General features: G+C 65.4%; 53 protein-coding genes (1 of these 53 only partly in view). 44 read left to right on the top strand and 9 right to left on the bottom strand.

Annotated elements, in window-relative coordinates; genetic code table 11:
- Window positions 1–495, bottom strand: the beginning of a protein-coding gene (fliF, locus tag PSQ39_RS18295) for a flagellar basal-body MS-ring/collar protein FliF (protein WP_273928489.1). Its footprint begins 1,209 nt before the window's first position; only the first 495 of its 1,704 coding nucleotides appear in the window; its start codon is at window positions 493–495; the stop codon falls past the left edge of the window.
- 170 nt (window positions 496–665) lie between these two features.
- On the opposite strand from fliF, the gene fliE reads away from it, so the two are divergent.
- On the top strand, window positions 666–998 hold the full coding sequence (gene fliE / locus PSQ39_RS18290) for a flagellar hook-basal body complex protein FliE (protein WP_273928487.1): 333 nt from the start codon (window positions 666–668) through the stop codon (window positions 996–998).
- 158 nt (window positions 999–1,156) lie between these two features.
- Here the strand turns inward: fliE and PSQ39_RS18285 are convergent, their stop codons facing one another.
- The gene (locus PSQ39_RS18285; protein ID WP_273928484.1) at window positions 1,157–1,459 is read right to left on the bottom strand and encodes a flagellar protein FliT; all 303 of its coding nucleotides are present in this window, start codon (window positions 1,457–1,459) and stop codon (window positions 1,157–1,159) included.
- A gap of 19 nt (window positions 1,460–1,478) precedes the next feature.
- Window positions 1,479–1,868, bottom strand: coding sequence for a flagellar export chaperone FliS (gene fliS, locus PSQ39_RS18280; RefSeq protein WP_273928482.1), 390 nt, complete (start codon window positions 1,866–1,868; stop codon window positions 1,479–1,481).
- A gap of 340 nt (window positions 1,869–2,208) precedes the next feature.
- Between fliS and PSQ39_RS18275 the strand changes: the two genes are divergently transcribed.
- From PSQ39_RS18275 to PSQ39_RS18190, 18 genes are all read left to right on the top strand, one after another.
- Complete coding sequence (locus tag PSQ39_RS18275) at window positions 2,209–3,057, top strand: flagellin N-terminal helical domain-containing protein (protein WP_273928481.1); 849 nt, start codon at window positions 2,209–2,211, stop codon at window positions 3,055–3,057.
- Between the two features lie 137 nt (window positions 3,058–3,194).
- The gene (gene fliD / locus PSQ39_RS18270; protein WP_273928479.1) at window positions 3,195–4,631 is read left to right on the top strand and encodes a flagellar filament capping protein FliD; all 1,437 of its coding nucleotides are present in this window, start codon (window positions 3,195–3,197) and stop codon (window positions 4,629–4,631) included.
- Window positions 4,632–5,036: 405 nt separating this feature from the next.
- On the top strand, window positions 5,037–5,891 hold the full coding sequence (locus PSQ39_RS18265; RefSeq protein ID WP_273928477.1) for a flagellin N-terminal helical domain-containing protein: 855 nt from the start codon (window positions 5,037–5,039) through the stop codon (window positions 5,889–5,891).
- Window positions 5,892–6,118: 227 nt separating this feature from the next.
- Entirely contained in the window at window positions 6,119–9,760 is a 3,642-nt protein-coding gene (locus PSQ39_RS18260; RefSeq protein WP_273928475.1) for a glycosyltransferase, read from the top strand.
- A gap of 121 nt (window positions 9,761–9,881) precedes the next feature.
- On the top strand, window positions 9,882–10,652 hold the full coding sequence (rfbF, locus tag PSQ39_RS18255; RefSeq protein WP_273928472.1) for a glucose-1-phosphate cytidylyltransferase: 771 nt from the start codon (window positions 9,882–9,884) through the stop codon (window positions 10,650–10,652).
- Window positions 10,637–11,707 carry a CDP-glucose 4,6-dehydratase gene (rfbG, locus tag PSQ39_RS18250; RefSeq protein WP_273928469.1) on the top strand — a complete coding sequence of 357 codons (1,071 nt, stop codon included), beginning with the start codon at window positions 10,637–10,639 and terminating at the stop codon, window positions 11,705–11,707. Before rfbF ends, rfbG begins: the two co-directional genes overlap by 16 nt.
- A complete protein-coding gene (gene rfbH, locus PSQ39_RS18245; protein ID WP_273928467.1) occupies window positions 11,704–13,071 on the top strand; it encodes a lipopolysaccharide biosynthesis protein RfbH in 1,368 nt (455 codons plus the stop codon). Before rfbG ends, rfbH begins: the two co-directional genes overlap by 4 nt.
- 10 nt (window positions 13,072–13,081) lie before the next feature.
- Complete coding sequence (locus tag PSQ39_RS18240) at window positions 13,082–14,320, top strand: methyltransferase domain-containing protein (RefSeq protein ID WP_273928466.1); 1,239 nt, start codon at window positions 13,082–13,084, stop codon at window positions 14,318–14,320.
- Window positions 14,317–16,098 carry a thiamine pyrophosphate-binding protein gene (locus PSQ39_RS18235; RefSeq protein ID WP_273928465.1) on the top strand — a complete coding sequence of 594 codons (1,782 nt, stop codon included), beginning with the start codon at window positions 14,317–14,319 and terminating at the stop codon, window positions 16,096–16,098. Before PSQ39_RS18240 ends, PSQ39_RS18235 begins: the two co-directional genes overlap by 4 nt.
- Before the next feature lie 188 nt (window positions 16,099–16,286).
- Window positions 16,287–17,393 (top strand): N-acetylneuraminate synthase family protein, encoded by a 1,107-nt coding sequence (locus PSQ39_RS18230; protein ID WP_273928464.1) that lies wholly within the window; start codon window positions 16,287–16,289, stop codon window positions 17,391–17,393.
- 20 nt (window positions 17,394–17,413) lie between these two features.
- Complete coding sequence (locus tag PSQ39_RS18225) at window positions 17,414–18,469, top strand: NAD-dependent epimerase/dehydratase family protein (RefSeq protein ID WP_273928463.1); 1,056 nt, start codon at window positions 17,414–17,416, stop codon at window positions 18,467–18,469.
- 2 nt (window positions 18,470–18,471) lie between these two features.
- Complete coding sequence (locus PSQ39_RS18220) at window positions 18,472–21,546, top strand: glycosyltransferase family 2 protein (RefSeq protein ID WP_273928461.1); 3,075 nt, start codon at window positions 18,472–18,474, stop codon at window positions 21,544–21,546.
- A 20-nt stretch (window positions 21,547–21,566) separates the two neighbouring features.
- Window positions 21,567–22,583 (top strand): glycosyltransferase family 2 protein, encoded by a 1,017-nt coding sequence (locus tag PSQ39_RS18215; protein ID WP_273928459.1) that lies wholly within the window; start codon window positions 21,567–21,569, stop codon window positions 22,581–22,583.
- A 32-nt stretch (window positions 22,584–22,615) separates the two neighbouring features.
- Window positions 22,616–23,386: a phytanoyl-CoA dioxygenase family protein gene (locus PSQ39_RS18210; RefSeq protein WP_273928457.1), complete on the top strand. Its 771-nt coding sequence runs from the start codon at window positions 22,616–22,618 to the stop codon at window positions 23,384–23,386.
- Window positions 23,383–23,904: a GNAT family N-acetyltransferase gene (locus tag PSQ39_RS18205; protein ID WP_273928456.1), complete on the top strand. Its 522-nt coding sequence runs from the start codon at window positions 23,383–23,385 to the stop codon at window positions 23,902–23,904. Before PSQ39_RS18210 ends, PSQ39_RS18205 begins: the two co-directional genes overlap by 4 nt.
- Window positions 23,901–24,620: a WbqC family protein gene (locus PSQ39_RS18200; protein ID WP_273928453.1), complete on the top strand. Its 720-nt coding sequence runs from the start codon at window positions 23,901–23,903 to the stop codon at window positions 24,618–24,620. The genes PSQ39_RS18205 and PSQ39_RS18200 overlap by 4 nt, the downstream gene beginning before the upstream one ends.
- A complete protein-coding gene (locus PSQ39_RS18195; RefSeq protein WP_273928452.1) occupies window positions 24,605–25,618 on the top strand; it encodes a hypothetical protein in 1,014 nt (337 codons plus the stop codon). Before PSQ39_RS18200 ends, PSQ39_RS18195 begins: the two co-directional genes overlap by 16 nt.
- Window positions 25,615–26,307, top strand: a complete 693-nt coding sequence (locus tag PSQ39_RS18190; protein ID WP_273928449.1) for a class I SAM-dependent methyltransferase — start codon at window positions 25,615–25,617, stop codon at window positions 26,305–26,307. Before PSQ39_RS18195 ends, PSQ39_RS18190 begins: the two co-directional genes overlap by 4 nt.
- 75 nt (window positions 26,308–26,382) lie before the next feature.
- Here the strand turns inward: PSQ39_RS18190 and PSQ39_RS18185 are convergent, their stop codons facing one another.
- Window positions 26,383–27,513: a DegT/DnrJ/EryC1/StrS family aminotransferase gene (locus PSQ39_RS18185; protein WP_273928447.1), complete on the bottom strand. Its 1,131-nt coding sequence runs from the start codon at window positions 27,511–27,513 to the stop codon at window positions 26,383–26,385.
- A gap of 319 nt (window positions 27,514–27,832) precedes the next feature.
- Between PSQ39_RS18185 and PSQ39_RS18180 the strand changes: the two genes are divergently transcribed.
- The 10 genes from PSQ39_RS18180 to PSQ39_RS18135 all read left to right on the top strand — a co-directional run bounded on the left by PSQ39_RS18180 (window position 27,833) and on the right by PSQ39_RS18135 (window position 38,465).
- Window positions 27,833–28,912, top strand: a complete 1,080-nt coding sequence (locus PSQ39_RS18180) for an FkbM family methyltransferase (protein ID WP_273928445.1) — start codon at window positions 27,833–27,835, stop codon at window positions 28,910–28,912.
- Between the two features lie 164 nt (window positions 28,913–29,076).
- Window positions 29,077–29,937 (top strand): flagellar motor stator protein MotA, encoded by an 861-nt coding sequence (motA, locus tag PSQ39_RS18175; RefSeq protein ID WP_273928443.1) that lies wholly within the window; start codon window positions 29,077–29,079, stop codon window positions 29,935–29,937.
- Window positions 29,938–29,986: 49 nt separating this feature from the next.
- Entirely contained in the window at window positions 29,987–30,931 is a 945-nt protein-coding gene (motB, locus tag PSQ39_RS18170; RefSeq protein WP_273928441.1) for a flagellar motor protein MotB, read from the top strand.
- Between the two features lie 59 nt (window positions 30,932–30,990).
- Window positions 30,991–31,377: a chemotaxis response regulator CheY gene (gene cheY / locus PSQ39_RS18165; protein WP_273928439.1), complete on the top strand. Its 387-nt coding sequence runs from the start codon at window positions 30,991–30,993 to the stop codon at window positions 31,375–31,377.
- Between the two features lie 7 nt (window positions 31,378–31,384).
- On the top strand, window positions 31,385–32,017 hold the full coding sequence (locus PSQ39_RS18160; protein ID WP_273928437.1) for a protein phosphatase CheZ: 633 nt from the start codon (window positions 31,385–31,387) through the stop codon (window positions 32,015–32,017).
- Window positions 32,018–32,224: 207 nt separating this feature from the next.
- Entirely contained in the window at window positions 32,225–33,376 is a 1,152-nt protein-coding gene (locus PSQ39_RS18155; RefSeq protein ID WP_273928534.1) for an EscU/YscU/HrcU family type III secretion system export apparatus switch protein, read from the top strand.
- A complete protein-coding gene (flhA, locus tag PSQ39_RS18150) occupies window positions 33,373–35,457 on the top strand; it encodes a flagellar biosynthesis protein FlhA (protein WP_273928436.1) in 2,085 nt (694 codons plus the stop codon). The genes PSQ39_RS18155 and flhA overlap by 4 nt, the downstream gene beginning before the upstream one ends.
- A complete protein-coding gene (flhF, locus tag PSQ39_RS18145) occupies window positions 35,454–36,962 on the top strand; it encodes a flagellar biosynthesis protein FlhF (RefSeq protein ID WP_273928434.1) in 1,509 nt (502 codons plus the stop codon). Before flhA ends, flhF begins: the two co-directional genes overlap by 4 nt.
- Window positions 36,955–37,749, top strand: coding sequence for a hypothetical protein (locus PSQ39_RS18140; RefSeq protein ID WP_273928432.1), 795 nt, complete (start codon window positions 36,955–36,957; stop codon window positions 37,747–37,749). Before flhF ends, PSQ39_RS18140 begins: the two co-directional genes overlap by 8 nt.
- Window positions 37,749–38,465 (top strand): RNA polymerase sigma factor FliA, encoded by a 717-nt coding sequence (locus tag PSQ39_RS18135; protein WP_273928430.1) that lies wholly within the window; start codon window positions 37,749–37,751, stop codon window positions 38,463–38,465. Before PSQ39_RS18140 ends, PSQ39_RS18135 begins: the two co-directional genes overlap by 1 nt.
- A 27-nt stretch (window positions 38,466–38,492) precedes the next feature.
- Here PSQ39_RS18135 and PSQ39_RS18130 read toward each other — a convergent pair whose 3' ends face one another.
- From PSQ39_RS18130 to flgA, 4 genes are all read right to left on the bottom strand, one after another.
- On the bottom strand, window positions 38,493–39,392 hold the full coding sequence (locus PSQ39_RS18130) for an EcsC family protein (protein ID WP_273928428.1): 900 nt from the start codon (window positions 39,390–39,392) through the stop codon (window positions 38,493–38,495).
- A gap of 77 nt (window positions 39,393–39,469) precedes the next feature.
- Window positions 39,470–39,832, bottom strand: coding sequence for a hypothetical protein (locus tag PSQ39_RS18125; RefSeq protein WP_273928426.1), 363 nt, complete (start codon window positions 39,830–39,832; stop codon window positions 39,470–39,472).
- Between the two features lie 55 nt (window positions 39,833–39,887).
- A complete protein-coding gene (gene flgM, locus PSQ39_RS18120) occupies window positions 39,888–40,202 on the bottom strand; it encodes a flagellar biosynthesis anti-sigma factor FlgM (RefSeq protein ID WP_273928425.1) in 315 nt (104 codons plus the stop codon).
- A 103-nt stretch (window positions 40,203–40,305) separates the two neighbouring features.
- Window positions 40,306–41,070, bottom strand: a complete 765-nt coding sequence (gene flgA / locus PSQ39_RS18115) for a flagellar basal body P-ring formation chaperone FlgA (RefSeq protein ID WP_273928423.1) — start codon at window positions 41,068–41,070, stop codon at window positions 40,306–40,308.
- A 202-nt stretch (window positions 41,071–41,272) separates the two neighbouring features.
- Between flgA and flgB the strand changes: the two genes are divergently transcribed.
- The 12 genes from flgB to PSQ39_RS18055 all read left to right on the top strand — a co-directional run bounded on the left by flgB (window position 41,273) and on the right by PSQ39_RS18055 (window position 53,232).
- The gene (gene flgB, locus PSQ39_RS18110) at window positions 41,273–41,725 is read left to right on the top strand and encodes a flagellar basal body rod protein FlgB (protein WP_273928421.1); all 453 of its coding nucleotides are present in this window, start codon (window positions 41,273–41,275) and stop codon (window positions 41,723–41,725) included.
- A 28-nt stretch (window positions 41,726–41,753) separates the two neighbouring features.
- A complete protein-coding gene (gene flgC, locus PSQ39_RS18105; protein WP_273928419.1) occupies window positions 41,754–42,161 on the top strand; it encodes a flagellar basal body rod protein FlgC in 408 nt (135 codons plus the stop codon).
- 30 nt (window positions 42,162–42,191) lie between these two features.
- Window positions 42,192–42,899, top strand: coding sequence for a flagellar hook assembly protein FlgD (locus PSQ39_RS18100; protein ID WP_273928417.1), 708 nt, complete (start codon window positions 42,192–42,194; stop codon window positions 42,897–42,899).
- Between the two features lie 34 nt (window positions 42,900–42,933).
- Entirely contained in the window at window positions 42,934–44,193 is a 1,260-nt protein-coding gene (flgE, locus tag PSQ39_RS18095; protein ID WP_273928415.1) for a flagellar hook protein FlgE, read from the top strand.
- A gap of 46 nt (window positions 44,194–44,239) precedes the next feature.
- Window positions 44,240–44,980 (top strand): flagellar basal body rod protein FlgF, encoded by a 741-nt coding sequence (locus PSQ39_RS18090; RefSeq protein WP_273928414.1) that lies wholly within the window; start codon window positions 44,240–44,242, stop codon window positions 44,978–44,980.
- Window positions 44,981–45,006: 26 nt separating this feature from the next.
- Window positions 45,007–45,789, top strand: coding sequence for a flagellar basal-body rod protein FlgG (gene flgG, locus PSQ39_RS18085; RefSeq protein WP_273928412.1), 783 nt, complete (start codon window positions 45,007–45,009; stop codon window positions 45,787–45,789).
- 91 nt (window positions 45,790–45,880) lie between these two features.
- Window positions 45,881–46,603 (top strand): flagellar basal body L-ring protein FlgH, encoded by a 723-nt coding sequence (locus tag PSQ39_RS18080; RefSeq protein WP_273928410.1) that lies wholly within the window; start codon window positions 45,881–45,883, stop codon window positions 46,601–46,603.
- A 20-nt stretch (window positions 46,604–46,623) separates the two neighbouring features.
- Window positions 46,624–47,784 carry a flagellar basal body P-ring protein FlgI gene (locus tag PSQ39_RS18075; RefSeq protein WP_273928408.1) on the top strand — a complete coding sequence of 387 codons (1,161 nt, stop codon included), beginning with the start codon at window positions 46,624–46,626 and terminating at the stop codon, window positions 47,782–47,784.
- Between the two features lies 1 nt (window position 47,785).
- The gene (gene flgJ, locus PSQ39_RS18070) at window positions 47,786–48,712 is read left to right on the top strand and encodes a flagellar assembly peptidoglycan hydrolase FlgJ (protein ID WP_273928406.1); all 927 of its coding nucleotides are present in this window, start codon (window positions 47,786–47,788) and stop codon (window positions 48,710–48,712) included.
- Complete coding sequence (gene flgK, locus PSQ39_RS18065; protein ID WP_273928404.1) at window positions 48,709–50,694, top strand: flagellar hook-associated protein FlgK; 1,986 nt, start codon at window positions 48,709–48,711, stop codon at window positions 50,692–50,694. The genes flgJ and flgK overlap by 4 nt, the downstream gene beginning before the upstream one ends.
- 23 nt (window positions 50,695–50,717) lie before the next feature.
- Window positions 50,718–51,971: a flagellar hook-associated protein FlgL gene (gene flgL / locus PSQ39_RS18060; RefSeq protein WP_273928402.1), complete on the top strand. Its 1,254-nt coding sequence runs from the start codon at window positions 50,718–50,720 to the stop codon at window positions 51,969–51,971.
- Between the two features lie 10 nt (window positions 51,972–51,981).
- Complete coding sequence (locus PSQ39_RS18055) at window positions 51,982–53,232, top strand: HDOD domain-containing protein (protein ID WP_273928401.1); 1,251 nt, start codon at window positions 51,982–51,984, stop codon at window positions 53,230–53,232.
- 6 nt (window positions 53,233–53,238) lie between these two features.
- Here PSQ39_RS18055 and PSQ39_RS18050 read toward each other — a convergent pair whose 3' ends face one another.
- A complete protein-coding gene (locus PSQ39_RS18050; protein ID WP_273928399.1) occupies window positions 53,239–54,675 on the bottom strand; it encodes an aminotransferase-like domain-containing protein in 1,437 nt (478 codons plus the stop codon).
- A 144-nt stretch (window positions 54,676–54,819) separates the two neighbouring features.
- Here PSQ39_RS18050 and PSQ39_RS18045 point away from each other — a divergent pair, with 144 nt between their 5' ends.
- The 3 genes from PSQ39_RS18045 to PSQ39_RS18035 are packed head-to-tail and all read left to right on the top strand — an operon-like array spanning window position 54,820 to window position 57,580.
- Window positions 54,820–55,425, top strand: a complete 606-nt coding sequence (locus PSQ39_RS18045; protein ID WP_273928397.1) for a LysE family translocator — start codon at window positions 54,820–54,822, stop codon at window positions 55,423–55,425.
- Complete coding sequence (locus PSQ39_RS18040) at window positions 55,422–56,387, top strand: DMT family transporter (RefSeq protein WP_273928395.1); 966 nt, start codon at window positions 55,422–55,424, stop codon at window positions 56,385–56,387. The genes PSQ39_RS18045 and PSQ39_RS18040 overlap by 4 nt, the downstream gene beginning before the upstream one ends.
- Window positions 56,384–57,580 (top strand): aminotransferase-like domain-containing protein, encoded by a 1,197-nt coding sequence (locus tag PSQ39_RS18035; RefSeq protein ID WP_273928394.1) that lies wholly within the window; start codon window positions 56,384–56,386, stop codon window positions 57,578–57,580. The genes PSQ39_RS18040 and PSQ39_RS18035 overlap by 4 nt, the downstream gene beginning before the upstream one ends.
- Window positions 57,581–57,671: the final 91 nt, after the last annotated feature.

Here is a 57,671-nt window from a genome sequence, read left to right as displayed (position 1 = left end):
CTGATTGGGCAGCGCCAGGTGCACGCGGGCGCTCTGGATGGCCGCCACGGCTTGGATGGAGCGGGTCAGCTCACCCTCCAGGCCGCGCTGGAAGTTCAGGCGTTCCTGGAACTGAGTGACGCCGAAATGGTTGCCCTCCATCAGCTCAAAGCCAGCGACCGAGCCCTTAGGCAAGCCTTGTGAGGCCAGGCGCAAGCGCAGGTCGTGCACGCGCTCAGCCGGCACCAGGATGGCGCCACCGCCCTCGGAATACTTGTAGGGCACATTCATGGTCGCCAACTGGGCCACCACGGCGCCGCCGTCTTTGTCACTGAGGTTGGCGTAGAGCACACGCCAATCGGCCTGGCGGGTCATGAAGACACCTGCCAGTGCGACCATGATCAACGCCACCAGACCCAGCGCCAGCTTGGTCTTCTGCGCACGGTCCAGCTCGGCTAATTTCTGTGACCACGAGGGGGCCACGGGGGTAGCGGGGAGTTCAGCGACGGCAGACATCTTGGTTCCAGATTGAAAGGGTGAGACCACACCTCAGGTTGGAGCCGATTATTGGGCCCAGGGGGGATCGGCAGCGCCGGGATAAACCAGCTGTTTGGACCTCATTTCAACCGGCCGTGCCACGCTCAAACCCCTACCATCGGCGTCAACAAGTTCCCAGGAGACGCGACATGGATCTGCGATTCCCCACCATCACCCCACTGAACACCCCGCTCACCAACCGCAGCACCGCCATTGGCAAGCCCCCCTCGGGCGCCAGCACGGCGGACGCCACGGGCAGCGCGGGCTTCTCCAGCGAACTGAGCAACGCACTGAAATCGGTCAGCGCCGCCCAAAACAAATCCAGCGCGCTGCAACGCGAAGTGCAACTGGAAAACCCCTCGGTCAGCCTGGAAGACACCATGCTGGCCATCCAGAAGGCCCAGATCGGCTTCCAGGCCACGCTGCATGTGCGCAACCGCATGGTCCAGGCCTACACCGACATCATGAACATGCAGGTCTGAGGACCGCCCCCCCCCCCCCGCCCTCCGCGCCGCTGCGCCCCACACAAGCCAGACAACCCCCTCCTCACGGCCCCCAAACAAAAAGCCCGCCTCGTGAACCGAGAGCGGGCTTTTTGTTTGGGGGCGGCGACCCGCGCCCCACCGGGCGACGGACCGGATCAGTGCAGGAGGCGCGAACCACCTTCGAGCATGCGGTTGATGTCCGACAGCCTGGGTTCCGCCAGGTTGCGGATCAGGGCGTCGTTGCGCAGGATGCGAAGCATGATCTTGCCCTTCTCGCTGCGGTCTTCCGACGGCAAGGACTCGACCTGCGAGTGGTGATGCAGTTGCTCGATCAGCACCGCACAGGCGCCCTCGAGCTGCATGACCTGCTCCCAATCTTCACGTTGGGCGGCCAGCAACATGCGCTGGCTGGCCCCCTCAATGGCCTTGTAGAAATCAAGCAATGATTGTTGCTGCACGTTATGCCCCTTACTCTGTTCAACGTGATTGGGGTCTGATGGCCTTCCAGGCCTCAGCGACGGGTCGGATCAGTGCGATCACGGAATGGACAGCCTCGGGACTGTTGTTGAAATTGGCCTTGGTCAGCTCGATCACCGAGTAGCCATACAGCGCGTTGAGGCTCTTGGCCACTTCGCCGCCTTGCTCCTCATCAAGCACCGACCGCAAACCCTCATCCAGAATCTGGATGGCCTTGTTGAGGTAGCGAGACTTCTCCTGGATGTCACCACGGACCATGGCGCCGGCCACCTTGGACAGGCTTTCCAGCAGCGAGTCGAACAGCAAAACCACCAACTGGTGCGGATCCGCACCATGGACACTGGTTTCGACGCCAACGCGTTGATAGGCAGAAGCAGCTCGGGTACTCACAGGTGTAAACATTCAGTTGGCCTCGCAAATTGTCGCACGGTACAACTGGTGTATCGGCAGCCCCACGGCGTTCTGAAGCCCCTAATAGAAAGACATTTCGCAGCCTATTCAATACAGAGTGCTTTTCCTGGGGCCCGCCCCCCTGCAGGCTGGGCAAAAGTCACGAATTCACGGGGGTTCACCGGTCTTTTTGCAGGATCCGCACAAGCAACCCTAAAGTTTTCCGAGTGGCACCCGAAAAACAAAGCAACGGGCTTCAAGAAGGGTTCGTTGCCAAGCCTGCGACAGCGTGGGTTTGACATCAGCGATAGGCTGATTTTTAACTTGAAGGAGCTTTCAAATGGCAATGACCATCAACACCAATGTGAACTCGCTGTCGGCGCAACGCAATGCCGCCACCAGCCAGTCCAGCCTGTCCACCTCCATCCAGCGCCTGTCCTCCGGCCTGCGCGTGAACAGCGCCAAGGACGATGCCGCCGGTTTGGCCATCGCCTCGCGAATGGACTCGCAAGCTCGCGGCATGACCGTCGCCATCCGCAACGCCAACGACGGCATCTCGATGCTGCAAACGGCTGAAAGCGGCATGCAGACCGTGTCGGACATGCTGCAGCGCATGCGTGAACTGGCCGTGCAAGCGACCAACGCCACCAACACCTCCTCGGACAACGCATCGCTGAACCAGGAATACACCCAGCTCGCCGCTGAAATCGGCCGCACCATCAGCGCCGTGCAGTTCAACGGCACCTCGGTGCTGACCACCACGGCCAGCTACGACTTCCAAGTGGGCGCCAACTCGGGCCAGACCATCACCGTGGCCTCGGGCACCCTGAACCTGGACCAGGCAGGCAACGTGTCGGCTGTGTTCGGCGGCACCACCAGCGCCCTGACCACCGCCGCCGGCAGCAACAGCTCGAACGCTTCCAACATCGACGCCATCGACAAGGCCCTGCAGTCGATCAACGACAGCCGCGCTTCCTTGGGTGCTGCTCAAAGCCGCTTCCAGAACACGGTCAACTTCCTGCAAAGCGCGGTGGAGAACCAAACGGCCGCCAAGGGCCGCATCATGGACGCTGACTTCGCGTCTGAAACCGCCAACCTGAGCCGCGCCCAGATCCTGCAACAAGCAGGCACTGCGATGATCGCCCAGGCCAACCAGTTGCCGCAGCAGGTGCTGTCGCTGCTGCGCTGATCGAGCTAGGCCCTCCGGCCGACATTTGAAGCCCCGAATCAGCCGGGGATTCGGCCGGAGTTCCAGCTTTGCGATACCAAACCCGCTTGCTACATTTAGGCTCAAGCGGGTTTTGTGTCTGCTAAAAGGGGAACAACATGACGATTTCTTCGCCGGGCATCGGCAGCAATGGCTTGGATGTCAATGCCATCGTCACCAAGCTGGTGGCCGTGGAGAGCGAGCCCATCAACTTGTTGAAAACGAAAAGCAGCAAGATCCAGAGCACCATTTCCAACTGGGGCTCGCTGAAATCGCAACTCTCCACCCTGCAAGACGCCGCCGCCTCCCTGCTCGACAAAAGCACCTGGGCCGCGCGCACCGTGTCCTCCAGCAACAGCAGTGCCATTGCAGCCACCGCCACCAGCGGCGCACTGGCCGGCAATTACAGCGTCTCGGTCAGTCAACTGGCGCAATCCCAAACCACCTCGTCGGCCAGCGTGACCTCGGGCAGCACCATGGGCAGCGCCGGGCGACTGGACATCCAGGTCGGTCAATGGTCTGGCAACAGCTTCACCGGCGGCAGTGCTGCATCGGTCAGCGTCACCGTCAACGCCACCGACACCCTGAGTGACATCGCCACCCGCATCAACTCGTCCAACGCCGGCATCAACGCCTCCGTGGTCAGTTCAGGCGGTCAGGACAAGCTGATCGTGCGCGGCGCCAACACCGGCGCCAGCAATGGTTTTGAAATCAAGGCTTTTGACGACACCGGCGTGGCCATCACCGACGGCAGCACAGGTGCGGGCAAGCTGGCCTACGCCAGCAATGGCAGCGCGATCGTGGGCATGGGCCTGTCCCAGGCCGCCAAAGACTCGGCCGCCACGGTGGACGGTGTGGCAGTCAGCTCGTCCAACAACCAAATCACCGGCGCCGTGTCGGGACTGACCCTGAACCTGCAGCAGGTCACCACCTCCCCGGTCACGGTCAGCGTGGTGGCGGACACCGCCACCCCCACCTCCAAGATCAACGCGTTTGCCACGGCCTACAACCAGTTGGTGTCCAGCATTCGCACCATGACCAAATACGACCCGGCCACCAAGACCGCCGCCGCCTTGCAAGGCGACAGCACGGCCAGCGGCCTGCAAACTGCACTGCGCCAGATCATCACCGGGGCCGGCCCGTCTGGGGGCACCTACAGCCGGCTGAGTGAAGTCGGACTGGAAACCCAGCAAGACGGCACCCTCAAAGTCAACAGCACCAAGCTCAGCGCCGCCATGGCCAAGCCCGCTCAGTTGGAGGCCTTGTTCAATGCCAACGGCGGCAGCACGGTAGACAACGGCATTGCCCGGCGGGTGCGCGACTTTGCCATGGCCGCCAACGGCACGGGAGGCAACGTCAGCAGCCGCACCACCAACCTGCAAACCTCGCTGACCCGCAACAACGCGGACATCACCAAAATGCAGGACCGCATTGCCGTGGTTCAGGCCCGCCTTTACAAGCAGTACAACACCCTGGACACCAACCTGACCTCGCTCAACAGCCTGAGCAGCCTGGTGACCCAGCAAATCACCACCTGGAACAAATCCTCGTCCTGATTTGCCAAGGGCGCAGCGTCTGCCTGGCGGCAGGCTGCAGCGCCCGGGCAGCGGCCTGAACGGCCGCCCACCCAAGGGCCCCTGGGCCCACAGATCGCCGCCAGAACCGTCCGCCTTGCGGGCAGCCTGCCCAGCCCAGCGCGGCAGGCCCACCTGAAGCCCAGGCGTGGCGCCTGGCTTCTGAAGGCCTCCAAAGGCCTGCGCGGGCGCCAAAACGCCCCAATTTGGCGCACAACAGCCGCCAAAAAGTCGAAGTAAGGGGCCTGAACCCCGCTTATCCAGCCTTCGATTTTTGCCCTTCGCCGAATAATTTTCCTAACACTCGGCTGGGATAGGTCACTCTGTTTTACCCCGACATCGCACCGTGTGGATCGTTCATCTTGCATTCATTGAAGGAGTCGTCCCATGGCAATGACCATCAACACCAACATCAACTCTCTGAACGCCCAGCGCAATGCGCAGGCGACTCAGATGAGCCTGTCCACCTCCATCCAACGCCTGTCTTCCGGCCTGCGCGTGAACAGCGCCAAGGACGACGCGGCGGGTCTGGCCATCGCCACCCGGATGGACTCACAAGCTCGCGGCATGACCGTGGCCATCCGCAACGCCAACGACGGCATCTCGATGCTGCAAACGGCTGAAAGCGGCATGCAGACCGTGTCGGACATGCTGCAACGCATGCGTGAACTGGCGGTGCAAGCGACCAACTCGACCAACACCTCGTCGGACGTGGCCTCGCTGAACCAGGAATACACCCAGCTCGCCGCTGAAATCGGCCGCACCATCAGCGCCGTGCAGTTCAACGGCACCTCGATCCTGACCACCACCGGCAGTTACGACTTCCAAGTCGGCGCCAACTCGGGCCAGACCATCACCGTGGCTTCGGGCACGCTGAACATGGACCAAGCCGGCAATGTGTCCGCCACCTATGGTGCCGGTGCAGCCAGCTCCCTGAGCACCGCTGCTGGCACCAACAGCGCCAACGCAGCCAACATCGACGCCATCGACAAGGCGCTGCAAACCATCAGCGACAGCCGCGCTCAACTCGGTGCCGCGCAAAGCCGCTTCCAAAACACGATCAACTTCCTGCAGACCGCGGTGGAAAACCAAACCGCTGCCAAGGGCCGGATCATGGACGCCGACTTCGCGACGGAAACCGCCAACCTGAGCCGCTCGCAGATCCTGCAACAGGCCGGTACCGCCATGATTGCGCAAGCCAACCAGCTGCCGCAACAAGTGCTTTCGCTGCTGAAGGGCTGAGGCCCTTTTTCACCCCACCGGGTGAAATTCAGCAGGGGAAGCACCGCGCCCCCGCGATCAATGAGCGGTCAAAACCGCCGGCAGACGCGCTTAAACTTGGCGTCGGAAGCGGTTCGATCGGGGCTCTTGACCATCGGCACGCTCGCCTCTCGGGTGTCAGCAACTTGTTTCATCAGCCCCAGCACCTTGGGCTGCAGGTTGTCACAGGCAGAAAGCACACATTGATCATGCACGCGCACGGCTCCATCCTGAACCCCAGCGAAAAGCAGCCCTACTACATCGCCAGCGCTGATTTCGACCCCCAAATTTCGTTCACGCTGCAAATGCACCTGTTGTGCAGCCAGCTGAACCACCTCGGCTGCGAGGCCTACCTGTTCGGTGCCAAAAAGCTCAACGGACACTGGTGGACCCCCACGCTGACCCTGGAACAACGCGCCGCGCACTACAAGGCGGGCAAGAAACCGCTGTGGATTCACCTGGCCGTGGACCCGGTTCTGCGCCAGCAGTCGCACTGGACCCTGAGCTACTCGCCGGAAACCCACCACGACCCCTTGCAGCCGCTGCGCCAAGGCCGCATCGAGCTGGCCACGGGCGAAGACAAGCCCCGCCTCAGCCTGCCCCTGGCCCTGCCCTGGACAGACACCCGCGTGTTCTTCGAAACCCCAGGCCTGCAGCGCATGCAGGCCGTGGTGCTGGCCGACCGCTACCTCAAAGCCGGTGGCAAGCTGCCCGCGGAGCACCAAGCCCTGCCCAACCTGGGCGACGCCCAACTGGCGCAAGCCCAAGACCGTGCCACCTTGCTGCGCAGCGCGCGCTGCCTGTACAGCTACGAAATCTCGGCCATCACCACCGAGGCCCTGCTGTGCGGCTGCCCGGTGGTCTACATCCAGAACGACCGCTGCCTGACCCTGCCGCCCAGTTCAGACTGGCACCGCCTGGGCACGGCCTGGGGCGATGAGCCCGCGGCCCTGGCCAAGGCCCTGGCCGAAGTACCGAGCTTCCAACAGCGCTACCAAGCCAACTTCCGCGACAGCGCCACCCAACTGCAGGACTTCATCGCCCAGACCCAGCACGCCATGAACGCCATGCCTTTCGAATCCGCGTGGTCCACCGAATCGGTGACCTTGCTGGGTGAGCTGGTGATCGAGGCCAAAGACCTGCCCCGCCACGCCGACCAGGCCAAATACACCCGACTCCAGCACCAGTTTGCCAAGTGGCGCAAGCGCAGCACGCTGCGTGAGATCGACGGTGAAATCTACGCCGAGCACGTGGCCAAAAGCCAGTTGCCACCGCTGGCGGTCTACGTCTATGTGCGCCCCGACGACCTGGACGGCCTGGCCCAAACCCTGGACAGCCTGGAGCAAAACTTCTACCAGGCTCAGCAACTGCACATCCTGGCCCCCTTTGCCAGCCCGATTCCGGTCGAAGAACTCGGCCCACAATGCCGCTGGCACGAGTTGCCCGGTGCCAGCCAGCCTTTCTCAGGCCCCTTGCCGCCGTGGCTGGTGCTGCTGGAGTCCGGCACCACGCTGGAGCCCCAGGCGCTGATCGAATTCGCCCTGGCCGCGCGCCGCCCCGACGTGGCCCTGGTCTACGCGGACGAGGCCATCCAAAGTGCCTCGGGCCTGCCCACCCCCCATTTCAAGCCCGACCTCAACACCGAGTGGCTGCGCAGCACCAACTACCTGGGCAGCGCGGTGGCGGTGCGCAGCAGCCACTGGTTGCGCCTGGACGCCGAGCAGCGCCTGGACTTCGATCAGGTCTACGGCCTGGCGCTGGAACTGAGCCAAAGCGCCGGCCCCGCCGCCTTCCAGCACATTGACACCGTGCTGCTGACCAGCAGCGGTCACATCGACAGCGCGCGTGAAGCCGCTGAACTGCGCTTGCTGCAGGCCTTTTTGGAGCGCCATCAGCAGCCCGCCCTGGTGCAGGCTCAAAAAATCGCCGGCTGCCGCCAGATCGAATACCGCAGCGAGACACCCCGCCGCGTGTCCCTGATCGTGCCCAGCGGTTACCAGCTGGGCTACCTGCGCTGCCTGCTGGGCTCGCTGCAAAGCTATGCCGAGCCCGAACTGCTGGAAGTCATTGTGGTCAGCCAGGCGGAACAGGCCGAGGCGGTGCAACGCGCCGCCGGCTCGGTGACCCTGCCCGTGCCCCTGCGCTTTGCCACCACGCCCCCCGGGGACTACAACCACGCGCTGGCGCTGAACACGGGCGCCGCGCTGGCGCAAGGCGATGTGCTGCTGTTCGCCGACGACGACACCGAAGTCATCCAACGTCACTGGCTGCGCACCCTCAGCGCCTACCTGGACCAGGCCGATGTGGGCTGCGTGGCCCCGCGCCTGGTGCTGCAAGTGGGCGACAAGCCGCAGTTGCAGACCGGCCCCATGGTGCTCGGCTCCGGGGACTGGGCGCGCAGCTACACCGGCGAGCGCAGCCTGCTCGATGAGCAAGGTGTGTTCTCGCGCCTGCAGACCTCGCAAGACGCGCCCACGGTGGCGGGCCACTTCTTCCTCGTGCAGCGCGCGCTGTGGCAGCAACTGGGCGGCTTTGACACCGAGGCCTGCCACACCTTCACCACCGTGCACGACTTCTGCCTGCGCGCCAGCCAGGCCGGCCGGCGCCACATCTGGACGCCGATCAGCAGCGTGCTGCACCATGGCGGCAAGACCATCGAAGCGCTGGGCCGCGAGCCGGGCCGCACCTTCGAGATCAAGACCGCGGCGCTGCGCGAAAAGCAAGTCTTCCTGGCCCGCTGGGTCAAGACCATTGCGCGCGACGGCCGCTACAACCGGCATCTGTCGCTGCAAACGCCTTATGACGTCGAAGCCGACCTGGTGATCGACTGGTCCAACGTCCGCAAGGACCGCCCCACGGTGATGGCCTTCCCCATCTCCAGTGGCTCGGGCCAGTACCGCGTGGTCGAACCCCTGAACGCGTTGCAGCACGCCGGCCTGGCGCAAAGCTGCATCGTGTTCCCGGTCAGCAACGGGGCCTACCGCACGCCCAACCCGCTGGAGGTGACGCGCGCCAACCCTGACCGCATGATCGTGCAGCACTCGATTGGCGACGCCCACCTGCACCTGCTGCGCGACTACCGCAAGACCAACCCCGACCTGTTCACCATCCAGATGGTGGACGACCTGTTCCACGACCTGCCGGAAAAGCACCACCTGCACGTCATCCACCAGCGTGAAGGCTATGTGCGCATGCGCGAAGCCATGGGCCTGTGTGACCGAGTGATCGTCTCCACCCAGCCGCTGGTGGAGGTGTACGGCGACTACTGCCGCGATGTGCGCGTGGTGCCCAACTGCCTGGACGATCGCGTCTGGGGCCAGTTCTTCCGCGTGCCGCCTGCACGCCCACGCCTGCGTGTGGGCTGGGCCGGCGCCGCCCAGCACTTGGGCGACCTGGAGATGATCCGCGACGTGGTGGCCGCCTTCAAGGACGAGGTGGACTGGATCTTCATGGGCATGTGCCCGGACGGCCTGCGCAGCTACATCAAGGAATTCCACCCCTTCGTGTCCTATGTGGACTACCCGGGCAAACTCGCCTCGCTGGACCTGGACATCGCCATCGCGCCCCTGGAAGACAACCACTTCAACCGCTGCAAAAGCAATTTGCGCCTGCTCGAGTACGGCGCCATGGGCTGGCCAGTCGTGTGCTCGGACGTTTATCCCTTCCGCACAGAAAACCCGCCGGTGCTGCGCGTGGCCAATGAAAAATCGGTCTGGATCGACGCGATTCGCCAATTGATCGATCAACCGGCCCTGCGCCTGCAAATGGGCCAACAGCTCAACCAATGGGTCAGCGACCATTTCTTCCTGTCGAAGAACACCCATCGCTGGCAAGCCGCTATTTTTGATTGAGCTATTTGCGCGGTGATTCAGCCCCTTCACTCGGGGCTGAACCAGATGGCTGCCCCTAGAATTGGCGCCATCAGTCCGCTTTGACAGGCTGATGTCGTCCCATCAGCCTGGAGCACCTGAGATGAAAGCAGTCATTTTGGCCGGCGGTTTGGGGACCCGAATCAGTGAAGAAACCCTGACGCGTCCCAAACCGATGATCAGCGTCGGTGGCAAACCGATTCTCTGGCACATCATGAAAATCTATTCCAGCCATGGAATCAACGATTTTGTGATTTGCTGCGGTTATATGGGCTACGTCATCAAGGAGTATTTTGCGAATTACTTCTTGCACACCTCGGACGTCACCTTTGACATGACGCACAACCGCATGGAAATCCACGAGCACCATGCGGAACCCTGGCGCGTGACCCTGGTCGACACCGGCGACCAGACCCAAACCGGCGGCCGCCTGCGCCGCATCAAGCGCTATGTGCAAGACGACCCGTTTTTCTGCATGACCTACGGCGACGGGGTGTCGGACATCGACATCAGTGCCGAAATCGCCTTCCACCAGGCGCATGGCAAGCTCGCCACCGTGGCCGCCGTGGCCCCGCCGGGCCGCTTTGGCACGCTGGACATCCAGGGCGACCAGGTGCAGGCCTTCACCGAAAAGCCCCTGGGCGACGGCAACCTCATCAACGGCGGCTTTTTTGTGCTCTCGCCCCAGGTGCTGGACCTGATCGAGGACGACGCCACCATCTGGGAAGACCGCCCCGTGCACGCCCTGGTGCGCCAGCAGCAACTGGCCGCCTACCAGCACACCGGTTTTTGGCGCCCCATGGACACGCTGCGCGACAAAACCTACCTCGAAGAACTCTGGACCAGCGGAGCGGCCCCGTGGAAGACCTGGTGAACCCCAGCTTCTGGGCCGGCAAGCGGGTGTTCATCACCGGCCACACTGGCTTCAAAGGCAGCTGGCTGTGCCTGTGGCTGTCCACCCTGGGCGCGCGCGTCTCGGGCTACGCCCTGGCGCCCAGCACCACCCCCAATTTGTTCGAGGCCGCAGCCGTGGCCCAGGGCCTGGCGCAGCACACGCTGGGCGACATCCGCGACCCGGCCGCGCTGCGCGCCGCCCTGGCCCAGGCCCAACCTGACCTCGTGTTGCACCTGGCGGCCCAGCCCCTGGTGCCACGCTCTTACGAAGACCCGCTGGAGACCTGGTCCACCAACGTCATGGGCACGGCCCAGGTGCTGGAGGCGGTGCGCCAGCAAGCGGGCGTGCGCGCCGTGCTGGTGGTCAGCAGCGACAAGTGCTACGAGAACCGCGAATGGGCCTGGGGCTACCGCGAGTCCGACCCGATGGGCGGACATGACCCCTACTCGGCCAGCAAGGGCGCGACCGAACTGGTGGTCGCCTCCTACCGGCGCTCGTTTTTGGCGGCCCAAGGCATCGCGCTGGGCAGTGCGCGCGCCGGCAATGTGATTGGCGGCGGCGACTGGACCCCCACCCGACTGGTGCCCGACGTGCTGGCCGCCTTCGCCGCAGGCCGCCCCGTCACCCTGCGCCAGCCGGGCGCCATCCGCCCCTGGCAACATGTGCTGGAGCCGCTGCGCGGCTACCTGGCGCTGGCGCAAAAGCTCTATGAAGAGGGCCCCCCCTGGGCCGAGGGCTGGAACTTCGGCCCCCAGCCCAGCGACGCCCGCACCGTGGCCTGGGTGGTGGGGCAGTTGGCCCAGGCCTGGGGCCCTGACGCCGCCTGGGCCGTGGAATCCGGGGCCCAAGCGCACGAGGCCCACACCCTCAAGCTCGACTGCAGCCAGGCGCACAGCCGCCTGGGCTGGCAGCCGCGCTGGAGCGCCGCCACCGCCCTGCAACACACCTTGTCCTGGTACCGCGCCTGGCAGGCCGGTGCCGACATGCGCCAGCACAGTCTGGCCCAGATCAACGAATTTGAAAGCGCCGCATGAGCCTGATCCGACACACCCTGAGCGCCAATGCCCAAGGCCAGGTGCAACTGAGCCTGCCGCCCGAACTGGCGGGGCAGGACGTGGAAATCATCGTCCGCCCGGCGCGCGCCGCCACGCAGCCCGTGGCCTGGCGGCCCGGCATCGACACCATCCCGCCCTCGGGCAAGGTGGTGGGCGACCCCGAGAAGAACGCCATGATCGACGCCGCGCTGGACGCCTGGCTGACCACGGGCCGCTTCAACGACGCCTTTGAAGCCAAGCTGGCCGCTTTCGTGGGCGTGAAGCACGCACTGACCGTCAACTCGGGCTCCTCGGCCAACCTGGTGGCGTTTTCCACCCTGACTTCGCCACGCCTGGGCATCCGCGCCATCCGCCCCGGCGACGAGGTGATCACGGTGGCCGCGGGCTTTCCGACCACGGTCAACCCCATCCTGCAAAACGGCGCCGTGCCGGTGTTTGTCGATGTGCAGCTGCCCACCTACAACATCGACGTCAGCCAGTTGGAAGCCGCCCTGTCGCCGCGCACCAAGGCCATCATGATTGCCCACACCCTGGGCAACCCCTTTGACCTGGACGCCATCGTCGCCTTTGCCAAGCGGCACGGCCTGTGGCTGGTGGAGGACTGCTGCGACGCCCTGGGCTCGACCTGGAAGGGCCGCAAAGTGGGCACCTTTGGCCACCTGGCCACGCTGTCCTTTTACCCCGCGCACCACATCACCATGGGCGAAGGCGGCGCGGTGCTGACCAACGACCCCGAGCTGCGCCAGATCGCCGAGTCCTTCCGCGACTGGGGCCGCGACTGCTGGTGCAAGCCCGGTTGCGACAACACCTGCGGCAAGCGCTTTGACTGGCAGCTGGGCAGCCTGCCAGCGGGCTACGACCACAAGTACACCTACAGCCACCTGGGCTACAACCTCAAGATCACCGACATGCAGGCCGCCTGCGGCTTGGCCCAGCTGGACCGGCTGGAGGGCTTTGTCCAGGCGCGCAAAGACAACTTTGCCTACCTGCATGCCCAGCTGCAGGACTGCCAGGAACAACTCATCCTACCCGAGGCCACGCCCGGCAGCGACCCGTCCTGGTTTGGCTTTCCGATCACGCTGCGCCCCGAGTCCGGCCTGAACCGCCAGTACCTGCTGCAGTACCTGGACCAGCACAAGATCGGCACCCGGCTGCTGTTCGCCGGCAACCTGATCCACCAGCCCTACATGCAGGACCGCCATTTCCGCGTGGTGGGCGCGCTGCCCCGCGCGGACCAGGTCATGAACGACACCTTCTGGATCGGCGTCTGGCCCGGCTTGAGCCCGGCCCAGCTCGACTACATGGTGAGCCACCTCAAGCAGGTGCTGGGCCTGAACTTCTGAGTCAGCCACCATGAGCGCCCCAGCCCAGGCCTCCGGCCAGTCCAGCACGACCCACGAGGCGCGGGCCTGCGCCCGGCCCTGCCCGGTCTGCGCCAGCACGCAGGCGCAAGCCCTGCAAAGCCTGTCCCTGCCCCAGCCCTCGGGCTCGCCCCTGCCCAACGGCTACCGGCTGATGGCCTGCGTGGCCTGTGATCTCGTGTTTGCCGAGACCCCAGCCCCGCAATCGGCCTACGACTTGTACTACCAGCGCTGCGCCAAGTACGGCGGCCCCACCGGCACCGGTGCGGGCCTGCACAGCGCCGACCAGGCCCGGCTGGACCAGATGGCCGATCGCCTGTTGGCCTGGCTGCCCCAGCCCCAGGGCCGTGTGCTGGACCTGGGCTGTGGCGCGGGCGGCCTGCTGTCCGCCCTGCAGGCGCGCGGTCTGCAACAGGTGGAAGGCCTGGACCCCGACCCCAGCGCCGTGCAAGCCGCGCGCGCCCGGGGCCTGCGCCTGCGCGAGGGCCTGATCCACGAGGCCGCCGCGCGCTGCGCTGGCGAGCACTACGACCTGATCGTGCTCTCGCATGTGGCCGAACACCTGCGCGACCTGCACAGCCTGCCCGCGCTGGCCAGCCTGCTCACGCCCGAGGGGCGGCTCTACATCGAGGTGCCGCACCCGGCTGGCTATGCCTGCGGTGAGCGCCCGCCCTACTACTACTTCGACAGCGAGCACATCAACCACTTCAGCGCCCAGGCCCTGGCGCGCCTGCTGGCCCCGGCCGGCCTGCAGCTGCTGAGCGCCGAAGCGGTCACCCTGCCCCTGCCCGGTGGCGGCCAGTACCCCGCCCTGGCCGTGGTGGCCGGCCGGGGCAACGCATCGGCGCTGCCGCCCCAACCCTCCACCGTGCAAGCGGTGCAGCGCTACCTGGTCGACTGCGCCCAGGGCGCGCGCCGCGAGCCCCTGCCGCCCCTGCCGCCCCAGGGCCCGGTCCTGGCCTGGGGCGCCGGTTCCTGGGCCCAGCGCCTGCTGGGCCAAGGCCAGTTGCCGCGCGATCGCCTGGTCGCCTTCCTGGACAAAGACCCCAACAAACAAGGCCTGCAACTCGACGGCCTGCCCATCCTGGCGCCGGCCGTGGGGCTGCAACAGCACCCGCAGGCGGCCATCCTGGTCTGTGTGGCCATTGACCCGCAGCAGATCGCCGACGACCTGGACGCCCTGGCGCCCGGGGCCCGGCAACGCCTCCATTTCCTGAGCGACCCGCTATGAACCTCTCCGAACGCATTGCCGACTGGCTGGTCCAGCAAGGCATCACCCAAGTCTTTGCCGTCACCGGCGGCGGCGCCATGTACCTCAACCAGGCGCTGGGTGCCCACCCCGGCCTGCAGTGCACTTACCTGCACCACGAGCAGGCCTGCGCCATGGCCGCCGAAGGTTATGCCCGCATCGCGGGCAAGCCGGCCGTGGTCATGGTGACCACCGGCCCCGGCGGCATCAACGCGCTCAATGGGGTGTTCGGTGCCTTCACCGACTCGATCCCCATGCTGGTCATCAGCGGCCAGGTCAAGCGCGCCACCTGCCTGGACTACACCCCCGTGCCCGGCCTGCGCCAGCTCGGCGACCAGGAAGGTCCGGTGCTGCAAATGGCCCGCCCGGTGACCAAGCTGGCCGAAGGCGTGGGCAGCCCGGAAGCGGCGCTGACCCTGCTGCCCCAGGCCCTGGTCACCGCCGTGAGCGGGCGTCCTGGGCCGGTCTGGCTGGACATCCCGCTGGACGTGCAGTCCGCCGCCTGCGAGGCCATCCCGGCACCGGTCTTCCCACCCGCCTTGACCCCGGCCACGCTGGACGCCGACTGCGCGCACATCGCCCAGCGCCTGGCCCAGGCCCAGCGCCCGCTGATCCTGGCTGGCACCGGGGTGCGCCTGGCCCGCGCCGAGCAAGACCTGCTGGCCTTCGCCGAGGCCCACGGCATCCCCGTGGCCACGGCCTGGACGCACGACCTGATCGCCAGCGACCACCCGCTGTTCGCGGGCCGCCCCGGCACCATCGGCACCCGGCCCGGCAATTTCTGCCTGCAAGCCGCCGACCTGGTGATCGTGGTCGGCTCGCGCCTGAACATCCGCCAGGTCAGCTACAACTGGGACACCTTTGCCAAGCACGCCGAGGTGGTGCAGGTCGATGTGGACCCGGCCGAGCTGGCCAAGCCCCTGGTCCAGGCCGACCTGAAGATCACCGCCGACGCCCGCGTCTTTTTGCAAGCCCTGCGCCGGCACTGCCAGGCGGGGCTGCCCAGCTACGCCCCTTGGGTCAGCGCCTGCCAGGCCATGCGCCAGCGCTATGGCCTGAAAGCGCCAGCGCACCGCGGTGAGGCCATTCACCCCTACGGCCTGGTGGAGCGCGTGAGCGCCCAGCTGCGAGAAGACGACATCCTGGTCTGCGGCAACGCCTCGGCCTGCATCCTGCCCTTCCAGCTCGCGCCCTTGAAACCAGGCCAGCGCCTGTTCAGCAACTCGGGCTCGGCCTCCATGGGTTTTGACCTGCCTGCGGCCCTGGGCGCGGCCATCGCCGCGCCCGAGCGCCGCGTGGTCTGCTTCGCCGGTGACGGCAGCCTGCAAATGAACCTGCAAGAGCTGCAAAGCCTGAAAAGCCTGGGCCTGAATGTGATCGTGGTGGTGATCGACAACGGTGGCTACCTGTCGATCCGGCTCACGCACGACAACTTCTTTGGCCGCATCGTGGGCGCCACGCCGGCCTCGGGTGTGGACTTCCCCGACTTCGCCCGCCTGGCCACGGCCTTTGGCCTGCGCGCCCTCGACGTGCGCAGCACCGCCGACCTGCCCGCACTGGACGCCGCCCTCCAACAAGACGGCCCCCAGCTGCTGGCCGTGACGGTGGACCCCGAGCCCGGCTTTGAGCCCCGCATCAAGTCGCGCGCCCTGCCCGAGGGCGGTTTTGCCACGCCCGAACTGGACGACATGTTCCCCTTCCTGCCGGCCGAAGAGCTGGCGGCGGTGCGCGCCGAACTGGCGGCGGTGCGCCAGGGCTGATCGCTGGCGGAGCGGGGCAGGCGCCCCAGCCGAGCAATCTGGTGCTAAAAAACCACTTTGTTTGAACCATTGCGCGCCGCCGTTGCTGAGATGATTGAGCCCAAGCGGCGCTGCGGCATGTGGCGCCCCCTTCCGCAAAGGCTGGCGTTTGACAGGCCCCTGCGGCCCCTCATTTGACGGAGTCCTCCATGTCCACAGAGCACAACCCCAACAGCATCTTCGAGAACCTCTTCATTCTCGAACTGGCCAACAACCACTGGGGCCGGCTGGACCGGGGCCTGAAGATCGTGCATGACTTCTCGCAGGTGGTGCGCTTCAACAATGTGCGCGCCGCCATCAAGCTGCAGTTCCGCGAGGTGGACCACTTCATCCACAAGGACTTCCGCGGCCGCGAGGACATCCGCTACATCAAGAAGACCGAGGTCACCAAGCTCAGCAAGGCCGAGTACAAGACCCTGACGCGCACCATCAAGGAACGCGGCTGCATCCCCATGGCCACCGCCTTTGATGAGCGCTCGGTGGACCTGTGCGAAGAGTTGGACCTGCCCCTGATCAAGATCGCCAGCTCGGACATCAACGACTGGTTCCTGATCGAGCGCATCGCCGAAACCAAGAAGCCCGTCATCGTCTCCACGGGCGGCTCCAGCCAAAAAGACATCGATGACATGGTGAAGTTCTTCGCCAACCGCAACATCCCGCTGGCGGTGAACCACTGCGTGTCGCTCTACCCCAGCGAGGACGACGAGCTGGAAATCAACCAGATCGACTACCTGAAGAAGCTCTACCCGAAGAACGTGATCGGCTACTCCACGCACGAGTACACCGACTGGTCTTCGTCCATGCTGCTGTCCTACGCCAAGGGCGCGCGCACCTGGGAGCGCCACATCGACATCGAAGAAGGCGGCATCCCGGTCTCGCCCTACTGCTCGCTGCCGCACCAGATCGACACCTGGTTCAAGGCTTACCACAAGGCCGTGGCCATGTGCGGGGGCTCGGGGCAGTCCAAGCGCCAGCCCAAGAAGAAGGAAACCGAGTACCTGGACGGCCTGGTGCGCGGCGTTTACGTCAAACGCGACCTGCCTGCCGGCTATGAATTCAAGCACCCGGGCAGCGACGAGGACTTCTACCTCGCCATCCCGCTGCAAAAAGGCCAGCTCTCCTGCCGCGAGACCATGAACGGCCTGAAGCTGACCCGCCCGGTCAGCCGTGACGCCGCCCTGACCATCGACGACGTGGACAGCCCTTACGCCCAGCACGAGTCGCTGCGCCAGGCCATTTACGACCGCGGCCTCTGAACGCCTCGCCTGGCCGCCCCGTGAGCCTGCCGCCCTACCCCGCCCCCGGTCTGCCCGCCATCCAGGGGCGGCTGGCCCAGTTGCTGCCGCACCTGGACGCCGGGGCGCTGGACGACAAGACCCTGTTCATCACCGGCGGTACCGGCTTTTTTGGCTATTGGCTGCTCTGCCTGCTGGACTTGCTGCAGCAGCGCGGCCACCGCTTTCGCGTGCGCTTGCTGTCGCGCGAGCCGCAGCGCTTCCAGGCGCTGGCACCGCACTTCGCGGACCGCCCCTGGATCGACTGGGTCACCGGCGACGTGCGCCACTTTGAAGACCGCCGCCCGGCCGAACTGCTGATCCACGCCGCCACCGACACCCATGCCCAGGCCCACACCCGACCGCTGGCCATCCTGGACGATGTGTTGCTGGGCACGCGCAACACCTTGCAGCAGGCCCTGGCCCAGGGCGTGAAGCGAGCGCTGCTTGTCAGCTCCGGCGCGGTCTATGGGCCAGCCGCCCGCGCGGCCAGCCACACGCCCGAAACCACCGCGCTGCAACGCAGCCTGGACCAACCCGACCCCTATGGCGAAGCCAAGGCCACCGCCGAGCTGTGGAGCCGCCACTTTGGCGACGCGCATGGCATGGCCATCCCGGTGGCGCGCTGCTTTGCCTTTGTGGGCGCTGGCCTGGACTTACAGGGCCACTTCGCCATCGGCAATTTCATCCGCGACGGCCTGGCCGGCCACGGCGTGCAGGTGCAAGGCGACGGCACGCCGGTGCGCAGCTACCTTTACGGGGCCGACCTGGCGGTGTGGTTGCTGCAACTGCTGCTGCGCGGCGAGCACGGCCGTGCCTATAACGTGGGCTCGGACCAGGCCATCACCATCGAACAACTGGCACGCCAGGTGAACCAGCAACTCAGCCCGGGCCAGTCCGTGAGCCTGGCACGCCAGCCTGTCGGCAACCCCTCGCGCTCTTGCTACGTGCCCGCCATTGAGCGCGCCCGCCAGGAACTGAAGCTGGATGTCTGGACCCCGCTGGCCCAAGCCATTGCGGGCACCGCCGACCCCAGCAAGCCCCTCGCCCAGGACTGACCATGCCCCAACTGTACGAATCGCTGCGCCGCCCCTATTACATCGAGGCGCCACCGTACCGCCGCTCTTCGGCAGGCATCCGCGTCATGCACATGCTTTGCCATGTGCTCAACCGCCTGGGCGAAGAAGCCTATGTCTTCACCGCAGGGGTGAATCCCGAACTCAACACCCCCACGCTCAGTGAGGAGGTGGTGCGGCGCCACCAGCAGGCCGGGCGCGAGCCCATCGTGGTCTACCCCGAGATCGTCAGCGGCAACCCGCGCCGCGCCAAGTCGGTGGTGCGCTATGTGCTCAATGTGCCGGGCCTGATCGGGGGCGACAAAACCTTTGCCGACACCGAGCTGATCTACGCCTACGGCCAAAACATCCTGCCGCCCAATGCACCGCCGGGCAATGTGCTGTTCTTCCCCTCGGTGGACTCCAGCCTGTTCAACAACCGCGACAACCCGCTGGACACGCAGCGCCAGGGCATCCTGGTCTACCCCGGCCGGCACCTGAACGCGCTGAAAGAACACCCGGAGCTGGCCCAGGCCACCGTGATCACCGCCACCTGGCCGGCCAGCCGCGCCGAGCTGGCCGCGCTGATGCGGCGCAGCGAGATGCTCTACTGCTTCGAGTCCACCGCCATCGCGCTGGAGGCCGTGCTGTGCGGCTGCCCCGCCGTGACCCTGCACTCGCCCTTCTTTGACGGCCAGGCCATCAACTCGCAGGAGTTGGGCCGCGAGGGCATGGCCTTTGGTGGCGCGCCCGAGGAAGTGGCCTACGCCCGCCGCACCGTGGGCCAGATGCAGGCCACCTACCAACGCCTGGAGGAGCAGTTCTGGGTCAAGCTGCAGCAGTTCATCCGTGACAGCCAGGCCCTGCCCCTGACCGAGCCCGCTCCCCAGCCGGTGCGCTACCAGCCCGGCGCGGCCGACCTGGCCTTTGCCCAGTGGCGCCAAGCCCAGTCGCTCAACGAGTTCACGGCCCAGGCCCTGGCCGAACGCATGATGGTGGACTGGCAGCACAAGCCCCGCTTTCACCTGCTGCTGAGCTGCGCGCCCGAGGAACAGGACAGCGTGGCCGCCTTGTTGGCCAGCCTGGACGCCCAGCTCTACCCCGAGTGGATTCTGACGGTGCTGAGCACGGCCGACGCCCCCAGCGCGATCGCCACCAACCCGCGCCTGCAGTGGCTGTGCCTGCGCGACGCCAGCACCGCGCCCATCGTGCTGCAGGCCCTGGCCGAGGCCTCGCCAGCCGACTGGCTGGGCCTGCTGCCCGCGGGGGTGACCGTGGCCGAGCCCCAATCCCTGCAAGTGCTGGCCGACCAGATCAATGCCCAGCCAGCCTGGCGCCTGGTCTATGGCGATGACGGGCTGCAGCCCACCGGCCAGTCGCCCGAAGCGCACTTCAAGCCTGACTTCAACCTGGACCTGCTGCGTTCCAAGGCCTACACCGGGCGCGCACTGTTCGTCGAAAAGCAAGCCTGGCTGGCCTGCGGCGGCCTGGGCCCCCACACGGACGCCAGCGCCTACGACCTGGTGTTGCGTCTGCACGACCAGGCCGGCGCCGCCGCCATCGGCCACCTGAGCGAGCTGCTGTGGCTGTACGCCAGCGCGGCCAGCCGCCACAGCGAACCCGAGGCCGAACGCGCCGCCCTGCGCGAGCACCTGGCCCGCCAAGGCTTGGCCGCCGAGGTCTTGCCCAGCCTGAGCCCGCACACCCACCACGTGCGCTACGCCGCACCCCAGCCAAGCGACGTCACCGCCTTGATCGCCGTGCGCCACGACCGCCAGTACCTGCAGCCCCTGCTGGCCAGCTGGCAGCAATTGGGCCCGGACGACCGCACCCCGATCCTGCTGCTGGACCTGGGCTGCGAGGACCCCGACGAACTGGCCTTCCTGGACAGCCTGGCGCAAGACGCGTTCTGGCAAGGCCGCGTGCAGCGGCTGGACGCGCGCGGCCTGAGCCCCGCCCAGGCGCTGAACCTGGGCCTGCGCCACAGCACGGCCGAGCACCTGCTGTGCCTGGACGTGCGCAGCCACCTGATCCAACCCGACTGGCTGGAGCGCCTGCTGGGCATCGCCCAGCGCCCTGACGTGGGGGCCGTGGCGCCACGCCTGGTCAACCCGGCCAACTCCCTGCTGATCGAAAGCTACTGGCTGGGCGGCCTCGAAGGCCTGGCGGGCCCCGCCTTCCGCGATCTGGCGCTGGACGCCCCTGGCCTGCACGAACGCGCCCTGTGCGAGCAAAGCGCGCTGGCCGTCAACGCCTCGGTGCTGCTGATCAAGCGCTCGGCGCTGGCCGGTGCCGCCTGGCTGGACGAAGCCCTGCCCGAACGGGCTGCCTGGGCCGAGCTGGGTTGGCGCCTGCGCGCGCAACAACGCCTGCTGGTCTGGACCCCGCACGCGGTGGTGCTGCAACACCCGCACCCAGCCGCCGAGCCCCGCCCGACAGGCGCCCTGAATGCCGTGCCTCCGGCCTGGCCCACCCTGCCCCTGCAGGCCCTGGCCCTGGACCCGAACCACCACCGCCAGCTGAGCCTGAGCCAGCCTGACCTGCCCGAAACCGCACGCCATGCCCACTGGGTAGGCCCACATGCGAAGCGACTGCGCTGGCTGCTGGTGGGCCCGGCAGTGGCAGGGCCGCTGTCGGTGCTGCAGCGCCTGCAAGACAGCCTGCGCGGCGCCGACTCGGCCCAGGTCAGCCGCTTTGACATCGGCACCCAACCCGGGCCGCTGGCCGATTGGCTGATGGACGTGCTGCGCGCCGCCCCGGACCGGGTGCTGATCCACGGCCTGCACCTGCCCCTGGCCCAAGCCCTGCTGGCCGCGCTGGCCCAGCACCGCCCCGATCTGCCTTGCGTGGTCTTGCTGGACCAACCCGAGAAGCTGAACCAGCCCGACAACTTCCTGTGCCCGCCCCACCCGGCCCTGCTGCGCAGCCGCCTGCGGCCCCTGCTGGCCCCGGCCCACACCGTGCTGCTGAGCAGCGCCAGCGACGCCGCCACCCTGGCGGGCGTGCACCCCCGACTGCAGCTGCTGCAAGCCGACCCGTTGCGCTTTGGGCGCATGGCGGTGGATGGCTGGTTGGATTAACGCGACCTCACAAAGCCCGTATGACGAAACTTCTGGACATCCTGATCACCTCGTACAAACACCCCGAGTACCTGGATGAGTGCTTGCAATCCTTGGCCACGCAAACCTGGCAGGGCTTCAATGTCCACATCATCGACGACAGCCCGGGCAACCCCGTCCAGCCGGTGATTGACAAATGGCGTGCGCAGGGCATGGTCATTGAGTTCAGCCAGAACGAGCAGAACATCGGTGGTATCGAATGCTTGGACATCATGTACCGACGCACCCATTCGGACTACGTGATGTGGCTGCACCACGACGACATTCTGTGGCCCCAATTCCTGGAAAAACTGCTCTGTGAGGGCCTGCTGCAACACCCTGAATGCGGTTTGGGCTACAGCCTCTACCAACGAAAAACTGGCGATCAAATCCAGCCTGACACCGGCGTCTACCGACCGGCGCTGAGCACGGGCCCGCACTCGGTGGTGCACCATTTGTGCATCACCAACTGGATCATTTGCTCCTTTGCCATCCTCAAGCGCAGCGCTCTGGATGAAGTGGGCGCCATTCAACGCCATGTGTTGCGGGACCAATTGATTGGCCTACCCACCTCGGCCTACCCCGACCAGTACATGTGCGCACGCGTGGCCACGCGAGGACCAGCCTATGTGCTGGACGAACCCCAGGGCTACTACCGCATCCATGCCAGCAACGCGACCAATCGCACGGGGGGCGAGTTGCGCCGGATCACAGAAAGCGTGCGCACTTACGACTACATTTTTGACGACCACAACATCTTCGACAAAGCCACACGCTACTTGGCCAAAGCCAACGCCCATGGGCGCTTGTTGTCCGACGTCGGCGTGATCCAAGCGATGCTGCAAATGATCCAGGCCAGTGAAGTAGGTCAAGAACTGCGCCCCATGGCGAAAGAGCTGCTGATCGCCACCCACCAAGCCTTGGCGCCCTTGATTTACGACGATGCCTCGCGTGGCCGCCCTTTTGTGACGCCACGCCCACACCTGGACGAACTGGCGCGGCTGGTGCAACAGCTCTGAGCACTGGCCGTCGCCCCACCGGAGGAAGCACCATGACATATTCGTTCGAGCAACTCGACCGCGACGGCTACCTGGCCCTGGGGCCCGTGACCGATGCAAGCACCTGCGCAGCCCTGAAAGAAGAGATCTTCGACTGGCACCAGCGGCAGTCGGCGCTGCGCCCCCCGATCAGCGCGCATCACTGGGGGGTGCACCACTTCGTTGAATACCCCCACACCCAAGCCCTGCTGGCCTCAGACTGGTTGCACGGGTTTTGTGATCCCTTGTTCCATCATCAGCCCTGGATCCTGCACGCCATCGGCGCCTCCATCAACCCGCCGACCGGTCAAGGCGCTTACGCCCACGGCAGCCAATGGCACCGCGACAGCCCGACCTACCGGGCCGCAGGGCGTGAATACATCATCGTGATGTTGTTCCTGGATGACTTCACCGTCGCCAATGGCTGCACCGAGGTGGCGCCAGGCACCCATTTGCATGAGAGCGTGCCGACCGTGGAGGCCCTGGAGCGCCAGTCAGTCCATGCCACCGCGCCGCGGGGCTCCGCCCTGGCCTTTTTTCCGGACACGGTGCACCGGGCGGGTACCAACACAACGGACCAGTTCCGCGTTGGCATCACCATGGCCATCACCCGGCCCTACCTCAAGCCCTTGATGGACTATGCAAGGCTGCTGGGTCTGGACCAAGAATCCCGTTTGAACCCTCGCCTGGCCCAAGTCCTCGGCTATAACGCCAAAGTGCCACAAAGCATGGCCGAATGGAACGCGCCGCCGGAGCAGCGCTTCTACAAACGAGGACAAGGATGAGCACTGCCCCGACCGACATCCGACTGCGGGAAATTGAAAGCCGCGATCTCCCCTTCATCCACACCCTGCGCGAGCCCGAGGTGGTGGACCACCTGGGCGCCGCCTTCCGCCATGTGTCGACTGAAACCGACGCCGAATGGCTCAGCGCCTACCGCCGCCAGCGAGACCGCCAGGTGCGCTTGGTGATCGAACAAGGGACCGAGCCCATGGGGGTCTTCTACCTGCTGGGCATCGACTGGATCCACCGCAGCGCGGAATTCGCCATGGCGCTGACCCCCAGCGCGCGGGGCCGCGGCGTCGGCACCGAAGCCGCTCGCCAAGGCATCGCCCACGCATTCCAAGACCTGAACCTGTCGCGCCTGCACCTCAGCGTGCTCAGCGACAACCTGGCCGCCAAACGCCTCTACCAAAAGGTGGGCTTTGTCTGCGAAGGCCTCCACCCGCAAAGCACCTGGAAGCACGGCGCTTGGAAGGACAGCGAAACCTGGGCGCTGCGCACCGCGGCGAGAGGCGCATGAAACGGGTGGCGCTGATGCAGCCTTACCTGTACCCCTACCTGGGGTACTTCCAGCTGATGCACCATGCCGACGTCTGGATCTCACACGATGATGTGCAGTTCACCAAGGGCTGGAGCAACAAGAACCGCGTCTGGGACGGTCAACAGGCCAAGCACTTCAGCCTGCCCTTGAGGGCCGCCAGCAGCAAAGCCCTGATCAAGGAACGGCAACTGGTGGACCTGAAAAAGTTCTCCACCCACCAGCTCGCTGACCTGCACCGGATGTACCGTCAACACCCCTATTTCGATGAGGTCTACAGCTACCTGAGCATGCTCTGGCAAGAACATGCCGACGACCAGCAACTGTCCGCTTTTCTGCACCACACCTTGTTCGACCTGGCCCGCCAGCTGGGACTGGCATGCCAATTCCTGGTCGCCAGCGACACCGGCTGGGGCGGTGAACACCACGCCCAGGACCGGGTTCTGGCCATCTGCACCCAAGCAGGCGCCAGCCATTACATCAACGCCCCGGGCGGACGGGCACTCTACGAGCCCGGCGCTTTCCAGGCGCGTGGCATGCACCTGGGCTTTTTGCGGCCGGTGCTTCGGCCCTTCCCCCAGCCCCGGGCCGGGCAAGAGGATTTTGGGCTGTCCATCATCGACACCTTGTTCAACCTGGGATTCGAGCAAACCCGCACCGAGGTCACTTTGGGAGCCATCGAATGGGTCACGAACTGACATCCGTCGGCGGCTTCCCGACCTGGTACGACCTGATGCCCCAGGGCACGGATCAAGGCCACTGGGCGTATTCGGCCAGCCACGCCTTGCGTGACTTTTTTCAGCAAGTGGAAGTGCGTGAGCTGTGGCTGCCTGGGTTCTACTGCCCCGACACCGTGCACTTCCTGTCGCAGTTCTTCTCGGTGCACCGCTACGCCGCAGACCACCCTGGTCAACCGGGCATTCCTGCGATGGCCCAACCGGGTCATGGCATCGTGTTCTACCCACCACTGGGTCAGACGGCAGGCTGCCGCTTGCCCGCGCTCGCAGAAATGCAAGCACGCCGGCTGCACTCGGTACTGGACCTCGTGCACGACCTGCATGCGGCGCCCTACTGGCATGCACAGGGCTGGAACACGGTCGTGTCTTTCCGCAAGTTTTACCCTGTGCCCTGCGGTGCACAGTTGCTCAGCGCACAGCTGCCGCCCAACGCCGAACAGCTGTGCAACGCAAACCAGGCAGCGACAGAACTCAACGCCGCTTGGCTGGCCCTGCTGCAACCGCGGACCGCAGGCTACGCCCAGTTCAAGCAACACGAAGCCCAGGTACACCAGGCCGACGCCGCCCTACCGACCTGGCTGCCCAAGCTGATCAGTTGCCTGAATGGTGCCGAGTTTCAGGCGCGCCGCCAGGCGGCCTACGGATGGCTTGACCAGCAACTGGGACACCTCAATCAGTTTTTTGACGCCACGGGCTGCGCCCGCGCCTGCGCTGGCGCGCCCATCGCCTACCCCTTCTACAGAGCGGGCCTGGACAGCCCGCGACTGCGCCAACGCCTGGCGGCCGAAGGCATTTTCATCCCGCACTTCTGGCCTGGCATGGACCACCCGGAAGGCCCATCGGCTTGGCATGACTGTCTGTTGCTGCCCACAGGCCCCCTGCTCAGCACACCGCAGCTGGAGCGCCTGAAGGCGCAGCTGCTGCCCCTTATTCACTCTTTCACCGAGGATTCCCCATGACCCCCTACGCCTATGACTTTGACTGGATGATTCGCCGCGCCCTGATTCAGCGCTGGCGCCCCTTTCTGAAGCCCCAGGGGGCCTCGCTGGAAGTGGGCTGCTACATGGGTGACATGACGGGCTTGCTGCTAGAAGAGCTGGGCCAGCTCGACGTGGCAGAGATGAATTCCGAGTGGGCCCAGGCCGTGGCCGAGCGCCATGGCGACAAGGTGAACATCACCGTCGGCAAGATCGAAGACTTGGTCACAGGCAAGCGCTACGACCAGATCTTTCTGGTCCACACACTCGAGCACATCGACAACCCAGTTGAGGTACTGCAGGCCTTGCGTGAACTGCTGACCCCTACCGGGCATTTGTTCGTGGCCGTCCCCAATGCCTTGGCGCTATCGCGCCAAATTGCTGTGGCCATGGGTCTGATCAGCCACTGCGAAGCCGTGACGGAGGCTGAAAAAGTCCATGGGCACTGGCGCACCTACACCCAACAGACACTCAACGCGGACCTCGAGGCGGCGGGCTTGGTGAGCCGCGCCCAAGGCGGGGTGATTTTGAAGACACTGTCCAACGGACAATTTGACCGGGCACTGGCCGACAACATCGTCAGCAAAGAGTACGTGGCCGCCTGTGATCAGCTCAGCCTCACCTACCCGGAGATGGGCGCATCGGTCTACAGCGTTTGCAGCGGCGCCTGAGAGCACCGCTGGCCAACAACACCTGAGCGACGCCGCCGGTGACGGGCCGCATGGTGCGATGGCATCACGAAGCGCTCAGGCCACCAGGGCTTGGGGACGGGCCCGCCGCACGATGTCGACCACTTGGTGCACGATCTCCAGCGGCAAATCCGGATAAATCGGCAGACACAGAATCCGGCTGGAAGCGAAGTGCGCGCGCGGCAAGTTGCTCGGGCTGGCCGAGGGCAGACCCCGGTACATGGAGAACTCGCTGATCAAGGGGTAGAAATAACGCCGCGCGTGGATGTTGTGCTCCAACAGCAGGTTGTAGAGTTCATCGCGCGCGATCGGGTAGTCCTCTTCGAGAAGGATCGGAAAGTAGGCGTAGTTGGCGCGCAGCTCATCGCGGCCGGACACACAGCGCACACCAGGCACATCGGCCAGCGCCTGGCGGTACAGCGCGTCAATCTCCTGGCGCTTGGCCAGCGCCCCATCAATGTGCTTGAGCTGCAGCAAACCCAGGGCGGCATTGAATTCACTCATCTTGCCGTTGATGCCCGTGGCCACCACGGCGGTTTCGTTGGCGTAGCCAAAGTTCTTCAAAAAGTCGATGCGCTCTTTGCTTTTCAGGTCGCGGCAAATGATGGCGCCGCCCTCGAAGGTGTTGAAGACTTTGGTCGCGTGGAAGCTCAAAATGGACAGGTCACCGTGGTTGAGCACACTGCCGCAATGGCATTGGACGCCAAAAGCATGGGCCGCGTCGTAGATCACGCGCAGGTTGTACATGTCGGCGATTTTCTCGATCGCCTCCACGTCGCAGGGGTGACCATAGCAATGCACCGGCAAGATGGCGGTGGTTTGCGGGGTGATGGCGGCTTCGATCTTGGCCGGATCCATGTTGAGGGTGACCGGGTCGATGTCCACAAACACCGGCTTGATGCCATTCCACAGCAAAGAGTGGGCGGTGGCAACGAATGAATACGGCGTGGTGATCACCTCGCCCGTGATGCGCAGGGCCTGCAAGGCCGTCACCAGCGCAATCGTGGCGTTGGTGAACAGCGCCACATGGGGCACCTCCAGATACTCGGCCAGCGCCAATTCAAACTGCTTGTGAAATGGCCCCCCGTTGGTGAGTTGGCCGCTTTGCCACACCTTCTCCAGATAGGGGATGAACTCCTCCAAGGGGGGGAGGTAGGGCTTGGTGACGTAGGTTTTCTCGTTGTTCATGACTTCACCCTTGGGGTTGAGGCGCAGGGTTGCACGATGTGAAGCCTGCTTTCGCCTGAATGTGCCAGTTCCCAACGGACTTGACCAGCGAACAAAAGGCAGAACAAGCCGCGCTAAGCCCGCCATTTTGAGGGTCTGTACGAAGGGGGGTGGTGCGGGTGAAGACCAGTGCCTTCTGCCGCGCCAGGCCGGGGCCACACAAAGGCGGTAAAGCCCGGCTTTCTCCCCTCTGTTGTCCACACCAAGCAGAAAGTGCTGCCGATACATTAAGTCTCACGACCGTGTTGCCCCAGGCAACCGCCTCAACAGGAGTAGCCCCATGTTCACCGCGCTTCCCGGCACCGTCCAGGACTTCTACATCTCCATCCTGTCAGCGTCGATTCAGGCGCTGAAGATGAACACCTATTTCGACAACTTCGACAAGCAGCGCTACAACACCGACGGGGTGGACCGCTCTGGCGTGTTTGAGGTGGGCTCGAGGGTGTTTTACTTTGATTGGTTTTACCGCCACCACAGCGACCTGTTCCGCGCGTATTCGGCCCTGAGCAACGACGACTCCAAGCTGCTATACATGTTCCTCGTCAGCTACCGACTGGCTGGGCACCACAGCGTGAAGATCCCGGTGGACTACCTCTTCAAACCCCAGGAGTACGCAGCCTACCAAGCCCTCGAGCAAGGGGTGGAAAGCCAACTCGCCCTGACCGGCATGTTTGGCAAGCTCAAGCACTACGATTTTGAGTACGAGGGCCACCAATACAAGATCGACTGCCTGGGCCTGGAGTACTACCTGTTCCGCCGCCAGTACTTCTACGAGAAAAATGGTGTCGTGGTGGCGCCCCAGGCGGGCGACCATGTGATCGACGGCGGCGCCTGCACAGGCGACACGGCCCTGGTGTTTTCCAACGCCGTGGGCCCCAGCGGCCGGGTGTATGCCTTCGACCCGGTGGCCGAGCACCTGGAATTGATGGGCCACAACTGCCAGCAATTTCCGCTGCCCAATGTGAAACCCATGCCCTATGGCCTGTCCAACCGCGACGTCGACTGCCCGCCCATCGTCGTCAACAAATACTCACCCGGCTTCCGCACCACACAGCAGCAAGTGCCCTTGCGCAGCATCGACAGCCTGGTGCGCTCCGGTGAGATCGAGCGGGTGGACTACATCAAGATGGACATCGAAGGCTCGGAAATGGAGGCCTTGCAGGGCGCGCATGAAAGCATCACGCGCTTCCAACCCAAGCTGGGCATTTCGCTGTACCACAACCCGAACGACCTGTTCGAGATCGTTCTCCACATCCAACGGACTTACCCGTTCTACCAGCTCTACGTGGACCACTACACCATCCACGAAGAGGAAACCGTGCTGTATTGCATCGCACCTGAACGCGTTGTGAAGGCTTGATCTGGTCGAGCGGCGGGGAGAAAGGCCCCGTTTCGACCTCTGTTGCCCGCCTTGCCGGCGCAGCAATCCGATACATTTAGCGCTGTAACTTGCCCCGACTGCCTTCTGACAGCCGAGGCAAGCCCGATCAACAGGCCCTGCCGAGCCCCAACCACTGACTCCGCATGTTCGTCATCATTGGCTACGTCGTCTGCCTAGGCTGCATTTTTGGCGTCTACATTGTCCACGGCGGCAATATCAGCGTCATCTTGCACGCCTTGCCGTTTGAAATGATCACGATCTTTGGCGGCGCGCTCGGCGCCTTTGTCGTGAACAACCAGCCCAAGGTGCTCAAAGCCACGCTCAAGGCTTTGCCTGACGCGCTCAAAGGCTCCAAATACACCAAAGCGCGCTACATGGAGCTGCTCACCATGCTCTATGAAATCCTGCAAAAAGCGCGCAAAGAAGGCTTGATGGCGATCGAAAAAGACGTGGAGTCGCCCCACGAATCCGCCATCTTCAGCAAATTCCCGGTCGTGGGCCACGACCACCACGTGATCGAGTTCACCACCGACTACCTGCGCATGATGGTGTCGGGCAACCTGAACGCCCACGAAATCGAAGCCCTGATGGACAGCGAAATCGACACCCACCACGCCGAAGCCCATGCCCCGATCGCTGCCTTGGCGCGGCTGGCCGGCGCCCTGCCCGCCTTCGGGATCGTGGCCGCCGTGCTCGGGGTGGTGAACACCATGGGTTCGGTGGGCCAGCCACCGGCGGTGCTGGGCGGCATGATCGGCTCCGCGCTGGTCGGGACCTTCCTGGGGATTTTGCTGGCTTATGGCGTGATGGAGCCCTTGGGCGGCCTGCTGGAGCAGAAGATGGAAGACGCAGCCAAAGAGCTGCAGTGCATCAAGACCACCCTGCTGGCCAGCATGCAAGGCTACAACCCCACCACGGCCATCGAATTTGGCCGCAAAGTGCTCTATTCCACCGACCGGCCGACCTTCTCTGAGTTGGAAAGCCATGTTCGCGGCAAGAAGTAAGCCTGCCTCTCACCGTTTTTGCACGCAGGTTTAAGGTCCACTCCACACCATGGCAGACGCCAAAAAGCTTCAGCCCATCATCATCAAGCGGGTCAAGAAGGGCGGCCACGCGGCGCACGGTGGTGCCTGGAAGATCGCTTACGCCGACTTTGTGACGGCCATGATGGCGTTCTTTCTGCTGATGTGGCTGCTGGGCTCCACCGCCAAGGGCGAACTGCAGGGGATCGCCTCTTACTTTGCCTCGCCGATGAAGGTCGCCATGTCCGGGGGCTCGGGGGCCGGCAACAGCAACAGCATCATCCCCGGTGGCGGCACTGACCTCAGCCGCTCGGTCGGCCAGGTCATGAAGGCCGACCGCACCGATGCCAAGTCCGTCGTCAAATCCAACCCCGAAGCTGTCAAGGCGGCGCTGGCCAAGCAAGACGCCAAACGCATCCAAGCACTCAAGGACAAGCTCGAGACCTTGATCACCGACAACATCAAGCTCAACGAGTACAAGTCGCAGATCCGCATGGAGATCACCCCCGACGGGCTGCAGATCCAGATCGTGGACGATCAAAACCGCCCCATGTTCGACAGCGGCAGCGCCTTGGTCAAACCCTATATGCGCGACATCCTGCGCGAAATTGGCAACGCCCTCAACGGGGTGGAAAACCGCATCAGCCTGGCGGGCCACACCGATGCCGCCCCCTATGGCAACGGCGAGCGCGGCTACAGCAACTGGGAACTTTCAGCCGACCGGGCCAATGCCTCGCGCCGGGAACTGGTGGCGGCCGGCATGCCCGACGAGAAACTCGCCCGGGTGGTCGGCCTGGCGGCCGTGGACCTGCTGGAAAAAGAACGCCCGCGCGCCGCGAGCAACCGGCGCATCAGCATCACGGTGATGACGCGCGAGGCCGAAGAACGCTTGCTGGGCTGGGCGAAAATGCCCGGCTACGCAACGGAAGCCGAGTTAGCCAAAGAAACTGAGGTTTTGACCGAAAAAAAACCTTAACATCAAGCTAGCGCTCCAATAGACTTTTACACAGAATTTCAAGATCGAAAGGGTCTCCTGTGGCTAACACCCTTCGCTTTCTGATCGTCGATGATTTTTCGACGATGAGACGCATCGTACGGAACCTGCTCAAAGAAAGCGGATACACCGAAGCAGATGAAGCCGAAGACGGCCTGGCAGCTTTGAACAAGCTGCGCAATGGCCGCTTTGACTTTGTCGTCACCGACATCAACATGCCGAACATGAACGGCTTCCAGCTCTTGACCGAGATCAAGGCCGACGAGCGACTCAAGCACCTCCCGGTGCTGATGGTCACCGCCGAGGCCCGCAAGGAAGACATCGTGGCGGCAGCACAAGGCGGCGCGGCGGGCTACATCGTGAAGCCTTTCACCAAGGCCACGCTGGAAGAAAAAGTCGCCAACATCCTCAAGAAACTGGGTTTGTGAGGCCACCATGGACACCAGCGACGCCCCCCTGACCGCGAGCCATGGAGACGTCACCGACGTTCACCAGAAAATTGGGCACCTGACTCGGCAGCTGCACAACGCCCTCAACGAACTCGGCTACACCGAGAAGTTGCGGGGCACGATGGGCGAGCTGCCCGATGCCAAGAGCCGCCTGTCCTACATCGCGCGCTTGACGGGCGAAGCAGCTGAAAAGGTGCTGACCCGCGTTGAGCAGGCCAAAACCGAGCAAGACGCGCTGGCCAGTGACACGCAAGAAGTCCGCGCGGCCCTGATCAAGGACCCGGTGCGGGCCGTGGCCTCGGGCCGGGTGCTGAACTACCTCAGCGATGTCGAACAGCGCACCCGTGCCGCCGACACCCACCTGACCGAGATCATGATGGCGCAAGACTTCCATGACCTCACGGGCCAGGTGATTGCGCGGGTGGTGAACCTGGCGGCCACGATTGAAGAACAACTGGTGCAACTGGTGATCCAGACCGCGCCGGTGCCCGTGGCGGTCCCGCCCACCGTGACAGCGCGTGAACATTTGGCCGGTCCCGTGGTCGACCCGGACAACACGCCCGACATCGTCACCGACCAGTCGCAGGTCGACGACCTGCTGGCCAGCCTGGGTTTCTGAACCCCGGTCCCGCACCCTGCAAGGGGGTGCAGGGGCTGCGTCCAATCGACCCAGCCCGGGGCCCTCCTCCGTCCGTGAAAAAGCATTTTTGCAGCCTTGTTTTCAGCCTGAGAACAGGGGGCTGCGAACAGGCCAGAATGGCCCCTCTTTTCGGACTTTAGATTTTCGGGCGCCCTTTCAGAATGACGGTACGCAGACCGCACCGTCATCATGTCCGATCAAGATCGCCCCCTACCAGCCTCAGCGCGCAAGCTTGCCAAAGCCCGCGGCGACGGCCAAGCTTCGCGCTCCAAGGACATGTCGCACCTGGTGGTGCTGGGCGCGGGGGCCTCGGCCCTGTGGGTGCTGACCCCATCGATCGTGCAGCACCTCAAGCTGGTGCTGGTGCAGCAACTGTCTTTCAACGCCAGCCGACTGGCCAACCCGGTGGACATGCTGACCCAGCTGCAGCACATGTCGGGGGTGGCACTGACGATTTCCGTGTTGTTTGCCGGCATCGTGAGTGCGGCCTCCATTGGCGGCCAGCTCGCCTCGGGCGGCTGGGTGTTCAGCCTGACGCCGATGATGCCGGACCTGAGCCGGCTCGACCCCATTTCAGGCCTGGGCAACCTGGTCTCCAAGCAGCAGGTCGTGAACGTGCTCAAGCTCTTGCTGCTTTCGTCCATCATGGGCTGGACCGGCTGGGTTTACCTGTCCAACAGCTTCCAGGAAATTGCCGGCCTGATGATGCAACCCTCGGCTGCGGCCGTGGCCTACCTGACGCAGTGGCTGGTCACAGGCCTGTCGCTGCTGTTGCTGATCGTGTTTGCCGCCGCCGTCATCGACGTGCCGCTGCAAAAGTACTTCTTCATGGACAAGCTGAAGATGTCGCACGACGAAGTCAAGCGCGAAAACAAGGACGCTGAAGGCAACCCCCATGTGAAGAGCAAGCTGCGCGCCAAGCAGCGTGAAATGGCCCAGCGGCGCAGCATCTCCAACGTGCCCAAAGCGGACTTTGTGGTCATGAACCCGACCCACTTTGCCGTCGCCTTGAAGTACGACGAAGCCACCATGAGCGCGCCCCAGGTGATCGCCAAGGGCGCCGACTTGCTGGCCTTCAAGATCCGCGAAGTGGCCAACGCGCACTCGGTGCCCGTGTTGCAGTCGCCCATGCTGGCACGGGCCCTGTACGCCCATGCCGAACTCGACCAGACCATTCCCTCGGCGCTGTACTCCGCCGTGGCCCAGGTGCTGGCCTATGTGTACCGCCTCAAGGCCGCGATGCGAGGCCAGGGCCCGCTGCCGCAACAGCCCGATCCCTTTGTGCCGCCGGAACTCGATCCGCTCAACAAGCCGCTGGCCGCAGGAGCTGACGCATGAACGACCTTCTCCGCACCCTGCAACAGCGCCTGGGCCCGCACGCCTACCTGATCCAAGGCCTGTCAGCCCCGCTGATGGTGGTGATGATCCTGTCGATGATGGTGCTGCCCATGCCGCCGTGGCTGCTGGACACCTTCTTCACCCTCAACATCGCCGTGGCCCTGATGGTCATGCTGGTGGCCGCCTACATGGTGCGCCCGCTGGACTTCGCGGCCTTCCCCTCGGTGCTGCTGCTGACCACCTTGATGCGCCTGTCGCTGAACGTGGCCTCCACCCGCGTGGTGCTGCTCGAAGGTCACACCGGTGCCGGCGCGGCCGGTGCGGTGATCGAGGCCTTTGGCCACTTCCTGATTGGTGGCAACTTCGGCGTGGGTTTGATCGTGTTCTCGATCCTGGTGGTGATCAACTTCGTGGTGGTCACCAAGGGCGCCGAGCGGATTGCCGAAGTGTCGGCCCGCTTCACCCTGGACGCCATGCCTGGCAAACAGATGGCGGTCGATGCGGACTTGAACTCCGGCCTGATCGACGAGAAAGAAGCCAAGCGCCGCCGCGCCGAAGTGGGCGAGGAAGCCAACTTCTTCGGTGCCATGGACGGTGCCTCCAAGTTCGTGCGTGGCGACGCCATGGCCGGCATCCTGATTCTGCTGATCAACATCGTGGGCGGCTTCGCCATCGGCATCCTGCAACACGGCCTGACCGCCGGGCAGGCCGCCAACTCCTACATCTTGCTGGCCGTCGGTGACGCGCTGGTAGCGCAGATCCCAGGCCTGCTGATCTCGGTGGCCGCAGCCATGGTGGTCTCGCGTGTGGGCAAGGAAAACGACGTCAGCAAGCAGATCATGGGCCAGATGCTGGGCTCGCCGCGCGTGCTGGGCATCACCGCCGCCATCCTGATCCTGCTGGGCCTGGTGCCGGGCATGCCCCACCTGGTGTTCCTGGGCATGGGGGGTGCCATTGCTTACGGCGCCTGGGCCCTGGCCCGCCGCCAGACCGCCGCAGCCGCCGTGCCACCGCCGGCCCAACCCGCCGCCAACGATGGCGAGGCCACCTGGGACGACCTGCAACCCATCGACCTGCTGGGCCTGGAACTGGGCTACCGACTGATCTCCCTGGTCGACAAGAAGCGCCAGGGCGACCTGCTGACCCGCATCAAGGGCGTGCGCCGCAAGTTCGCCCAGGAAGTGGGATTTCTGCCGCCCGCCGTGCACGTGCGCGACAACCTCGAACTCAAGCCCAGCGCCTACCGCATCACCCTGCGTGGCGTGACCGTGGGCGAGGGCGAAGCCTTCCCCGGCATGCACCTGGCCATCAACCCCGGAGGCATCAGCACCCCCCTGATCGGCACGGCCACCACCGACCCGGCCTTCGGTCTGCCAGCGCACTGGATCGACGACCGCCAACGTGAAGCGGCGCAAATGGCAGGTTTTACCGTGGTTGATTCAGAAACCGTGGTGGCCACTCATTTGTCACACTTGATGCAAACACAGGCCGCCAGGTTATTGAGCCGAACAGAGACCCAACAACTGGTGGAACACGTTGCCAAACTGGCCCCGAAACTGATTGAAGAAGTCGTCCCGAAAATGGTCTCCATCGCCAACTTCCAGAAAGTGCTGCAGCTGCTGCTGGAAGAGGCTGTGCACATCCGGGACATCCGCACCATCATCGAAACCCTGGCCGAACACGCCACGACCATCACCGACCCGGTGGAGCTGGCCCGGCGCGTGCGCATTGCCCTGGCACCGGCCATCGTGCAGCAAATCTACGGCCCGGCCCGCGAGCTCAACGTGATCGCCATCGAACCCGGCCTGGAGCGCCTGCTGGTGCAAGCCCTGGGCGGCAACAACGGCAGCGCACTGGACCCGGGCGTGGCCGACGTGCTGACCCGCAGCGCCGCCGAAATTGCCAACAAGCAAGAAGAAATGGGCCTGCCCGCCTGCTTGCTGGTCCCCGATCAGATCCGCGGCGCCATGTCCCGCCTGGTGCGCCGCCTGGCGCCCCGCATGCAGGTGCTGGCGCACAGCGAAATCCCTGAAACACACACCATCCGCATCGGTCCCATTCTGAGAGGTGCCACATCATGAACATCCGTCGTTTCACCGCCGCCACGTCCCGCGAAGCACTGGCCAAGGCACGAATGGCCTTTGGGGATGGCACGCTGATCCTGTCCAACCGCCCCACCGCCAACGGCGTCGAGGTGATGGCCACAGGGGAGGATGCGCTCTCAGCACTCGAACAACACACCGAAGGCGGTCCTTCGCAAGGCCAGGGCCTGACCCAAGTGCCCGGCTCCAGCCTGAGCCGCAAGCTGGCCACCATGAACCCGCCCGAGCTGACCCCGCGCGCCGTGCGTGAGGACACCGAGCAACTGGCCATGAGCACCCTGTCCTTCCAGGACTATGTGCGTGAGCGCATGCTGCGCCGCCGCCACGAAGCCATGAGCCAAGGCGAAGACAGCAGCCCGATGGCCGCAGCCGCCCCGGCCCCGCGTGGCCCCAGCCTGCCGCAGGACGTGCAGCCCATCACCTTCAAAAAGGCCGCGCCCCATGTGCAGCCGGTGAACCGCCCCGCCTTGCGCAGCAACCGCGAAGAACTGACCACGCCGCGCCCCAAGGCCGCAAGCCAGACCGCGGCCCCCGCAGTCAACCAGCAAGGCATCGTCAACGAGCTGCAGGCCATGAAGGAGCTGATTGAAGAGCGCTTCAACACCCTGGCCTGGTTGGGTCAGGCCAAGCAGGACCCGATCCAGTCCAACCTGATGCTGAAGATGATCCGCGCTGGCTACTCGCCCGCCCTGGCCCGCGCCATCCTGGAGCGTCTGCCCGCCGAACTCGGTGCCGCCGAAGCCGTGCGCTGGTTGATGGAAGTGCTGGAACGCAACCTCAAGACCGACGCCGACAGCTACCCCATTTACGAAGAAGGCGGCATCTACGCCCTGATCGGCGCCACCGGTGTGGGCAAGACCACCACCACCGCCAAGCTGGCCGCCCTGTGCGCCCGCGTGCACGGCCCCGGCAGCGTCGGCCTGATCACGCTGGACACCTACCGCATCGCCGCCCATGAGCAACTGCGCACCTATGGCCGCATGTTGGGCGTGGTGGCTCACCTGGCCCACGACCGTGCCGCCCTGCAAGACCTGCTGAGCCTGTTGGGCAACAAGAAGATGGTCTTGATCGACACCACCGGCCTGGCCCCGCGCGACCCGCGCAAGCGCGAAATGCTGGACGTGCTGGACCTGCCCGGCATCCAGAAGCTGTTGGTGCTCAACGCCGGCAGCCACGGCGACACCATCGACGACACCCTGTCGTGCTTCAAGACCACCGGCGTGCAGCAAACCATCCTGTCCAAGGTGGACGAAGCCGTCAAACTGGGCCCGGCGCTGGACGCTCTGATCCGCCACCAGGTGGTGCTGCGCGGTGTGACCAATGGCCAGCGCGTGCCCGAAGACTGGGAAGCCGCCGACGCCGGCAAGCTGGTCCGCGCCTCCATGCGCACGCCGGGCAAGTCGGCCTTTGACCCCAAGGCGGTGGACCTGAACTACTTCTTCTCCAACAGCAACATGGCCGCATCGGAGCAAGCCCATGTTTGAAGCAGGACTGGACCAAGGGGCCGGCCTGCGCCGGCAAACCCCCAAACCGCTGTTGCGCCTGGTGCCCGTGGTGCGCCACGGCAGCGGTGAGGCGGAGTCACGCATGCTCTGGCAGCTGGCCCACGCCCTGACCGACCTGGACCTGCCCGTGGCGGTGCTGGACATCGACAGCCACGAGACCGAAGACGCCCCAGGCCTGATCGAGCTGCTGCAAGAGCGCTGCAGCCTGGCCGAAGTGCTGGACGAAACCCTGCCCTGGCCCATCGTGCCCGCCGCCGTTGGCTGGCGTGAACTGTTCCGCCAAGGCCCGTTGTCCGACAGCTCGCGCCAGGCGCTGCGCCACTGGTTTGGGGCCTACAGCGTGCTGCTGGTGTATGGCACGGCCGAGCGCCTGGGCCAAGCCCTGGCCAACACCGGCGTGCGACCGTTGGTGCCTGTCGCGCCAGAGCCCCGTCCCATGCTCAGCGCCTACCAGGCCATGAAGACCTTGATCGCCCAGGCCTTGTTGATGCCCTCGGTGGCCATCATGGTCACGCAGGCCACAGAAACTCAGGTGCGCAAGGCCTTGCAGGCCCGAAAAACACTGCAAAATTGCTTCACCCGGCATATCGGTTGCTACCTGGATTCAATGACAGTAAAGTCCTTCACTGACGACGAGGTGGCCGGCCGAGACATCCAAATGCTGGCCCTGCGCCTCATGGAGAACGCTTGTTCCTTGGGCGCCTCCTCGGTTTCCCTGCTTCACCGCCCCACAGACGAAGAGGTTCAATTGGTTCGGAGCCACTGATGTACACGGCAAAAGGTCAACTCGACCGGGAAGCACTGATCAGGCAGTACGTGCCACTGGTGCGCAAGCTCGCGCACCACATGATCGCCAAGCTGCCGCCCAATGTCGAAGTGGATGACCTGATCCAGGTGGGCATGATCGGCTTGACCGAGGCACTCACCCGCTACCAGGCCAGCCAGGGCGTGCAGTTTGAAACCTTTGCCACCCAGCGCATTCGCGGCGCCATGCTCGACGAGTTGCGCGAGGGCGACTGGATGTCGCGCGGCTCGCGCAAGAGCCAAAAAGACATTGAACACGCGGTGCACCGGCTGGAGCAAAAGCTCGGCCGCAGCCCGCTCGAATCCGAAATTGCCGCCGAACTCGAACTGCCCCTGGGCGAGTACCAAAGCCTGCTGGGCCGCGTGCGCGGCACCCAGCTGGTCTACCTCGAGGACATGACGGGGGGCGCCGACGACGACGACAGCTTTCTGGACCGGCACGTGGCCGACAGCGAAGCCGACCCGCTGGAGCTGCTGCGCAACCAGCGCCTGCGCCAGTCCCTGGTGGGCGCCATCGAAGGCCTGCCCGAGCGCGAGCAGTACATCATGAGCATGTACTACGAGCAGGACATGAACCTCAAGGAAATCGCTGCCGTGCTGGGCATCACCGAATCGCGCGTGTGCCAGCTGCACAGCCAGTCCATCGCCCGCCTGCGCGCCAAAATGCGCAGCCACTGAGGCACCGGACCGGGGCGTCGCCTGGCCTCAGCGCCGGCTCGCCGTGCCGCTCAAGCCCAGGTAAGCCGCCTGCACCGCCTCTGGACCATAACGGGCCTCCAGCCGCTTGACCACAAAGTGCCCGCGCGCCACCGACTGGAAATGCGCCATGAACAAGGTGTTGAGGGCCGCCCCCGCCACGGCGCCCAACACCGGCACCGACTGGGCCGCCACTTTTTCGGTGATCACCACCCCCAAACGGCTGGCCACCGCCTCGATGACCTTGGCCAGCCCCTGTGCCGCCACGGAACCGCCCCACTGCTGTGTCGCGGCCTGGCCCAGCGCCGCGCCAGCTTCGCGCACCAGCCAGGCCGTGGCCGTGCGCGCCGCGTAGTAGGCAGACTCGGTGGCGTCGTCGCTGGGCGAAGGGGAACCCAGGGCGAACACCGTCAGGCATTCGGTCTTGACAGCGGGGTCATTCAAATCGGCGCCTTCGCTGCGCGCCACATCGGCAATGGCGCGCAGGATCAACAAGGTGGACGCGGGCAGCTCCGCCAGCGTCGACACCGGCCCCAACCAGCCCCCCACCGCCCCCGACAGCCCCACCGCCACCTTGTGCCCCAGCTCCGACGCGGCTTGCAGCCGGGCCGGACCCGGCCGCCAACGCGAAAACCGCCCCGGAACGCTGGCCTGCGCCTCCGCCTGAGGCACGGGCGCCGCGCTGGACAGGGTGGCAAACGCGGCATGGACCGCCTTCTCCAGCGCCACGCGGGTGGCCTGCTGCAGACCTGCGCGTGCCGAATCGGGCAGGCGGGCCATGGCTTTCTCGAGGGGGGAACCCAGCAACTGGGTGATCTTCAGGGTCAGCGACGGGGCCTCCAGGCAGGCCACGGCCTGCTGGAGGCTGAGCAGGTCAGCGTCGGACCAAACAGGGGAAGGGGATGGCATGGGCTTCTCCGCCGGAGCGAGGGGTCCGGGGACAGCGCAGTGTGCCATGGTCGCCACGCCCCAGGCGAGGCGGGGAATCAGGATTTGTAGGCTTTGGACAGGCCGGTGCCTGGCCGGCCAAAAGACTGGCCGTAGGTGGCGCCAGGAGCGGCTTGCGGCAGCAAAGTGGCCACCGCGCGCTCGGTTTGGGCTTGCAGGCGCAAGAGGGTTTCGCGCAGCAAAGCCATCCGGGCGCTCACCGAGCGTAGGCGCTGGCTCAGGTCGGGTGTCAGCGAAGCGGCGGCAGGCAAAGGGCCGGCGGCCAAACGGGCTGTGGCGTCGCGCAAGGCCTGGGCGCCACGCTCAATCTGACCCGCGTCCTGGCTGCCCAAAGCCTGGGCAACCGCTTCCAGCTCGGCCTCGATGGACAAGAGCAAGTCACTGAAAGCGGACAACTGCATGGGCACGAAGGGAAAGGATCAATCTAAAAGTAAGCACATGCTTACTTGGAAAGCATTACTGCGTCTCACCACGCGACAGGATTTCCTGGGCGTTGGACAGGAGCTTGTCGGCGATGGCGCCGGCGTTCACTTTGTAAGTACCGTTGTCGATCGCCGACTTCACCGCGTTGACTTTGTCCATGTCCATGTCACCGTCGTTCGAACCCGAATCCAGCGACTTGGCCAGGTTGGACACCGACACCGACGAACCGGAACCCGAGCTGGTGTTGCTCGACTTTTTGACTGGGGGCGCCGCCGCTCCCTGCCCCGTGACTTGCGTCCCTGTTGTCGTCAGTGCAACAGGGATGTCTGGCGTTTGACCAATTTTCATCGTTCTCTCCAAGACCCCTATTGATGGAGTACCGTGCTTGTATCTTCGACAGCCGGGGGAGGAACTTTAGCCCAATTGCAAAAAAGGCGGAAAAAATCCAGGCTCAAATCTCGATCTGGACTGTGTTTTTATCCAGAACCAAGCCTGACATGATGCGGCCATTGTCCATGCGGACCCGCACCAACTGACCGATCACCCCGCCGCCCAAGGCCTGGCCATCGGCCGTCACTTGAAAGCCCGGCCCCTGGGCCACCACCCGAACCTGGGCCCCTGCGGCAAAGGCTTGCGGCGGCTTGACCATGGCATGGCGCAGGGCCTGGCCCGGCAACAAAGCCCGGGTGGCGATGGAGCCCACCCACTGGGCCGGGTCGCTGAGGATGGCGGCGTTTTCGGCTGCCCAGTCGACTTCGGCCTCCATGGCATCGTCCATCATCAAAGGCGCGCCCGAGGGCACACCGCCCTTGAGCACCCAAGCCGGGCCAAAAGCCTTGACCTGCACGGGCAAAAAGACATTCCAGCGCGTCACGCCTTCCAGGCAGCGCAAACCCAGGCGGGTTTTGCCCCACAGGCGCTGGCCGGGCGGCAAATAGGGTTCCACCCGGCTGCAAGGCGCCAGGCGCAAACGCTCGTCCAGCGTGCCCACCACCACCTCCATGCGCAAGGCCCCGTTTTGCAGCGCTGGGCTGCGCGCCAGTTCCTGGTCGATCCAGCGCTGGGTCAGTCGGGCCGCTTCGGGCCCGACGGACTCGGACGGTGCAGCAGCGGGGGCGACGCCCTGGGCGCCCACCAACGGGGCGGCCCATGCCAAAGCACCCGCCAGCAACCAAGCCAGTGGGCGCCAAGTGCTTTGAATGCCAAACGATTTCATGGTGAACCCCTGTTGCGATGGGCCCAAAGGCCCCATTGAGACGAGCGAACTGTAGGCCGCTGGGCCGCGCAGCATCCCGCGAACAACACGGATTTCCACGCCTTCATTGCCTTATTGGCTGGGCGGCGGATTTCCATAATCGACAGCAAGCCGGAGAACCGCCCCCACCTCACCCGAGACCACCGCCGAACAGAGAACCGCCATGCTCAACAAAATGATCCAACCCCTCGACTTCCAGGCCAAGGCATTGACGCTGCGGTCGGAGCGTCAGCGGACGATCGCGAGCAACATCGCCAACGCCGACACCCCCGGCTACGTGGCACGCGACTTCAAGTTCGCCGACGCCATGCGCGACGCGACCAGCGCCAACAACCTGACGCTCAAGCCCACCGCCCCGGGCACGGGCAGTGCGCTGGCGTCGACACCCAGCCAGCAAGGGGCGACGCAGGCCGGCCACATCCCGCTGCCCATGCTGTCCACGACCTCGCTGCAGCAGGGCTACACGGTGCAATCGCAACCGGCGATGGACAACAACACGGTGGACCTGGACCGCGAACGGGCCAATTTTGTCGATAACTCGGTGCGCTACGAAGCCACCCTGCGCTTCATCAATGGTTACTCCAAGACCATTCTGAGCGCCATCCAGGGCCAGTGAGCGGCTCTCCAGAAAGGCAAGGCAACCCATGTCGATGTTCTCCATCTTCAACGTCTCGGGCAGCGCCATCAGCGCGCAGTCCCAGCGCCTCAACGTGGTGGCCAGCAACATGGCCAACGCCGACGCCATGGCGGGCCCCGATGGCCAGACCTACAAGGCGCGCCAGGTGGTGTTCCAGACCGTGCCCATGGCCGACAACGGCACCACGGCGGGCGTCAAGGTCAGCGCCATCACCGAAAACAACCAGCCAGGCCGCAAGGATTTCGACCCCAACCACCCGATGGCCGACGCCGATGGCTTTGTCGCCCATTCCAACGTCAACCCAGTGGAGGAGATGGTCAACATGATCTCGGCTTCACGGGCCTACCAGAACAACGTCGAAGTGATGAACACCGCCAAGTCATTGCTTCTCAAGACCCTGCAAATGGGTTCTTGAACCCAGGCCAACCGCCCCTAGGAGCGCCCCATGTCCAGCATTTCCGTCGACGCCAGCGGCAACTACAGCTACAACACCAACAGCAGCACGGCCAGCACCGGCAGCAGCACCAGCGCCAGCGCCAATGGTCTGGAGCAAAGCAGCCCCGCCGACCAGCAAGACCGCTTTCTCAAGCTGCTGGTGGCGCAGATGACGCACCAAGACCCGATGAACCCGGTGGACAACGCGCAGATGACCTCGCAGATCGCGCAGATCAACACCGTCACCGGCATCCAGCAGCTCAACTCCACCATGCAGACCATGGCCAGCCAGTTCTCGTCCATGCAGCTGATGCAGGGCGGCTCCCTGATTGGGCGCGAGGTGCTCACCAGTGGCAACACCCTGGGCACCAGCACCGACGCGGCCGGTAAGGTCACCGCCACCGGCACCTTCGACCTGCCCAGCAATGCAGCCGACGTGCAGGTGCAGATCAGCACCGCCAGCGGCCAGTTGCTGGCCACCGTGCCCATGGGCACGCAAAGCGCTGGACGCCACGATGTCAGCTGGGACGCTTCTTCGTACAAGGGCAAGGAAGCGCTCAAGTACACGGTGGTGGCCAAGAACGGCAGCAGCAGCGTCACCCCCACCACTTACAGCCACGACAAGGTGAGCTCGGTGGGCAGCAACAACGGCGCACTCGCCATCACGCTCAAAAACGGCGGCACGGTGAGCTACGACAAGATCGTTTCGGTTTACTGAGCCCCCCAACCCTTCACCATCCAAGGAGCACAACATGGGTTTCCAAGCAGGCCTCTCCGGACTCAACGCCTCCGCCAAGGGGCTGGACGTCATCGGCAACAACATCGCCAACGCCAACACGTATGGCATGAAGGCATCGCGCGCCGAGTTCTCCGAACTCGTCTCTTCGGCCATCGGCGTGGCCGGTGGCGACAACTCGGGCATCGGGGTGTCGGTGGCGGCCGTGGCCCAGCAGTTCTCGCAAGGGACGCTGAACATCACCGGCAACAACCTGGACGTGGCCATCAACGGCAACGGCTTCTTCCAACTGCAAGAAGCTGACGGCTCGGCCGGCTACACCCGCGCGGGCAACTTCAAGCTCGACAAGACCGGCAACATCGTCACCAACAACGGCGCCAAGGTGCTGGGCTACCAAACCAGCCCCACCACTGGCAAGCCCTTGAGCACCAACCCCGTGCCGCTGACCCTGCCCACCTCGGGCTCGATCGCCGCCAAGGCCACCGGCGACGACATCACCACCTCGCCCACCACCTACGGCGCCACCGCCCAGTTCAACCTGCCCAACACGGCCACGGCCGGCTCGCCGCAAGACGCGACCGACCCCTTGCTGGCCCAGTACAGCACCACCTTCAACGCCTACGACTCGCTGGGCACGGCCATCCCCGTGACGGTGTACTTCCAGAAGGCCTCGGCCACCAACACCTGGAACGTCTACACCAAGACCGGCTCGGGCGCGATCAGCAGCGCCTCCACCGTGAGCTTTGACTCCAGCGGCGCCCTGACCACCACGCCCGCCACCAACGGCAAGATCAGCATCGCGGGCCCGACGCCGACCACCAACGGCGCCAACCCGGTGGCCTTCACCCTGGACCTCAAGGGCACGACCCAGTTCGCCTCGGCCTTCGCCACCAACAATGTGTCGCAAACCGGCTATGCCGACGGCAAGCTCACGGGCGTGAAGATTGGCGCAGATGGCACCTTGACGGCCAGCTACTCCAACGGCACCACCCAGTCCGCCGGCCAACTGGCCCTGGCCAGCTTCCGCAACAACCAAGGCCTGATGCAGGTCAATGGCGGCGACTGGAAGGAAACCTATGCCTCCGGCCCCCCGACCCAAGGCGCCCCGGGCAGCGGCAACTTTGGCAGCCTGCAGGCCGGCGCGTTGGAAGAGTCCAACGTCGACCTGACCCAAGAGCTGGTCAACATGATGACGGCACAGCGCTCCTACCAAGCCAACGCCCAAACCATCAAGACCGAAGACCAGATCATGAACACCCTGGTCAACCTGCGCTGATCGCGCAGCCTGACGCTTAGCCTGAGAACCCAGCTGGACACCCACCATGGACCGTTTGATCTACACCGCAATGACGGGCGCCAACGCCGCCACGCAATTGACCAGCGTGCTGTCGAACAACCTGGCCAATGCCTCCACCAATGGGTTCCGGGCCGAGATGACCGCTTACCGCTCGGTGCCTCTGCAAGGCCCGGGCGCCAGCACCCGCGTGTTCGCACTCGAAGCGACCACCGGCTACAAAAACGATGCGGGCCCCGCCCAACGCACCAACAACGCCATGGACGCCATGGCCCAGGGCAATGCCTGGTTTGCGGTGCAGGGCCTGGACGGCACCGAGGCCTACACCCGCAACGGCTCGCTGCAAGTCTCCTCGACAGGCACCCTGGTCAACGCGGGTGGCCTGCCGGTGCTGTCTGACGGCGGCGCGCCAATTGACGTGCCCCCGGGCTCGGAACTGTCGCTGGGCACCGACGGCACGGTGACCTCCAAGATGACCGGCCAGCCGCCCACCACCCTGGGCCGCCTGAAACTGGTCACGCCGACCAACGAAGACCCGCTGCGCCGAGGCACCGACGGCCTGTTCCGCGCGGCCTCGGGCAACCCGCTGAACAACGACGCCACCGCCAAGGTGCAGACCGGCGCACTGGAAGGCTCCAACGTCAACTCGGTCGAGGCCATGGTTGGCCTGATCCAGGCTGCGCGCCAGTTTGAAGGGCAGATGAAGATGCTCACCAGCGCCGAAGCCAATGACAAATCTGCCAGCCAGTTGCTGAACATTCAGGGCTGAGCCCAGAACGCCCACGGAGAACCGACATGATCAATTCGCTCTGGATTTCAAAGACCGGCATGGAAGCCCAGCAAACCCAGCTGGATGTCATTTCCAACAACCTGGCCAACGTCTCCACCAATGGCTTCAAGCGCGCCAACGCCGTGTTCGAAGACCTGATGTACCAAAACCTGCGCCAGGTCGGCTCCAACAGCACCGAGCAGTCGCAATTGCCCACCGGCCTGCAAGTGGGCCTGGGCGTGCGCACCGTGGCCACGGCGCGCTCCTTTGCGCAAGGCAGCATGCAGCAGTCGGGCAACTCGCTGGACGTGGCAGTCAAGGGCAATGGCTTCTTCCAGGTCACCATGCCCGACGGCACCATTGGCTACACCCGTGACGGCTCCTTCCAGCTCGACTCGCAGGGCCGCATGGTCACGTCCGCGGGCCTGCCCGTTGCCAACGGCGTGACCATCCCGGCCACGGCGCAAAGTGTGTCGATCAGCGCCGACGGCGTGGTCACCGCCACCATCCCCGGCAACACCACGCCCCAGCCCATGGGCACCATCGCGCTGGCCAACTTCGTCAACCCGGCCGGCCTGGAGCCCAAAGGCGGCAACCTGTACGCCGAAACCGCCGCCTCGGGCCAACCCGCCACCGGCACCCCTGGCTCCAACGGCCTGGGCACGCTGCAGCAAGGCTTTGTGGAAACCTCCAACGTCAACATCGTGCAGGAGTTGGTCAACATGATCCAGACCCAGCGCGCTTATGAAATGAACTCCAAGGCGGTGCAAACCTCGGACCAGATGCTGCAAAAGCTCAGCCAGATTTGAGGCCCGGGCCGCTGGCCCCGCCTGTCTGATCCGCTGGCATCGCCTGCCCGCCCGCCACCGACTTGCCCCGCGCCCCAGGAAGGGACCCGCCATGAACCGCTCCAACGCCCCCCAACGCACCGCCCTCCCGCATCGCCCCCGCTGGCTCTGGCTGGCCACCGGTGGCCTGGCCTTGCTGTGCAGCGCCTGCGAAACCCTGGCGCCGGCGCCCAAGGTGGACATGCCCCCCACCACACCGCCAGACCTGCCCCCCATTTCGTCCACCGCGCCCGCCGCCGGGGGCAGCCTGTTCCGCACCTCCACCTACCGCCCGGCCTTCGAAGACCGGCGCGCCCGCATGGTGGGCGACGTGGTGACCATCCAGATCGTGGAAAACGTCTCGGCCAGCACCAAGACCTCGACGGCAACCGACCGCACCACCTCGCTGAGCTCATCCATCACCGCCTTCCCCTTCCTGAACAGCACGCTGACCGACAAGGCCAAGCTGGGCGCGGGCACGGCCAACACCTTCTCGGGCAAGGGCGATGTGTCGGCGGTCAACACCTTCACCGGCTCCATCACGGCCACGGTCATCGAAGTGCTGCCCAACGGCCACCTGATGGTCACCGGCGAGAAGCAAATCGGCCTGAACCAGACCGTGGACGTGATGAAGTTCTCCGGCACCATCGACCCTCGCTCGCTGCAGCCCGGCTCCATCGTGGCCTCGACCCAAGTGGCCAACGTGCGCATCCAGTCGCGTGGCCGTGGCGGCGCCGACGAAGCCCAGACAATTGGCTGGTTGTCCCGATTCTTTTCGACCCTTAGCCCGTTTTGAAAGCTCGCAGAATGTGAAGCATGAACTCCGTGCCCACATTCTCGAACCTCAGGCGACTGGCCCAACAGGGGGGTCGCTGCCTCGTGGCCCTGACCCTGCTGGCCGTGGGCCTGACGAGTCTGCCGGCCCAGGCGATCCGCATCAAAGAAGTCGCCGCCGTGCAAGGCGTGCGCAGCAACTCCTTGACCGGTTACGGTCTGGTGGTCGGCCTGGACGGCACGGGCGACCAGACCACCCAGATGCCCTACACCACGCAGAGCTTGTCCAACTACATGCAGCAGTTGGGCATCACCTTGCCGCCGGGCTCGGCCCAGTTGCAGCTCAAGAACGTGGCTGCGGTGATCGTCACCGCCCAACTGCCTGCCTTCGCCCAACCCGGGCAGATGATCGACATCAACGTGTCCTCCATCGGCAACGCCAAATCGCTCAAGGGCGGCACCCTGGTGACCACGCCGCTGCGCGGTGTGGACGGTGAAATCTACGCCCTGGCCCAAGGCAACCTGGTGGTCGGCGGCGCGGGTGCCTCGTCGGGCGGCTCCAAGGTGCAGATCAACCACCTGAGCGCAGGCCGCATCCCCGGTGGCGCCCAGGTCGAACGCTCGGTGCCCACCCCGCTGCAAGAGGGCGACACCATCAACCTGGGTCTGAATGCCTCGGACTTCCAGACCGCCCGCCTGGTGGCTGGCGCGATCAACGCCAAGCTGGGCAAGGGCACGGCCATTGCACGCGCCCTGGACGGCCGCACGGTGCAAGTGCGCGCGCCCAACGATGCCGATGCCCGCGTCAACTTCATTGCCGACCTCGAAGAGCTGCCCATCGAAACCGTGGCCCCTGCCGCCAAGGTGGTGATCAACACCCGCACCGGCTCCATCGTGCTCAACCAGGCCGTGACCTTGGGGCCCTGCGCCATCGCCCACGGCAACCTGTCGATCTCGATCAGCTCCACCCCGGTGATCAGCCAACCCAATGCGCTGTCCGCCGGCCAGACCGTGGTGGCGCAAAAGTCGGACATCCAGATCAAGCAAGACCCCGGCATCCTGATGAACCTGCCCGCCTCGCCGCAACTGGCCGACGTGGTGCGGGCACTCAACGCCCTGGGCGCCACGCCGCAAGACCTGCTGGCCATTCTGCAAGCCATCAAGGCCGCCGGTGCCTTGAACGCGGAGTTGGAGGTGATCTGACATGGCCCTCACCCCGCTCAACAGCAACAACCAGCTGACCGCCGATGCGCGTTCGCTCAACGCGCTCAAGCTGCAAGCGGGCAACAAGGACCCGGCCGCCATCCAGGAAGCGGCCAAGCAGTTCGAGTCGCTGTTCATGCGCGAAATGCTCAAGAGCATGCGCGACGCGACCATGAAGTCCGGCATGCTGGACAGCGCCCAGGAGAACCTGGGCCACGACATGCTGGACCAGCAGTTCTCGGTGCAGATGTCGGGCAAACCGGGCGGTCTGTCCGACCTGATCGCCAAGCAGCTGTCACGCCAAATGGGCGTGGCCGACACCCCCGCCTTTGACACCCCCAGCACCTTGTCGCTGGGCAACCGCCTGCCCGCCAGCCCCAAGCTGCCGGCCCTGCCGCCGACCAGCGACGCCAGCAGCGCCAAGCCCCTGAAAACCACCGCCAGCCAAGCTGGCTTTGTGCAGCGGCTGGAGCAGGCTGCCGCCAAGGTCGAGCAGCAAAGCGGCATCCCCGCCAGCTACATGCTGGGCCAGGCCGGCCATGAAACCGGCTGGGGCAAGCACGAGATCAAGAACGCCAACGGCACGCCCTCGTTCAACCTGTTCGGCATCAAGGCCGGCCCCGGCTGGACCGGCAAGGTGGCCGAGGTGACCACCACCGAATACGTCAACGGCGAGCCCAAGAAGACCGTGGCCAAGTTCCGCGCCTACGACTCGTATGAGCAGTCCTTCCAGGACTACGCCAAGCTGATCAACCAGAACCCACGCTACGCCAACGCGCGCCAGCAAACCGGCTCGGTGGTCGCGTTTGCCAACGAACTGCAACGCGCCGGCTACGCCACCGACCCGGCCTACGCCAGCAAGCTCAGCCGCGCCATCAGCACCACGCAGCAACTGCAGCGCAATCAACCGTGGCGAGGTGTCGCATGAGCGGCCTGCTGAACCTGGGCGCGCGCGCGCTGATGTCCAACCAAGTGGCTTTGCAGGTCACGGGCAACAACATCTCCAACGTCAACACGGCGGGCTACTCGCGCCAGACCGCGGTGATGAGCGCCGTGCAGGGCGAGTTCACTGGCAGCGGCTACATCGGCAAAGGGGTCGAGGTCTCGACCGTGCAGCGCGTCTACGACCAGTTCCTGGCCAAGCAGGCCACGGCCACCGCCTCCATCAAGGCCCTGGACGTGACCCGGGCCGAGAAGGTGGCGCAGATGGAGAACATCTTCGTCGGCGGCACCAATGGCCTGGGCCAGGCCATCAACAACACCATCAACGCCTTCTCCGACGTGGCCAACGCGCCCAGTGACCTGACCGCGCGCACCGTGGCCATCACGCAGACCCAGGAAATGGCCTCGCGCTTCAAAAGTGCCAGCAACCAGCTCAGCGACTTGCAGCAAAACGCCAAGCTGCAACTCGGGGATGACGAAGTGGTCATCAACGCCATGGCCAAGCAACTGGCCACCTTGAACGCCCAGATTGCCTTTGCCTTGAGCTCGGGCCAGCCGCCCAACGACTTGCTGGACAAGCGTGACAACATGCTCAACCAGCTCAACCAGAAGGTGCAAACCACCACGGTGGCAGCGGACGACGGCTCGCTGAACGTGTTTCTGGCCAACCAACCACTGGTGCTGGGCGCCCAATCGGCCACCGTCAGCTTCAGCCAACCCAAGGGCTTCCCGGGCGACCAAAACACGCTCAAGCTGCAGATCACCCAGGCCGGTGGGCAGGTGACCGAAATCGACGAGAACAGCCTGACCGGTGGCGAAGTGGTGGGCTTGCTGAAGTTCCACAACACCGACCTGGCCGAAGCGCGCAACCTGCTGGGCCGCATGGCCTTGGCCGTGACCCATGAAATGAACACCCAGCACGTCTCTGGGGTGGACCTCAACGGCAACGCGGGCACCAACCTGTTCAACCCGATCGGCATCAGCGCCATTGCGGCCACCGGCAACTCGACGGCCACCATCAACGCCTTTGTGGCCAATGACAGCCAGCTGCAACTCTCGGACTACAAACTGACCTTTGGTGCCGCCGGCGTGATCAGCTCGGTGACCCGCCTGTCCGACAACACCGTGGTCACGCCCAGCCCGGCCACGGCCCTGCCCATCACGGTCGATGGCCTGACCATCCAGGCGGGTTCGGGCACCCCCGCCAACGGGGATACCTTCTTGCTGCGCCCCTACGACCAGGCCGCGCAACAGGTTCAGGTGGCGATTGCCTCGCCCTCCGCCCTGGCCGTGGCCAACCCGATACAGGCCACGCTCGGGACCCAGAACACCGGCACGATGACACTGGCCAGCCTGCAGTCCAACCCGGCCACCGCCACGGGTGGCCCCCCACTGGGCTACCTGGCCAGCGTCCAAACGGCCACGCCCATGGCCATCAAGTTCACCTCGAGCAACCAGTACCAGTTTGTCGACCCCAGCTCGGGCAGCGTCATCACCCCTGCGGGCCCCTTCACTTACACGCCGGGCCAACCCATTCCCGCCGTCGGTGATGTCCACAGCCAAGGCTGGACCATGACCCTGACCGGCACCCCCAAGGCGGGTGACTCCATCGTGGTGCAACGCCCCACCACCACCGCTGACCTGGCCACCCAGAAGAAGGACGGCGGCAACGCCAAGTCGCTGTACAACCTCAGCACCAAGGCAACCTACGACAAGACGCCGCTGTCTGACACCTACGCCGCCTTGATGGCCCAGATCGGGGTGCGCTCGCAAAGCGCCCAGTACGCGGCCGATGTGTCCACGTCGATTGCCAGCAATGCCGAGGCGGCCCGCACCTCGGTGTCGGGCGTGAACCTCGACGAAGAAGCCGCCCACCTGCTGCAGTACCAACAGGCCTACCAGGCCTCGGCCAAGATCGTGCAGACGGCGCAGAGCATCTTTGACACCTTGCTGCAGACCATGCGCTGAAGCGGCCCTGAAAGGTAGACACCATGTCCAATTTCTTCGCCCGGGTCGGCTCCTCCGATGCCTACGCCACCGCGATCAACAACATCAGCTCGCGCCAGGCCGGGCTGACCAAGCTGCAAAGCAACATGACCTCGGGCAAGCGCGTGCTCAAGCCCAGCGACGACCCGACCGCCGCCGCCCAGGCCGAGCGCGCTGTCACCCGCTCGGCCCAGGTCACCATCCAGCAGCGCGCTCTGTCGCTGCAAAAAGACAATATGGCGCACGCTGAAACCGTGCTCGGCCAGACCAGCGACGCGATCCAGTCCTTCCGCGAACTGGTGGTGCAGGCCGGCAACGGCGCCAACACCCCCAGCGACTTGGGCACCATCACCCAGCAGCTCAAGACCCTGCGCAACCAGATCCTGAGCTACGCCAACACCACCGACGCCAACGGCCAAGCCCTGTTCGGTGGCCTGGGCAGCAGCGTGGCGCCCTTCTCCGAAGCCACGGTCAGCAGCGGCGTGGTTTTCACCGGCATCCCGGGCCAGCAAACCGGCACCGACGTCACCATCCCCAACACCATCGATGGCCGTGCCGCCTTTGCCAGCCTCAACAGCAATGGCAACAGCGCCAATCCGGGCGTGGGCAGTGCCGGCGCCGGGACCTTTTATGTGGGCGCAGCCAGCGCCAACACCGGCACGGGCACGGCCAGCAACGTCACGGTCAGCGGCGCCTCGGGCCTGAGTGCCTCGGCAGGCCACGCCTACCAGCTCAAGTTCACCTCGGCCACCACCTATGACGTGACCGACCTGAACGACCCCACGGCCGCGCCGGTCTCGCTGACCCTGTCGGGCACCACCGCCTCCTTCGGCGGCGCCAGCAACAACGACCTGTCGATGACGGTCACCGGCACGCCAGCGGCAGGCGATGTGTTCGTCGCCAAGCCCAAGGCCACGATTTTTGATGTCATGGACAGCGCCATCAACGACATCAGCAAGGCCGCCAACAACGTCGCCCGCACGGCGGCCGTCACCACGGCGCTGAGCTCGCTGGACTACGCTTTTGTGTCGATCCAATCGGCGCGTGGCCTGGCCGGCGACTACCTGAACAACGCTGATGTGATCGACTCCAACCAGCAAAGCCGCGCCGTCCGTTTGGAAGGCGACCGATCGCGCGCCGAAGATCTGGATATGCTTCAGGGGATCTCGGACTTTCAGAATCAGAGCATTGGCTACCAAGCGGCTCTGAAGTCCTATGCGCAAATCCAGAGCATGAATCTGTTTGACTTCCTGAAGTAGCACCCCTCGCATGGTTCAATCGGTCTTGGGCAGCATCACCCTGGCGTACCGCCCTTTGTGGGGGCGCAGCCGCGACCTGGCGGGGGTCGAACTGCGTGTTGCCGCCGAGCCCGCCTGCTGGGTCGACGCGCCACACCTGCTGCGCACCCTGGGCGAGCTCTGGAACGCCGACTCCCCGCCCCTGCTGCTGAGCTGTGACAGCCCAGAGCTGCTGGCCGACTTGCTCGCGCATGCCGACGCCGAGGCGCCCCAGATCACCGTCCCAGGCGACTGGCTGGCCCTCCCCGAGTTGCGCCAACAGGTGCAAGACGCCCATCAGCGCGGCGCCCCCCTGGTCTGGCGTGGCCCGCTGCGCGCGCTGCCCACGCCCGATCCGCGCCGGCCCTTCCACCATGGTCTGCTCAGCCTGGATCCCGAAGACGCCGCCGAAGCCCTGCAAGCGGCGCTGCACCAAAAGCGCTTTCCCAACGCGCCCTCCGCTGCGTTCTTGCGCAGCCCCATCCAGCCCGCTCACAGCTACGAAAACCTGCCCAGCGCAGCCCTGGTCAGCCACTGCCTGGACCAAAAACACGCGCGCTCGGTACTGGGCTGGCCCGACGAGGACGTGCTCTACGCGCACCGGCTGCGCGAGCTGCCGCCCTCGCGCGCCGTGCTGGAGCGTTTGGTGCGGGCCATCACGCGCGACGAGTCGATGGACTCGCTGGAGGACATCCTCAGCGAGGAGCCCCTGCTCTGCTACCGCTTCCTGACCCTGGTCAACTCCGCCGCCTTCGGCCTGCGCACCGGCATCGAGTCGCTGCGCCACGGCCTGATGATGATGGGCTACACCCAGTTGGAGAAATGGATCGTCGGGCAGCTCCCCCACGCCAGCACCGACGCCGACCTGCAGCCCGTGCGCATGGCCATGGTGCTGCGGGCGCGCCTGATGGAGCACATCCTGGACGCGGGCGTCGAAGAAGACCTGCGCCGCGAGGTCTACCTGTGCGGCCTGTTCTCCCAGCTTGATGTGTTGCTCGGTGAACCTCTGGGCACGATCTTGCACCGCCTGCCCCTGTCCGACCGCATCTACGCGGCCAACGTGACCCAGTCCGGCCCCTATGTGGCCGCGCTGGACTTGGCGCGGGCCCTGGGCGAAGGGGACATGGCGGCCATCCGCTCGCTGCGCCAGGCGCACGAGTTTGACACCGAAGAACTCAACCGCGCCCTGCTGCACATGCTGTGCAGCCAGCGCATCCCGCCCAGCCCGCCGCCCTCGGCCTGACAGGCCTCAACGGCTGTCGCGCAGCACCTGGGCGAACACCTTCCAGAAGGCCGCATCCTGCGTGGTGGCGAAGTTGATGCGCATCAGGGTGCTGGGTTGGCGCCGCGCATGGAACAGCGCGCCCGGCGCCAGCAGGTAGCCCAGGTCCAGCATGCGCTGGGCCAGCACATCGGTGTCCACGCCCGTGTCGACCCAGCCAAACAGGCCCGCCGGCTCGGCCGCAAAGGTGCAGCCCGCCTGCTGGGCCAGCTTGACGCTGCGCACCCGTGCCGCCTCCAGCCGGATGCGCACCCGCTCGGCATGGCGGCGCAGCTGGCCTTGCTCGATGCACAGGGCCAGGGCTTTTTCCAGCAGCGAGGGCGTGGTCAGCGTGGCCAGCAGCTTGGTGTCCAGCAGCGACTCCACCAGGCGCGGCGGCGCGGCCAGGAAGCCGACGCGCCAGTTGGGCGCCAGGATCTTGGCAAAACCACTCACATAAATGCTGCGCTGCAGACCGTCCAGCACGGTCAGGCGGGTGGCGTGTTCGGGCGCGATGTGGCCGTAGGTGTCGTCTTCGACCACATAGAAATCATGCTTGGCGGCCAGTTGCAAGACCCGGTGCGCGCTGCCGGGTGTCAGGCAGTAGCCGGTGGGGTTGTGGAACACGCTGACGCTGACAAACAGCTTGGGCGCATGCACCTCGCAGTAGCGCTGCATGACCGCCAGGTCAGGCCCATCGGCGTGGCGCGGCACGGGCAGGATCTTCATGCCCAGGGCGTCGAGCCGCGCGAACTCAACCGACCAGCCGGGCTCTTCCACCATCACCGGGTCACCGGGCTTGAGCAGGGTGCGGCTGACGATGTCCAGCGCATGCGTGGCCCCCACGGTGGTGATGATCTGCTGGGGCACCGCCGTGATGTTGATGGCCGCCAGGCGCTGCGCCAGCACCCGGCGCAGTTCGGCGTCGCCCATCGGGTCGCCATAGCGCAGCGAACTGTCTTGCAGCGCCCGTGTACTGGTCACTTTGCGCACCGCCGCAGGCATGAAGGTGGTCTCCAGCCAGTCGGGCGGCAGCACACCCGAGCCCGGTTGCGGCTTGTTCGACGCCTGGTGGAACATGCCCCGGATCAGGGCTGCCGCGTTCACATGCGAGCCCGAGGGCAAGGGGCTTTCCCCCAGCACCGCCGCGGCGGCACTGCGCGGGGTGGCCTCGGGTGGGGCCGGGCTTTTGCTGCTCAGGTCGCGCACATAAAAGCCGCGCTGGCGCCGGGCCTCCACCAGGCCCTGGGCCAGCAGCTGGTCGTAAGCGGCCACCACGGTGTAGGCACTCACGCCTTGCTGGCGCGCGCATTCGCGCACCGAAGGCAGGCGCGAGCCGGGCGCCAGCAGGCGGGCGCGGATGCGCTCGGCAAAGCGCTCGGCCAGTTGTTCAGTGAGGGATTGGGTGGCGTGGCGGGTGAGCATGGGGCGGCTTTCAAAGCGCAGGCCTGGGGCCGCGCCAGGCCGCTGTGCGGCCAACTGTGCTGATCGGATTACCAATACAGATTTTCAAAACGTCAGGAAAACTGTATTGGTTCTGTGCTGGTTAAAAACTATAAAGTGACCGTCATGAATTGGCAAGAACTCTCCGCCCTGCTGATCCTGGCCACGGCCAGCAGCTTCACCCCTGGGCCCAACACCACGCTGTCCACAGCGCTGGCAGCCAACTTTGGCCTGCGCCGCGCGATGGGCTTTGTCTGCGCGGTGCCGGTGGGTTGGTCGCTGCTGCTGGCCTTTTGCTCGGCTGGGGCGGGGGCGCTGATCCTGGCCGCGCCGGTGTTGCGCTGGGGCATCTTGCTGGCCGGCATGGCCTACCTGCTGTGGCTGGCCGCGCGCCTGGCCAACAGCCGCCAACTGACCCAGGCCGACGCCTCGCGCCTGAACGTCACCTTTGGCAAGGGGGTGCTGCTGCAGTTCCTCAACATCAAGGCCTGGATGCTGGCCCTGTCCATCGTGGCCGCCTTTGTGGCGGGCCAGGCCGACCCGCTGCAGCGCTTTCTGATCATCCTGCCCGTGATGATTTTCTTTGCCTTCACCAGCAACCTGGCCTACGCCCTGGTGGGCTCGCTGCTGCGCCACTGGCTGGCCCAGGGCCAGCGCCTGCTGGTGTTCAACCGCACCATGGCCAGCGCCTTGGCCCTGACCGCCGTCTGGCTGCTGTGGAGTGCGCTGTGAGCCACCACACCACCACCGCCAACGATCTGCGCCGAGGCCTTTGGCTGGGCGCACTGGGCGTGGCCATTTTTGCCCTGACCCTGCCCATGACCCGATTGGCCGTGGGGCAACCCGACGCCCCGCTGATGTCGGGCCAGTTCCTGGCCATGGGGCGCGCCGTGGTGGCCGCCGGCCTGTCGGCGCTGTACCTGCTGGCCACCCGGGCGCGCTGGCCGCAGCGCGATCAGTGGTTGCCGCTGCTGCTGACCTCGCTGGGCGTGGTGTTTGGTTTTCCGCTGTTCACCTCGATCGCCATGCGCCATGTCGAGGCCATGCACGCCAGCGTGATCGTGGGCGTGCTGCCCCTGGCCACCGCCGCGGTCGGCGCCGTGCTGCACCGGCAGCGCCCGTCCTGGCAGTTCTGGGCCTGGGCTGGCGTCGGCAGCGCCCTGGTGGTGACGTTCGCGTTGACCCACGCGGGCGGCAGCGGCCTGGGACTGCAGGCGGCCGACGGCTTGCTGCTGCTGGCCATGGCCTGCGCCGCGGTGGGCTACGCCTACGGCGGGCGCCTGTCGCGCCAGATGCCGGCCGAACATGTGATCTGCTGGGCCCTGCTGATTGGACTGCCGCTGAGCGCACCGCTGGCCTGGGACAGCCGCCCCACCAGCACCATGCCCCTGTCCGCCTGGGGGGCTTTTGCCTACGTGGCCGTGGGCTCGATGTGGCTGGGCTTTTTTGCCTGGTACCGGGGCTTGGCCCTGGGGGGCACGGTGCGCGTGAGCCAGGTTCAGCTGCTGCAACCCTTCCTGTCCATGCTGTTTGCCGTGCCTTTGCTGGGCGAACAACTGGACCTGCCCACCGTTTTGTTTGCCTGCGCCGTGGTGGCCACGGTGTTTGCCGGGCGCAAAGCGCCGGTGGGCAGCCCCGCAAAGACGGACAATCCCAGTTTGACCTCCCTGAATTCGAAAGGAAACGCCTCATGAGCACCCCCAACTGGACGCTGGCTGAACGCGCCCACAAGATGAACCCGTCGGCCATCCGTGAGATCCTGAAGGTCACGGAAAAGCCCGGCATCATCAGCTTTGCCGGGGGGTTGCCGTCGCCCAAGACCTTCCCCATCGAGGCCTTTGCCGAAGCCAGCGCCAAGGTGCTGCGCGAAGACGGCGCCGCGGCGCTGCAATACGCGTCCAGCGAAGGCCTGCCGGTGCTGCGCGAGTTCATCGCCCAGCAACTGCCCTGGGACGTCAGCCCCGACCAGGTGCTGATCACCACCGGCAGCCAGCAAGGCCTGGACCTGGTGGCCAAGATCTTGATCGACCGCGGCAGCCGCATCCTGGTGGAGACCCCCACCTACCTGGGCGCCCTGCAGGCCTTCACGCCGATGGAACCCCGCGTGGCCAACATCGCCTGTGACGCCGAAGGCCCGGACCCCGCGGACCTGGCCCGCCAGGCTGCGGGTGACGGCAGCGCCGCCGACCGCGCCCGCTTTGTCTACCTGCTGCCCAACTTCCAGAACCCGACCGGCCGCACCATGAGCGACGCCCGCCGCCAGGCCCTGGCCGAGAGCGCCCTGGCCGCCGGCCTGCCGGTGATCGAGGACAACCCCTACGGCGACCTGTGGTTCGACGCCCCGCCCCCGGCCCCACTGGCCGCGCGCGCCCCGGACAACACCCTGTACCTGGGCTCCTTCTCCAAGGTGCTGGCCCCCGGCCTGCGCCTGGGCTACCTGGTGGCGCCGAAGTCGCTGTACCCCAAGCTGCTGCAGGCCAAGCAAGCGGCCGACCTGCACACCCCCACCTTCAACCAGCGCATGGTGGCCGAGGTGATCAAGGACGGCTTCCTGGACACCCACGTGCCCAAGATCCGCGCCCTCTACAAGGCCCAGTGCGAAGCCATGCTGGCCGCGCTGACACGCGAGTTCGCCGGCCTGGGCGTGGAATGGAACCGCCCGGTGGGTGGCATGTTCCTGTGGCTGCGCCTGCCCGCGGGCCTGGACAGCGTCAAGCTGCTGCCCCTGGCGGTGGAGAACAACGTGGCCTTCGTGCCCGGCGCGCCTTTCTATGCCGACGGCGGTGACCCGCGCACCCTGCGCCTGTCCTTTGTGACGGCCAGCGTGGAGCAGATCAACATCGGCGTGGCCGCCCTGGCCAAGACCCTGCGCCAAGCCCTGGCCTGAGTCCCCTGCGGCCCCCAGGCCGCCCGGCCGTACCCGCCCCACACCGGGCGGGTGCAGTCCCCCTGTCCCCTGAGATTGCGTGAATCCCTCC

Origin of the sequence: Curvibacter microcysteis, assembly GCF_028649455.1 — a bacterium.
In the GTDB taxonomy this organism is placed as follows: domain Bacteria; phylum Pseudomonadota; class Gammaproteobacteria; order Burkholderiales; family Burkholderiaceae_C; genus Curvibacter; species Curvibacter microcysteis.
The sequence above is the reverse complement of the archived record's forward strand: the minus strand, read 5'-3'. Positions and strand labels throughout refer to the sequence as shown.

Coding starts and splice junctions, on each gene's coding strand:
- flgE (WP_273928415.1), top strand. CDS start 42,934: ATGGGTTTCCAAGCAGGCCTCTCCGGACTCAACGCCTCCGCCAAGGGG.
- PSQ39_RS18140 (WP_273928432.1), top strand. CDS start 36,955: ATGTTTGAAGCAGGACTGGACCAAGGGGCCGGCCTGCGCCGGCAAACC.
- motB (WP_273928441.1), top strand. CDS start 29,987: ATGGCAGACGCCAAAAAGCTTCAGCCCATCATCATCAAGCGGGTCAAG.
- flgL (WP_273928402.1), top strand. CDS start 50,718: ATGTCCAATTTCTTCGCCCGGGTCGGCTCCTCCGATGCCTACGCCACC.
- PSQ39_RS18240 (WP_273928466.1), top strand. CDS start 13,082: ATGAGCGCCCCAGCCCAGGCCTCCGGCCAGTCCAGCACGACCCACGAG.
- PSQ39_RS18235 (WP_273928465.1), top strand. CDS start 14,317: ATGAACCTCTCCGAACGCATTGCCGACTGGCTGGTCCAGCAAGGCATC.
- PSQ39_RS18075 (WP_273928408.1), top strand. CDS start 46,624: ATGAACTCCGTGCCCACATTCTCGAACCTCAGGCGACTGGCCCAACAG.
- PSQ39_RS18050 (WP_273928399.1), bottom strand. CDS start 54,675: ATGCTCACCCGCCACGCCACCCAATCCCTCACTGAACAACTGGCCGAG.
- rfbF (WP_273928472.1), top strand. CDS start 9,882: ATGAAAGCAGTCATTTTGGCCGGCGGTTTGGGGACCCGAATCAGTGAA.
- PSQ39_RS18130 (WP_273928428.1), bottom strand. CDS start 39,392: ATGCCATCCCCTTCCCCTGTTTGGTCCGACGCTGACCTGCTCAGCCTC.
- PSQ39_RS18180 (WP_273928445.1), top strand. CDS start 27,833: ATGTTCACCGCGCTTCCCGGCACCGTCCAGGACTTCTACATCTCCATC.
- PSQ39_RS18135 (WP_273928430.1), top strand. CDS start 37,749: ATGTACACGGCAAAAGGTCAACTCGACCGGGAAGCACTGATCAGGCAG.
- flgB (WP_273928421.1), top strand. CDS start 41,273: ATGCTCAACAAAATGATCCAACCCCTCGACTTCCAGGCCAAGGCATTG.
- PSQ39_RS18195 (WP_273928452.1), top strand. CDS start 24,605: ATGGGTCACGAACTGACATCCGTCGGCGGCTTCCCGACCTGGTACGAC.
- PSQ39_RS18220 (WP_273928461.1), top strand. CDS start 18,472: ATGCCCCAACTGTACGAATCGCTGCGCCGCCCCTATTACATCGAGGCG.
- PSQ39_RS18260 (WP_273928475.1), top strand. CDS start 6,119: ATGCACGCGCACGGCTCCATCCTGAACCCCAGCGAAAAGCAGCCCTAC.
- PSQ39_RS18275 (WP_273928481.1), top strand. CDS start 2,209: ATGGCAATGACCATCAACACCAATGTGAACTCGCTGTCGGCGCAACGC.
- fliE (WP_273928487.1), top strand. CDS start 666: ATGGATCTGCGATTCCCCACCATCACCCCACTGAACACCCCGCTCACC.
- PSQ39_RS18080 (WP_273928410.1), top strand. CDS start 45,881: ATGAACCGCTCCAACGCCCCCCAACGCACCGCCCTCCCGCATCGCCCC.
- flhF (WP_273928434.1), top strand. CDS start 35,454: ATGAACATCCGTCGTTTCACCGCCGCCACGTCCCGCGAAGCACTGGCC.
- flgJ (WP_273928406.1), top strand. CDS start 47,786: ATGGCCCTCACCCCGCTCAACAGCAACAACCAGCTGACCGCCGATGCG.
- PSQ39_RS18190 (WP_273928449.1), top strand. CDS start 25,615: ATGACCCCCTACGCCTATGACTTTGACTGGATGATTCGCCGCGCCCTG.
- PSQ39_RS18100 (WP_273928417.1), top strand. CDS start 42,192: ATGTCCAGCATTTCCGTCGACGCCAGCGGCAACTACAGCTACAACACC.
- rfbH (WP_273928467.1), top strand. CDS start 11,704: ATGAGCCTGATCCGACACACCCTGAGCGCCAATGCCCAAGGCCAGGTG.
- PSQ39_RS18045 (WP_273928397.1), top strand. CDS start 54,820: ATGAATTGGCAAGAACTCTCCGCCCTGCTGATCCTGGCCACGGCCAGC.
- flgA (WP_273928423.1), bottom strand. CDS start 41,070: ATGAAATCGTTTGGCATTCAAAGCACTTGGCGCCCACTGGCTTGGTTG.
- PSQ39_RS18185 (WP_273928447.1), bottom strand. CDS start 27,513: ATGAACAACGAGAAAACCTACGTCACCAAGCCCTACCTCCCCCCCTTG.
- flgK (WP_273928404.1), top strand. CDS start 48,709: ATGAGCGGCCTGCTGAACCTGGGCGCGCGCGCGCTGATGTCCAACCAA.
- PSQ39_RS18160 (WP_273928437.1), top strand. CDS start 31,385: ATGGACACCAGCGACGCCCCCCTGACCGCGAGCCATGGAGACGTCACC.
- PSQ39_RS18265 (WP_273928477.1), top strand. CDS start 5,037: ATGGCAATGACCATCAACACCAACATCAACTCTCTGAACGCCCAGCGC.
- PSQ39_RS18125 (WP_273928426.1), bottom strand. CDS start 39,832: ATGCAGTTGTCCGCTTTCAGTGACTTGCTCTTGTCCATCGAGGCCGAG.
- fliD (WP_273928479.1), top strand. CDS start 3,195: ATGACGATTTCTTCGCCGGGCATCGGCAGCAATGGCTTGGATGTCAAT.
- PSQ39_RS18090 (WP_273928414.1), top strand. CDS start 44,240: ATGGACCGTTTGATCTACACCGCAATGACGGGCGCCAACGCCGCCACG.
- PSQ39_RS18205 (WP_273928456.1), top strand. CDS start 23,383: ATGAGCACTGCCCCGACCGACATCCGACTGCGGGAAATTGAAAGCCGC.
- motA (WP_273928443.1), top strand. CDS start 29,077: ATGTTCGTCATCATTGGCTACGTCGTCTGCCTAGGCTGCATTTTTGGC.
- PSQ39_RS18055 (WP_273928401.1), top strand. CDS start 51,982: ATGGTTCAATCGGTCTTGGGCAGCATCACCCTGGCGTACCGCCCTTTG.
- PSQ39_RS18230 (WP_273928464.1), top strand. CDS start 16,287: ATGTCCACAGAGCACAACCCCAACAGCATCTTCGAGAACCTCTTCATT.
- PSQ39_RS18200 (WP_273928453.1), top strand. CDS start 23,901: ATGAAACGGGTGGCGCTGATGCAGCCTTACCTGTACCCCTACCTGGGG.
- PSQ39_RS18215 (WP_273928459.1), top strand. CDS start 21,567: ATGACGAAACTTCTGGACATCCTGATCACCTCGTACAAACACCCCGAG.
- flhA (WP_273928436.1), top strand. CDS start 33,373: ATGAACGACCTTCTCCGCACCCTGCAACAGCGCCTGGGCCCGCACGCC.
- flgG (WP_273928412.1), top strand. CDS start 45,007: ATGATCAATTCGCTCTGGATTTCAAAGACCGGCATGGAAGCCCAGCAA.
- flgM (WP_273928425.1), bottom strand. CDS start 40,202: ATGAAAATTGGTCAAACGCCAGACATCCCTGTTGCACTGACGACAACA.
- flgC (WP_273928419.1), top strand. CDS start 41,754: ATGTCGATGTTCTCCATCTTCAACGTCTCGGGCAGCGCCATCAGCGCG.
- PSQ39_RS18035 (WP_273928394.1), top strand. CDS start 56,384: ATGAGCACCCCCAACTGGACGCTGGCTGAACGCGCCCACAAGATGAAC.
- PSQ39_RS18210 (WP_273928457.1), top strand. CDS start 22,616: ATGACATATTCGTTCGAGCAACTCGACCGCGACGGCTACCTGGCCCTG.